The organism is Syntrophales bacterium (assembly GCA_030655775.1).
Classification (GTDB): Bacteria; Desulfobacterota; Syntrophia; order Syntrophales; family JADFWA01; genus JAUSPI01.
In genome coordinates this window covers 1-56,404 of the sequence record JAUSPI010000213.1, presented here as the reverse complement: position 1 = coordinate 56,404, position 56,404 = coordinate 1, and the positions used below count along the sequence as shown (strand labels likewise).

Sequence of the window (56,404 nt, the reverse complement as noted above, 5' to 3'; positions counted from 1 at the left end):
CACTGACCGCTAGGGGGCTGAATGTTTACCCAATTTTTATCACTTCTCCTTCGCTCAGGATGTGAATATCTTTGTTCTCTATCAAATCTATCTCTTTTCTAATGGTTTCTTCATACTGTGGTTTCATATGGTAAAGATAAATATCTGGTGTTATAGCGCCCAATTTCTTTAATTCACGACCGAGACTGACAGGTGTAAGATGACCGGTAACATCCGCAATATCCTCCATGCTATTGGGAAGTGATACTTCAACAAATACGGCTTTCAAATTTTTGAGCTTCCGTGCAACTTCCCAAACATCCTCAGTCGGACCGGTATCTCCTATAAAGACAAATGAACCACTTTTTTCAGATTCTATCACATACCCGATTGTCTCAACAGGATGATTGACTCTGACAGAAGTAATCGTAAGATTATTAAGCTGGAATCTTACACCCAATTGGACTGTCTCAAATTTAAGAAGAGGTTTCTCCGGAGTTGGAATCGATGAAAAATCAGGCCATATAATGTTATTAAAAAGGTTTGCTCTCAGTGCATCAATAACTCCCTGTGTACTTAAGACTCTAATTGCCGGATATTCTTTTTTGCTATAATAAAGATTATCCGCCAGAAACATTATATCACAGACATGATCAAGATGAGCGTGAGTTACAAGAACATGTTCTATCTTAATTTGTTCTTCCAATGACAACACAGAAGTTATTGTGCCGGCATCGAGTAAAATTTCTTCATCCAACAAAAAACACGTAGTATTGTAGCCGGGGAGCTTGGATCCGTGACAACCTAATACCCTTATATCCATATAATGATTCCTTTTAACGCTTTTTAGGATAAAAAATTGAAGTTTCCATAAGCTCACTGCGGGGGCTCTTCGAAGCATTAAAGAGTAATTTTATTAAATTCGCTCGCTATACATTTTTTACAAAAATAACAACGTCAAAAGAAAAATCAAGCCACCGACTCACAGTTTCAGGCAGCTACAAACACAAATAGCTCCCCAACCTCCCTACCTTGAGAGCTTTGCAAAACGCCCCCTTTCTGTCATTCCCACGAAAGTGGGAATCCATAACAAGTTTAAAATACTGGATTCCCGTTTGCACGGGAATGACCATTCAGGCTATTTATGGCAAAATTCAAAGGTCTCACCTTATCAAATAACCAGACTTTTAACAGGAGAGATGTTGGCCAAAATTCACTTTCCCTTAACTATATTTTAAAATATGACCCTCAATCCGAAAATTTCCGATTTAAGAAATTAATCTTGGATTTTTAGATGGATCAGGAAAAGTTAATATAAGGATCACTGTGGGTTGTTCTAAATATCAATTCCTTAGCCAACTCTAAGTTGACCGCCTTTGGACTTTCGCCATGAACTCATCATCAAATTATTCTTCTGATACAACCTTAAACATCTCATCGCCAGGACGAACTCGCTCAGTTACCTTAATTCCGATATAATCACCGGTTACTGCCTTTTCAGCTTTTTCGTTTTCTATTTCCATTGAGTCAACTTTACTTTCAAAATCAGTGGTATGACCTGTAAACTTAACCGTATCACCTACTTTTAACTCTCCATCAGTAATCTTGACCGCTGCAACGCTTGGCTTAGCAAAAAACTTAACAACCTCTCCAATTTTTTCCTCTGCCATGACTGATCCTCCCTTACTCATCACATACATTAGGGTTCAAAAGATATAAGACAATCTTCTCTAAAATGCATCGAGATGTCGCAATATATCAATACATTATGTGAAAGCATTGAAAAAATGGTTTTTCAATACTCAGAACATTTTTTCACCCTCAAAACCATATTTTTCAGTTTTTCAAAGGTCTATATGTATTGACGATTTCTTATTATATTTCTTTTAAGAAAAATTTCAAGGGAAAACGTAAAAGATACTGATGGATCAAATAAAAAGGCAAGGGTGAGATTCCTTGCCTTTTTATTTTTACACTTTTTTATTTCCTTATTTTCCCGCGGTTGAAACGTACTGTACCAACTCTACTTTGAGGGTCTCTTGTCTCCTTCTGAAATTAATTCAATAACAGACATAGGGGCATTGTCACCTGCTCTGTAACCTACCTTTACTATTCTCGAATAACCCCCAGCCCTTTCACTGTAACGGGGTGACAGCTTTTCAAAAAGCTTTTTGACAACTGCCCGATCTCTTATAAAAGACAGAACCTGCCTTCTTGCGTGGAGGCTGTCATTTTTCCCTAAGGTAATTATCTTTTCGGCAATTTTCCTCAACTCTTTTGCCTTGGCATCGGTTGTAACGATCTTTTCATGCTTCATGAAGGAAGTTACAATATTTCTCAGCATCGCTTTTCTATGACTCGTGGTTCTACCCAGCTTCCTCCCAGCCTTTCTGTGACGCATTTAACATCTTCCTTTCTAATTAATGAATCTACTATACTTCTTTAGCTTCTTCTTCATCATATTTTACCGGCAGTTTAAAATCTACCTTGATACCGAGTCCAAGTCCCATCTCAGCAAGTATTTCCTTAATTTCACTCAGGGACTTCCTTCCAAAGTTCTTGGTTTTAAGCATTTCAGTCTCAGTCTTCTGAACAAGTTCTCCAATAAGAGTAATGCCGGCATTTTTTAAACAGTTTGCAGATCTTACAGAAAGCTCCAACTCATCAACACTCCTGTGCAAGTTCTGATTGATTTTCCCCTTTTCCTCGATCTCTTTATGTTCTTCCTGCTCTTCCTCTTCCTCTTCAAAATTTATAAAAATACTGAGCTGTTCCTTTAATATTTTTGCAGAATAAGCTACGGCATCCTCTGGTAAAATACTCCCATCGGTCCATACCTCCAATATCAGCCTATCATAATCAGTAACCTGCCCCACCCTGGCATGGGTTATCGTATAGTTTACCCTTTTAATTGGTGAAAATAACGCATCAATATTTATAGTGCCTTCCGGTTGGTCAGGGTCCCTCTCCCTTTTAGCGGGAACATAACTTCGACCCATCTTCACGACCATTTCTGCCTTAAACACAGCATCAGCCGAGAGGGTTGTAATATAATGATCCGGATTCATTATCTCAACAGTTCCATCTGTAATGATATCCCCCGCAGTTATAACTCCCTCCCCTGAAGCATCAATATGTATAACTCTGGGTCCATCTTCATGAAGTTTTAAACGGATGCCTTTAAGGTTTAAAATAAGATCGGTCGCATCATCTTTCACCCCAGGAATCGTAGAGTACTCGTGAAGAACTCCGTCAACCTTCACAGAAACAATAGCTGCTCCCTGTATGGAAGACAGCAACACTCTTCTAAGAGAGTTACCTAAAGTAATGCCAAAACCCCTTTCCAAAGGCTGACAGGTAAATTCCCCATAAAGTCGAGTGTGGGTTTTTTCATCTACTTCGATTCGCTTCGGCTGTATTAAACTACGCCAGTTTTTTTGCATTTCTTATACTTCCTATATAGAGTCACTTTAACCGTCACGTGGTTATCACGCTATTTAGAATAAAGCTCAACTACCAATCGTTCCTGAATCGGCATGGTTAATTCTTCCCGAACAGGAAACATCTTTACAACACCTTTAAAGTTATCTTTATCCAATTCCAGCCACTGAGGGATACCCCGTCTCGCAACTGTCCCCATCGAATCTAATATTCGCGACATCTTCCTGCTCTTCTCTCTAACCTGAACCTCATCACTAACGCTTATCAGGTATGATGGGATGTTAACTTTTCTGTCATTTACCAAAAAATGATTATGTTTTATAAGCTGTCTTGCTTCACCTCTGGAGCTCGCAAAACCCATCCTGTATACAATATTGTCAAGTCTTCTTTCCAACAGAATCAACAGGATTGTTCCCGTTACTCCGGTTTGCCTATCTGCCTTCTTGTAATACCCTCTTAGCTGCTTCTCCAAAAGTCCAAACGTCCTTTTAAGTTTCTGTTTTTCCCTTAACTGGACACCATAGTCGGAATGTTTTCGCCTATCCCTCGTCTGCCCATGCTCCCCAGGGGCATACCCTCTTCTTTCAAAGGCACATTTATCACCGTAACATCTGTCCCCCTTGAGAAAGAGCTTCAAGTTCTCTCTTCGACATAATCTACATAAAGATCCTCTATATCTTGCCAAAACATTCCTCCATTTTATATCGTAATAAAGCTCAACTTCAGCCTCTGTTATACTCTTCTTCTTTTCGGTGGGCGGCAACCGTTATGAGGGATAGGTGTTACATCCCTTATAAGACTTATATCAAGACCTGCCGTCTGCAAAGACCTCAGGGCGGCTTCTCGACCTGAACCAGGTCCTTTCACATATACTTTAACACTTCTCACCCCATGTTCCTTTGCTTTTCTTACGGCATCCTCTGCAGCTAATTGAGCGGCAAATGGTGTGCTCTTCCTCGAACCCTTGAAACCCCTGACTCCAGAGGAAGACCAGGTAATAACGTTACCACTCAGATCTGTAATCGTAATCATCGTATTGTTGAACGTCGATTGAATATGGGCAATGCCTTCCGGTATATTTTTTCGTTCTTTCCTTTTTCCAGCTTTCCTCTTCGGTTTTGCCATTGTTCCTCCAGATGGGGTTAAAACTTGACCCCTTCAAATTACTTCTTCTTTCTCTTGCCGACAACAGCCCTTCTCGGTCCCTTTCGTGTCCTGGCATTTGTGCTTGTTCTCTGACCCCTAACAGGAAGACCCTTTCTGTGCCTCAGCCCTCGGTAGGAACCTATATCCATCAGGCGTTTTATCGACATGGAAATTTCTCTTCTTAAATCTCCCTCAATCTTATGGTCCCTATCTATAATGTTCCTTATTGAGGTTACCTCTGAATCAGCAATATTATCTGTTTTTGTATCAAACTCTACACCTGCTTTTTCAAGTATCTTCCTTGATTTAGATCTACCTATACCATATATATAGGTCAAGGCAATTTCCATTCTCTTATTCTTAGGTAAATCTACACCTGCAATTCTTGCCACACCCGATATCCTCCTGTAGGAAATAATTTATAAAAAAGATATTTCAGGAATCATGAGAAAGAATTCAGGATAACAGGATATTTTTCTTCATTCCGGCTCCTGACTTCTGACTCCTTTTTTATATCACCCTTTACCCCTGGCGCTGTTTATGCCTGGGATTTTCACAAATAACTCTGAGCACCCCACGCCTTTTAACAATCTTGCATTTATCACATATCTTTTTAACGGAACTCCTCACTTTCATGATACTTCACCCCATAACTGCATTCATTTTGCCCTGTACACAATTCTCCCACGCGTCAAATCATATGGGGAAAGTTCAACGGTCACTTTATCACCAGGTAATATCTTGATATAATGCATACGCATTTTCCCGGAAATATGGGCAAGAACACGATGCCCATTTTCCAGTTCAACACGAAACATTGCATTCGGCAGCGGCTCAATTACTTTACCTTCAACCTGTATCGCTTCTTCTTTTACCATGAAGCATCTATCCTCACGCAAAATCTAATAAATATGTTCTGCAAAATCCCCTTTAACCCCCCTTTAAAAAGGGGAGAGCCTCTTTTCTTTCTTTATGCCTCTGCCTGCCCTGTTAAATTTCCCAAGGGGAACCGTATTTAACAGGGTGAACCTTTGGTACTTTGTCCCTGGTAACTACTCATACCTGAGTAGTTACAATCAGTCAATCTTACTCAATATTACTGGACCATCCCCTGCAATTGCCACAGAATGCTCAAAGTGGGCTGACAGCTTACCATCGGCTGTCACAACCGTCCATCCATCGTCCAATACCTTTACCTTGTATGTTCCCTCATTCACCATTGGTTCAATCGCAAAAACCATACCTACTTCTAACTTAACACCCCTACCACGCACTCCGAAATTGGGGATCTGTGGCTCTTCATGAAGACTTCTTCCTATCCCGTGACCTACAAAATCTCTCACCACAGAAAACCCGGCAGCCTCAACACACTCCTGCACAGCAGCTGATATATCACCCAATCGATTTCCTGCCCTCATCTCTTTTATCCCACGGTACAGGGCTTCTTCAGTAGTTCCAATCAGTGCCTGCGCTACACTGGAAACCTCACCTACAGGAACAGTTATGGCAGAATCTCCATAGTATCCCTTATGATATATTCCAAAATCGAGGCTTATTATGTCTCCCGCCTTAAGTACTGTATCTGACGGCATTCCATGAACTACTTCACCATTAACAGACGTACACAGAGAAAAAGGATATCCTCTATACCCTTTAAAGGCCGGTTTAGCACCCATTTTCAGGGCAAGTTCCTCAGAATACCTGTCCAGCTCTATGGTTGTTATGCCAGGTTTAATTATACCTCTCAATTCATTCAATATATTCGCTACTATAACATCACTTGCCCTTATCTTTTCAACCTCGTCAGGAGATTTCAAGATTATCATCAATTTTAACCTTTTAACGTCTTCTGCCCATCTGTCCCTTTTTCAAAAATCCTTCATATTGCCTCGTCAATAAATGGGTTTCTATTTGACCTGCCGTATCAAGGGCAACACCCACTACAATAAGAAGCGCTGTACCACCAAAGTAAAACGGCACATTAAACTTACTTATAAGAATACTCGGCAGTACACATACTGCAGAAACATACATGGCACCACCGAAGGTAAGCCTTGTCAGGATACTGTCTATATAATCTGCTGTCTTTTTACCCGGTCTTATACCCGGAATATAGCCTCCGTGCTTTCTCATATTATCGGCCACATCGACAGGATTAAAAGTAACCGCAGTATAAAAATAGCAGAAAAATATTATAAACGCTACATAGAGCAATTCATACACAACTCTTCCAGGCATCAATACATCCGCCACCATCTTCATCCAGGGATGTGGAATAAAATTGGCAATTGTAGCAGGAAACATTATGATTGAGGAAGCAAATATGGGTGGAATTACACCTGCTGTATTAACCTTTAAAGGAAGATGGGTCGTTTGTCCACCATACATCTTCCTCCCAACAACCCTCTTGGCATATTGAACTGGTATCCTCCTCTGCCCACTTTCCACAAAGACAATAATACCAACAACCGCGACCATCGTTACGGCAAGGATGATAACAAAAAATATTCCCATCTCACCTGTGGACAGTAGGCGAAAGGTATTTAAAACAGCAGCTGGCCCTCGACATATTATACCCGCAAAGATGATCAGAGATATCCCATTACCAATACCCTTATCAGTAATTTGCTCTCCTAACCACATGATAAACGAAGTACCGGCGGTAAGGGTAATAACCGTCATCAATCTAAAGTCCCATCCTGGATCAATCACGATAGATACACCCGTAGGACCTGCCATGTTTTCCAATCCTACCGCAATACCGAACCCCTGAATTACACTTAAAAGAACCGTTCCATATCTCGTATATTGCGTTATTTTTCTTCTTCCGACTTCTCCTTCCTTAGAAAGCTTTTCAAGATAAGGAATAGCAACTGTGAGCAACTGCAAAATAATGGATGCGCTGATATAGGGCATAATACCCAGGGCAAAGACTGACAAGTTGCTCAGTGCCCCTCCTGCAAACATATCAAAGAGTCCCAGAAGTGAACCCCTTGCCTGCTCAAAGAACGCCATTAAAGCCGCCGTATCGATCCCCGGAGTTGGCACATGTACACCTATCCGGTAAACAGCCAACAGAAAAAAAGTGAAGAGTATTCTCTTCTGAAGCTCCGGGATTTTCTGGATATTTTTAAGGCCGCTTAACAACTCAGATAACCTCTATCGAACCGCCTGCACTCTCAATTTTCTCTCTTGCACCGCGACTTATTCTGTCAACTTTCAGCAACAAAGGATAATCTATAGACCCTTTACCCAATATCTTGATTCCATCACCTTTATTCTTAATAATCCCACTACTTATAAGAATATTTGAATCAATAACCGAACCCTCTGGAAATTTGTTCAGCTGTTCTATATTTACTGCGACGATATCCTTTTTAAAGATATTACAAAACCCCTTTTTCGGTAATCTCCTCGAAAGGGGCATTTGGCCGCCCTCAAATCCTGGTCTCACTCTTCCACCCGAACGGGATTTCTGCCCTTTCGATCCTCTGCACGATGTTTTTCCATGACCTGATCCAGCCCCGCGACCTACCCGTTTTCTCTTTTTTCTGGAACCTTCAGGTGGTTTTAAACTGCTCAAATCCATATTTAATTTACCTCAATTTCCTCTACGGTAACCAGATGCGTGACTTTTTTTGCCATCCCACGAATCGCAGGAGTATCGTCCAGCAAGACGGTTTTATTCAACTTTACGAGTCCCATCCCGCGCAGTACTTTCCTCTGTTTTTCCGGTCTTCCTATAAAACTCTTTACCAATGTTATCTTCAGTTTCTTTTCCACGACCTGCTCCCATGTTCTGAAAGTTCCGAAAATACGGGTTTTCGATGCCCAAAAGATCTTTTGACAATTTTATGTCTCAATTCACTCTCAAAACATATTTTTCAATTTTTCAAAGGTCTCGTTCTATACGCTAACGAAAACGTCAAATTTCGGAAATATCTTTTCCCCTGAGAGCGGCGATCTTCTCGGGTGTTTTCATCTTACGGAGTCCGTCAATCGTTGCTTTGACAAGATTATGATGGTTATGTGAACCAAGGCATTTTGTTAATATATTATGAACACCAGCAACTTCCAAAACCGCTCTAACAGCCCCACCAGCTATAAGGCCTGTCCCCTCGGAAGCCGGCTTGAGGAGAACTTTCCCGGCCCCAAAGTGTCCTATCACTTCATGAGGTACGGTTCTGTTCACAATTGCAACTTTCATTTGATTCTTTTTAGCCTCATCCATACCCTTTCTTATTGCCTCCGGGACTTCATGGGCTTTCCCCAACCCAACACCGACAGAACCATTACCGTCACCAACAACTACAACTGCACTAAATCTAAATCTTCTGCCACCTTTGACAACCTTGGCTGTCCGCTTAATAGCAATAACCCTATCAAGAAGTTCTAATTCTTCCATATTCCTGCAATACCCCTAAAAACTAAAAACATCGATTAGTGTATACCAATTAAACCAGCAAAAAGATCGATCAATTAAAATTTCAACCCCGCTTCCCTAGCCGCCTCAGCAAGAGCTTTTACACGTCCATGGTAAAGAAACATCCCCCTATCAAAGACAACCTTTTTCACATTATCGGACAATAATTTCTCGGTTACCAATTTGCCTACCTCACGAGCAGCATCTGTCTTCTTCAGTCCTTCAAGCTTTCCCTTCAATTCCTTGCTAAGGGTTGAGGCTTCAGCTATGGTCTTCCCCAAATCATCAGCAATTGCCTGTACGTATATATGCTTCGAACTCCGAAATACAGAAAGACGTGGTTTCTCCTGAGTGCCAAAAATCTTTCCCCTTACTCTCTTCTTACGTTTAATTCTATTTCCTATTATTTTTTTAGATACCAACGTTCTACCTCTATATCGAGTTTCAAGTCCTCATAAGAACAACCTAAAACTTTGGACTTTTGCGCTATACGCCTGCGGACTTTCCAACCTTCCTTCTTAGGCGTTCACCGGAATACTTTATCCCTTTTCCCTTATAGGGTTCCGGTTTCCTAAAACTCCTGATCTCGGCTGCTACTCTCCCGACAAGCTCCTTATCTATCCCGGAAATTACTATTGTCACTTGTTTATCAACCTTAGCAGAAATCCCTTCAGGTATTCTATATTCTACAGGATGAGAATAACCAAGCAACAACCTTAGAATATCGCTATTCACTTCAGCGCGATAACCGACACCTGATATCTCTAACGTTTTTTCAAAACCGACAGTGACTCCTATTACCATATTTGCAACCAACGTCCTTGTCAGCCCATGAGCAGATCTTCCTTTTTTATCATCGGAAAGCCTCTCCACCACTATGGTCCCATTATCAAAAACAATTTCAACACCCTCGGGAACTTTCATCGTCAATGTCCCCTTTGAACCCTTGACCTCAATTATAGAATTGTCCTGCCTAACCTCCACTCCTTCAGGAACTTCTATTGGTCTCTTGCCAATTCTCGACATTTATAAATCTCCAGATTTCAGGATAGCTAACAACTATCGCACTTCCCGGTCCGGGCAAGCCGGAACCAAAACAGATTAAGAATGAAAATTTGAGGTACTACCATACATTGCATATAATCTCGCCACCAACTTTTAACGTTCTTGCCTCTTTATCAGTCATAATACCTTTTGACGTTGACAGTATAGCTATACCATAACCATTTAAAATTTTCGGTATCTTATCACTTTTAACATAAACCCTCTTCCCCGGTTTACTCACCCGCTTTATCCCCGTAATAACTCTTTCCTTCGAATCCGAGTACTTCAAATATACCTTCAAGATCTCTCGCCCGTCATTATCCTTTTCAACAGCAAATCTACTGATATACCCCGCCTTATTCAAGACCTCGGCAATATTCAGGTTCATTTTCGATAATGACACATCGACCTTATCAAATCTTACCATGTTAGCATTTCTGATTCTCGTCAGCATATCTGCTATAGGATCAGTCATCCCCATACTGCATCTCCTTAATGTTTATAAGCATTCAGTTTCTCGACTAAAAATGTGATAAAGGCTAAGTGCTGACTGTTGGAAGCTTATCCATTTTTACCCTCGTTTCGTTGCTACCAGCTTGATTTTATCATCCCGGGAATTTCCCCTGCTAGGGAAAGTTTTCTCAAACATAACCTACACATATCGAATTTCCTGTAATATGCTCTCGCCCGCCCACAAAGAGGACACCGAGTGTATTTTCTGACAGCAAATTTCCCTTGTCTTTTCGCCTTTGCAATTAAGGACTTTCTTGCCACATGCAACTCCTATCTGAGTTTCGATCAGAACAACCTGTAACTCTAAACTTTGAACTATAATTTTTTCTTACCGGTAATGGCCTCTGCAAAACCTCCGGCAAATTCTACCGTACTTCTTAAAACCTTACATGTAATCTACAATCTCAATTTTTATAAGGTATCCCCATAAGTTTCAACAGTCGTCTTCCCTCTTCATCTGTTTTCGCCGAGGTGACAATCACGACATTCATTCCCCTGACCTTATCAATCTTGTCATATTCCACCTCGGGGAAGATGAACGGTTCCTTAATTCCCATGGCGAAATTTCCCCTTCCATCAAAAGATTTAGGCGAAATGCCCCTGAAATCTCTAACTCTTGGAAGGGCAACATTAACAAGCCTGTCAAAAAACTGATACATCATGTCCTTCCTTAAAGTAACCATACACCCTATCGACATACCTTTACGCAGTTTAAATGTAGCAATCGATTTCCTCGCCTTTGTAACAACCGGTCTCTGCCCCACAATCACTGAGAGTTCCTGAACAGCATTATCAATTATTTTAATGTTTTGAATCGCCTCACCCAAACCCATATTTACAATAATTTTCTCGAGCTTAGGAACCTCCATCCTGTTTTTATATTTAAATTCCTTCATCAAAGCAGAGATTACTTCTTTCTTGTAGTACTCTTTTAATCGTGCCATTCATTCTTCCTCAGTTTAATCATCCAATATCTCATTACATCTTTTACAAACACGCACATTTTTTCCATCTTCCAATAATTGGTATCCAACCCTGATACCAGTGTTACATTTATTACACATCAGCATAACATTGGATATATGTATCGACCCTTCCTTCTCAACGATGCCACCTTTCCCCTGTGCATCCGGTCTCTGATGTTTTTTCATGAAATTTAATTTTTCCACAACTACACGGTTTTTCTTTTTGACAACATTAAGTATTTTGCCGGTTTTCCCCTTTTCCTTACCGACAATAACCATAACCATATCGCCCTTTTTCAGACGTTTTCCATGCATATTCAATTCCTCAACATTTATGCTTTCATTTGCATTCGACGATTTCGTAACAGCATTACAATACTTCAGGCGCCAGAGACACAATCTTCATAAATTGTTTCGCTCTCAATTCACGAGCTACTGGTCCAAATATCCTTGTCCCTATAGGCTCCATTTGATTATTTATAAGTACAGCAGAATTATCACTAAATTTAAGGTATGTACCGTCCGGCCTTCCGACCTCTTTTGCTGTTCTTACCACGACAGCCCTCATCACATCCCCTTTTTTAACCTTCGAATTGGGAATTGCTTCTTTTACTGATACTACTATTATATCCCCAATACTGGCATACTTTCTCTTAGACCCTCCAAGTACTTTAATACAACCGACCTTCTTTGCACCCGAATTATCTGCCACATTTAAAATGGTCTGCATCTGAATCATGAAAAAATACCTCACTGTTTATCGAGCATTTAATTAGACGGTTGTAAAACCTACAAATATCTAAAAATTCATCGGAGATGAATTTCATATTACACTAATCTAAGAATAAAATTGCGGCTCGGTATAGCAATCTACCGGGAATCTTACAAACGTTCAACACTAACCCAACAGTAAAACAAAAAAGCGGTCTTTTAAATAATATCCACTTGAGCCGGAGGCTGGAAGCTCATGGTTAATTTACCTTCTTCAGTATTTCACGCATTCTCCATCTTACGTCTTTACTCAGAGGACGTGATTCAACAATTAATACCATGTCACCAATATTACATCTGTTTTCCTCATCACGAACTTTATGTTTAGTTCGTCTTCTTACATACTTCTGGAACCTGGGATGTTTTACTAACCTCTCCACCAAAACGACGATCGTTTTGTCCATTTTATCACTAACTACAACACCCTGTACGGTTCTTCTATTGCCCCGATCACCCATGCTTATATTTGAGCCTCTCTTTCCCTTAAAACAGTCTTTATTCGAGCTATATTTTTTCTGACCTTCTTCATCATGAGAGGGGAGTCCAATTGCCCAGTAGTGTGCTGCATGCGGAGTTTGAAAAGCTCTTCAACAAACTCTCTCTCTTTCTGTTTCAGTTCATCAATATCGATTTCTCTGATTTCCTTAATTTTCATCAAATATCTCCCTGGAAAGAAATTTTGTCGATATTGGAAGTTTATGTGACGCCAGCCTAAAAGCCTCGCGAGCCGTATCTTTTTCGACCCCTTCTATCTCATACAGAATAATACCAGGCTTCACAACAGCAACCCATTCTTCAGGAGATCCCTTCCCTTTCCCCATACGGGTTTCTGCCGGCTTTTTAGTAATCGATTTGTGCGGAAACACCCTTATCCAGATTTTACCTCCGCGCCTGACATGACGAGTTATAGCTATTCGTGCGGACTCAATCTGTCTCGCAGTTAATCTTCCACATTCAGTTGCTTGCAGGCCATATTCCCCAAAAGACACGTTACAACCCCTTACAGGTTTTCCTTTCATTCGACCTTTTTGCAGCTTTCTATATTTCACTCTCTTCGGCATTAACATGTCTTTAAAACCCCCAATTCAGCTCTCAACTGTCAGCCTTCTTATCCGGAAGTACCTCACCATGAAATATCAGAACTTTTACACCAATAAGCCCGTAAGTTGTATGCGCCTCAGCAAAACCATAATCAATATTCGCTCTCAATGTATGAAGTGGAACTTTTCCTTCTCTATACCATTCCCTTCTCGCCATCTCGGCTCCACCAAGTCTCCCAGAACAGGTTATCCTTATTCCTTTGGCACCAAATTTCATGGCAGATGTAACACTTCTTCTCATAGCCCTTCTGAAGGCAACCCTTCTCTCAAGCTGGAGGGAAATATTTTCAGCAACAAGTTGCGCATCTATTTCAGGCTTGCGTACCTCAAGGATATTTATGATCGGATCGCTTTTGGAAATCTTTTCAAGATCTTTCTTAAGTTTTTCGATCTCTGATCCCTTTCTGCCTATGAGAATCCCCGGCCTGGCAGCATGAATATTTACTTTAGCCTTGTCAGCAGCTCTTTCAATCTCAATCCTTGATATACCTGCATGGTAAAATTTGCCTTTAAGGTACTTTTTGATCTGAATATCTTCATGCAGTAATTCACTATAGTTTTTTTCTGCAAACCACTGAGAACTCCATGTCTTGTTAATACCCAGTCTAAAACCGATCGGATTAACTTTTTGCCCCAAGCCTTTACCTCCTTATTCGCTACTCCTCATCCAGTATGACGGTTATATGACTCATTCTCTTTTTTATCATAGCCGCCCTTCCCTGTGCTCTTGCCCTCCATCTTTTCAATGAGGGCCCTTGACCTACAAACATCTCTTTTACATAAAGTATTTTTTCATCGATATTAGGATTCTGTGTTGCATTCGCAATTGCCGACTTTAATACTTTCTCTACAACACCAGCAGCCTTTTTTCTTGTAAAGGCTAATATCCTTTGTGCTTCTTCGACCTTTTTCCCCCTGACAAGATCCACTACCAATCTTGCCTTTTGTGGCGAAATCCGAATATATTTGGCAACGGCCTTCACTTCCATATCTATTTAAACTCCATTACCTGTCTTAATCATAACAACCTATAGTAGTCAGAAATCGTATAAAAGGCTAACAAAATGCCAGCCATATAAACACTGACCCCATTATCTGCGTAATCTTGTTTTTCTATCACCTGCATGACTATAAAATGTTCTTGTTGGGGCAAATTCACCAAGCTTATGCCCAACCATGTTTTCGGTGATGAATACAGGGATAAATCTTCTTCCGTTATGAACAGCAAAGGTATGGCCTACTAATTCAGGGGTAATTGTAGAACGACGTGACCAGGTCTTGATCACGCCCCTGTCTCCCGAAGCATCGGCTTTTCTTGCTTTTTCTAGAAGTTTTTCCTCAATATATGGTCCCTTCTTAACTGAACGAGCCATGCCTTAACCCCTTTTCCTGATAATATACTTGTCTGAATCCCGGTTTCTCCTCGTTTTATACCCTTTAGTAGGAACTCCCCATGGTGTTACAGGATGTCTTCCTCCGGAGGACTTGCCCTCTCCTCCACCATGTGGATGATCAACAGGATTCATTGCAACGCCTCGTACTTTGGGGCGTCTTCCCAGCCATCTCTTCCTGCCTGCCTTACCCAAACTTATATTCTCATGATCAATGTTCCCAACCTGTCCGATTGTGGCCTTACACTCTAATAAAACCTTCCTTACTTCCCCTGAGGGGAGTCGAACCTGCGCATATTTTCCTTCCTTCGCCATAATCTGACCATAGGCGCCTGCGCTTCTAATCATCTGCCCCCCTTTACCAATTTTTAACTCCAAATTATGGAGATGAGAACCGGGGGGTATGTTTTTAAGGGTGGTCACGTTACCCGGTTTTATTTCCACATTTTCACTGCTTACAATAACATCGCCCACTTTAAGATCCACTGGAGCAAGGATATATCTTTTTTCCCCATCAAAATAATTAAGAAGGGCTATTCTTGAAGACCGATTGGGGTCATATTCAATAGAAGCCACCCTGGCCGGCACATCAATTTTATCCCGCTTAAAATCTATTATCCTGTATTTTCTCTTATGTCTTCCACCAATATGCCAGCTGGTTATTCTTCCATTGTTGTTTCTTCCCCCGGTTCGACTCAGGGGTTGTAAAAGTCCCTTTTCCGGTTGAGTCTTTGTAATCTCCTCAAACGATGAACAGGTCTGAAACCTTCTGCCTGGCGACGTTGGTTTATACTTTTTAATTGCCATCTATCTAAATCCTTTATTCCTTAACTTTAAACCTCAAACTCGAAACCCTAAACCTTAACTAAACCCCTTCATAGATTGCTATTCTATCACCGGAAGCAAGAGTAACTATAGCCTTCTTCCAATCGCTCCTCTTACCGACAGTTTTCCCCATCCTTTTCTTCTTGCCAAGCATATTTATCGTAGAAACATTTAAAACTTTTACTTTAAAAAGCTTTTCAACTGCTTTGGTGATCTCAATTTTATTTGCTCTACGGTCCACCTCAAAGAAATATTTATTTTCTTCATCTCTTGCAATGGTGCTTTTTTCTGTAATAATCGGTTTTTTTATAATAAAATATATATCCATTATGAAAGCATTGCTCCTTCAATCATCTTGACAGCCGGTTCTAACAAAACGAGGCTATCATACTTTAGAAGGTCATATACATTAACTCCTTCTGTTCTCATCATCTTTATTTCTTTGAGGTTTCTTGAAGATTTCTCCAAGACAGGATTTGATTTATCCAGAACAAAGAGAGCACTTTTTAATCCGAATCTATCTATTACTTCTTTGAACTTCTTTGTCTTTATCTCATCCATGGGAAAATCTCTAAGAATCAATATTCTCTCTTCTTTAGCTTTCATGCTCAGGGCAGACATAAGAGCGGCTCTTCTCATCTTCTTTGGTACCCTAAAAGAATAATCCCTCGGTTTGGGGCCAAACGTGACCCCACCACCCCTCCAGATAGGGGATCTTATAGTTCCTGCTCTCGCTCTTCCTGTCCCTTTCTGCCGCCAAGGTTTTCTACCGCCTCCCCTGACATCGCTCCTACCCTTTGTCGAGGATGTACCTAGCCGCCTCGCAGCCATCTGCATTTTCACAACCTCGTAGATAAGGGCATCCTGTATTTCTACACCAAAGATAGAATCACTGAGTTCTATTTCAGAAACCTTGTTCTTCTCAATATCATAAACATTAAAACCCGGCATTTTGCCACTCCAGATCCTGCTTAACCATGCTTTTTAATCGAATTCTTAACCAAAACAATACCGTTCCTGCTTCCTGGAACCGAACCTTTAATCAGTATCAAATTTTCATTCGGTCTAATCCCTACTACCACAAGATTTTGTATCGTTTTTCTCTTATCACCCATATGTCCTGGAAGCTTTTTCCCCTTAAAAACCCTTGAAGGATATGCACTGGCTCCTATAGATCCCGGTGCCCTGTGAAACATAGAACCATGGGTAGCTCTACCCCCTTTAAAACCATATCTCTTTACAACACCCGCAAACCCTCTCCCTTTGCTCACTCCAACTACATCAACATAGTCGCCTACTTCAAAAATATCAACTTTCAGCTCTTGACCTTCTTCATAACCTTCAGGGGACATTATCCTGAACTCCCTCAAAATCCGGGGAAAACCACTGCCTGTTTTTTTTAAGTGTCCTTGTATCGGCTTGGTAACGTTTTTTTGTTTCTTCTGCCCAAAACCCAACTGCAGGGCATCGTATCCATCAATTTCTTTGGTTTTTTTCTGTGTAATTACGCAGGGACCCATTTCGATAACTGTAACCGGAATAACCATTCCATCTCCTGAAAATACCTGCGTCATGCCTAATTTTCTGCCTATAAGTCCCTTTTCCATAACCACTCTTCTTTAACCTAACCTTTGTAACACGAGCATTGTATTGACCGAAAGCTCTGCACAACTATGCAAAAACTCTAAGCTCTTAACACTTTCCGCCGTATTATTATACAAAAAACAGGAGACGAATTTTCAGAAGAATCCATCTCCTTATGCGTTTTCATGCTCCTATAATTTTATTTCAACATCAACACCCGCCGAGAGATCCAGCTTCATAAGAGCATCTACAGTCGCCTGCGTAGGTTCAATAATATCAATCAGCCTTTTATGCGTTCTGATCTCAAATTGTTCCCTTGATTTCTTGTCAACGTGAGGTGATCTGTTGACACAGTACTTATTTATCACTGTAGGCAAAGGTATGGGGCCGGCTACGCGAGCACCTGTTCTTTTTGCCGTACCAACAATATCTTCAACAGATCGATCCAGCAACTTATAATCATAAGCTTTTAGTCGAATTCTTATTTTTTGATTTTCCATTTATACCTCTACCAGCAACCAGCGTTCAACAAAAAGTAACGAACCCCTGTCTTTCTTAATCTTATTTACATCTGATAACTGTTTGCCGAGCTTTTCCTCTATTCTATAATCTCGCTTACAACACCAGCGCCAACAGTTCTCCCACCTTCACGAATAGCAAATCTGAGTTGTTCCTCCATAGCTATAGGAGTAATAAGTTCAATTTCCATGTTTACATTATCACCGGGCATGACCATCTCTACTCCCTCGGGCAGTGTAGCAATGCCCGTCACGTCCGTTGTCCTGAAATAAAACTGAGGTCTATAACCGGAAAAGAAAGGAGTATGTCTCCCTCCCTCTTCCTTGGCAAGAATATAAACCGCTGCTTTAAATTTTGTGTGAGGGGTAATGGAACCAGGCTTTGCTACAACCTGCCCTCTTTCTACCTCATCCCGCTTAGTACCCCTAAGGAGTACACCCACATCATCGCCAGCTCTTCCCTCATCTAATGTCTTACGGAACATCTCGACACCGGTACACACAGTCTTAAAAGTAGGCCTGATACCAACTATTTCCACATCATCTCCAGTCCTGACAATACCCCGGTCAGCTCTTCCGGTAACTACGGTACCTCGACCGGATATACTGAAAACATCCCCAATCGGCATTAGAAACGGTTTGTCCAGATCACGAACAGGTTCTGGAATGTAGGAGTCAACAGCATCCAACAATTCCCAGATAGACTTAGCATCTTCAGAGTCCGGATCCTCACTCTCGAGAGCCTTCAGAGCCGATCCTCTGATAATCGGAATATCATCTCCCGGAAAATCATATTCAGTGAGGAGTTCCCTCAGTTCAAGTTCTACCAGATCAAGCAGTTCCGGATCATCAACCAGATCAACCTTGTTCATATAAATCACGACATATGGAACCTGAACCTGCCTTGCAAGGAGGATATGTTCTCTCGTTTGAGGCATAGGCCCATCCGACGCAGCCACTACCAGAATGGTACCATCCATGTGGGCCGCCCCCGAAATCATATTTTTTATATAGTCGGCATGGCCCGGACAGTCAATGTGGGCATAATGTCTTTTGGCCGTTTCATACTCCACATGGGCAATATTAATTGTAACACCTCTTTCCTTTTCTTCAGGAGCATTATCGATCGCATCGAAAGACATATATTCTGCAAGCCCTTTTTTGGCCAGATGCTTTGTAATTGCAGAGGTAAGTGTTGTCTTCCCATGATCCACATGACCTATTGTTCCTATATTTACATGCGGTTTCGTCCTTGCAAATTTTTTCTTGGCCATCTCCATTACCCCCTTTTAAAGATAAATATTGTTAATTTGATTATCCTACTTTTTAAAAGTTCTGTCAATTTAACTTTTCCTCAATTATATCTTTCGCTAACCCCTCAGACACCGTGTTATAATTAAGTAATTGCATCGTATAGGTAGCCCTTCCCTGAGTTTTAGATCGCAGATCAGTTGCATAGCCAAACATCTCAGCCAGAGGAACCTCTGCATGTATCGCTTCTGAATCCGGTCTCGATTCAATACTGACAATCTTTCCTCTCCTGGAACCAAGATTGCCGATCACATCTCCCATATATTCCTTAGGAACTATTATTTCAACAGACATAATCGGTTCCAGAAGCACCGGATGAGCCCTTTTCACGCCATTTTTAAATCCTATTGAACCGGCCATCTTAAATGCCACTTCCGATGAATCAACTTCATGAAAAGATCCGTCAACCAGGCTTACTACCACATCAACAACGGGAAAACCAGCGAGTATTCCATTTTCCATTGCCTCAACAATTCCTTTTTCTACTGCCGGTATATATTCTCGCGGAATAACACCCCCAACAATTTTATTCCGGAATTCAAAACCCTGCCCAATTTCACCAGGTTCAATCTCCAGCCACACATGACCATATTGCCCTCTGCCTCCGGACTGTTTCACAAACTTCCCTTCAGATCTGACATTTTTTCGGATCGTTTCTTTGTAAGCTACCTGTGGACTGCCGATATTTGCCCCGAGACCAAACTCCCTGGAAAGCCTGTCAACAATAATTTCGAGATGTAATTCCCCCATCCCGGAAATCAGCGTCTGCCCGGTCTCTCTATCCAGTTTCACCTTAAAGGAAGGATCCTCCCGAGTAATCTTCCGCAGAGCATCACCCAGCTTCTCTTCATCTGCCTTCGTTTTAGGCTCTATTGCTATAGCGATAACCGGCTCCGGAAATTCAAGCGTTTCAAGTCTCAACGGATGACCAGTATCGGTTATCGTATCACCCGTAGTGGATGAATCCAACCCAACTGCTGCAGCAATATCACCGGTGCGAACTTCCTTGATCTCTTCTCTTTTATCGGCATGCATTTTGAGCAGTCGTCCAATTCTCTCTTTCCTCATTGTCGAGGCATTATACACATTAGAGCCCGCTCTCAAAACGCCGGAATAAACTCTGAAGTATGTCAATTGACCAACAAATGGATCGGTTACAATCTTGAAGACAAGAGCCGAAAATGGCGAATCATCACTGGCGGTCCTTTCTACATCCCTTCCATCCACATCCTTTCCCACCACCGTAGGTCTGTCCAAGGGGGATGGAAGAAAATCTACCACCGCATCCAGAAGAGGCTGAACACCCTTGTTCTTAAACGCAGAGCCACATAAAACCGGTATTACTTTTAAAGACAGGGTTGCTTCTCTAATAACTTTTGCTATTTCTTCATGTGAAAGAGCTTCTTCATCCAAATATTTCTTCATCAAGCCCTCGTCATAATCGGCAAGGCACTCAATGAGTTTTTCTCTATACTCACCGGCGGTATCTACCATCTCAGGTGGAATTTCTTCCACGCTAAAATTACTTCCCAGTGAATCTTCGTCATAGATAACAGCCCGCATGCGGACAAGGTCAACAATCCCCCTGAATTTACTTTCTCCTCCTATCGGAAGCTGTATCGGAAGTGGATTCGTACCGAGCCTCTCTCTGATGGCTGAAACAACCTTAATAAAATCCGCGCCGACTCTGTCCATCTTATTGACAAATGCGATACGTGGAACACGGTATCTATCGGCTTGCCTCCAGACAGCCTCTGACTGAGGTTCTACACCACCCACAGCACAGAAAAGCGTAACAGCACCATCTAAAATTCTCAAAGATCTTTCAACTTCTGCCGTAAAATCAACATGACCCGGCGTATCTATTATATTTATTTGACTATTTGCCCAGGTACATGTAGTTGCCGCAGAGGTTATCGTAATACCTCTTTCCTGTTCCTGCTCCATCCAGTCCATGACGGCCGTACCATCATGAACTTCTCCCATTTTATAGGATTCCTGGGTATAATATAATATCCGCTCTGTCGTAGTGGTTTTCCCGGCATCTATATGAGCCATAATGCCGATATTACGAATATGATTTAAGGGAACTACACGTGCCAATTCAATTCACCGCCACTTAAAACCTGTAATGAGCAAAGGCTTTATTTGCCTCAGCCATTTTGTGGACATCCTCTTTCTTTTTGACAGTGGCTCCTCTGCCATTGGCGGCATCTATCAGTTCGGCAGCTAACTTCTCTTTCATGCTTTTACCGGCACGTTTTCTTGCATTATCTATCAACCACTTAATCCCCAGAGAAACTCTTCTGACCTGTCGTACTTCCGTCGGCACCTGATAAGTGGATCCTCCTACCCGCCTCGATTTTACTTCTATAACAGGTTTTACATTATTTACAGCCTTCTCAAAAACTTCGATAGGCAAGTCTTTTGTCTTCTCTTCAATAATATCAAAAGCTCCATAGAGGATAGATTCGGCAATACTCTTTTTCCCTTTCGATAACAGATTGTTAACGAATTTTGCCACGAGTTCACTATTATACTTGGAATCCGGCAGAATTTCTCTCTTTGCTATCTCTCTTCTTCTCGGCATTTATTACTACTCCCAAAGATTAACCTGGTTTTTTGACTCCGTATTTCGATCTACTTGTTTTCCTGTCCTGGACACCCATGGTATCGAGTGTGCCCCTTATTACCTGATACCTAACCCCGGGAAGATCCTTGACCCTGCCTCCCCTTACAAGGACAACAGAGTGCTCCTGGAGATTATGTCCCATTCCCGGTATATATGAGGTCACCTCGTAGCCACTGGTAAGACGCACCCTTGCCACTTTTCTCAATGCAGAATTAGGTTTCTTAGGTGTTGAAGTATAAACCCTGATGCAGACTCCTCTTCTCTGTGGACAACCGGCAAGCGCAGGTGTTGTGACTTTCTTTTTTATCTTCGTCCGACCTTTACGAACCAGCTGATTTATTGTAGGCATCATCCCCCCATCGGTTAACAACTTATATAAAGGTAAAGCTTGGTTTTCTATCAATTAGCAACTTGCATGTCAAGTGTTTTCTTATCTACTTTTTCGGTTATTTGTTCTAACTCATCCTCAACTTCAGTTGCGATCCCTAATTTCCTATACACGCCAACACCTGTTCCCGCCGGGATTAACCTCCCCATTATAACATTTTCCTTGAGCCCCCTGAGATAATCCACTCTCCCGGACAGGCTGGCCTCTGTAAGAACGCGTGTCGTCTCCTGAAAAGACGCTGCCGAAATAAAGCTCCCTGTACTCAGAGATGCCTTGGTAATCCCCAAAAGAACCGGCTCACCTATAGCCGGGTTACCTTCCTGGGCTATAACTTTTTCATTTTCTTCCTCGAATAGATGTTTTTCCACCTGCTCATCCGTAAGGAAAGATGTATCGCCCGGTTTTGTTACTTTAATTCTGCGAAGCATCTGGCGCACAATAATTTCTATGTGTTTGTCATTAATTTTGACGCCCTGTAGCCTATAAACTTCTTGCACTTCATCAACTAAGTACCTGGCTAATTCTTTTTCTCCTTTAATAGCAAGAAGATCATGGGGGTTTTGCGCACCACCCATCAGAGGTTCACCGGCCACAACCCTGTCACCTTCCTGTACACTTATATGTTTTCCCTTGGAAATCAGGTATTCTCTTTTATCACCAACATCAGGGGCTATAACAACCTTTCTTTTTCCCTTTACATCTTTACCGAACGAAACCACCCCGTCAATTTCCGTTATTACAGCATATTCCTTCGGTTTTCTCGCTTCAAAAAGCTCCGCCACCCTGGGAAGACCACCGGTAATATCCTTTGTCTTTGTGGTCTCTCTGGGAACCTTTGTAATAATGTCACCTGCCTTTACCTGCTGACCTTCCGACACAACAATGTTTACGCCAACCGAAAGTTGGTACCTTGCAATTGCATTCGTTCCCGGCAGCTTAACCGTTTTTCCGTCTTTATCTTTTAACGAAATCCTCGGACGTAAATTTGAATCCTTAGATTCAACAACAACTTTTCTGGAAAGACCGGTCACCGTATCAACCTGTTCCTTCATGGTCACCCCTTCAACAATATCTCCGAACTTAATTGTTCCATCAACCTCTGAAAGAATTGGTATTGAAAAGGGATCCCATTGTGCAATCAGTTCTCCTTCTTTTATCTCATAACCATCATCCACCTTTACGTGTGCCCCATATGGAACAGGATATCTACCACGGCTTCTCTGTTTCTCATCCAGGACATGGATTTCTCCGCTTCTGTTCATCACCACAAGCTGTTTTTCTTTGCCCTTAACCGTATTGAGATCGACGAATTTTATGGTACCCGAATGCCTCGCCTCCAGGGTAGAGTGTTCCTCAAACTTTGCGGTACCGCCAATATGAAAAGTTCGCATAGTCAGCTGGGTTCCAGGTTCACCAATAGATTGGGCTGCAATAATACCGACCGTTTCACCAATATTCACCAAGTGTCCATGGGAAAGATCCCGACCGTAACACCGGGCACATACTCCCTGTTTTGACTTGCACGTCAGAACGGATCGTATTTTGATCCTCTCTATACCTGCCCGGTCAATTTTATCGACGAGCGCTTCTTCAATTTCCTGATTCGCCTTCACTATGATTTCTGCTGTAAAAGGATCCTTGATATCATCCAAGGCAACCCTCCCCAGAACACGCTCACCGGCAGCTTCTATTATCTCCCCGCCTTCCGATAGAGCAGAAACATAGATGCCATCGATCGTTCCACAATCTTCTTCAGTAATAATACAGTCCTGAGCCACATCGACAAGTCTCCTGGTAAGATACCCGGAATTTGCCGTCTTAAGTGCAGTATCAGCAAGACCTTTCCTGGCACCGTGTGTAGAAATAAAATATTGGAGAACAGATAGACCTTCCCTGAAATTTGCAGTAATCGGCGTCTCAATAATCTCACCGGATGGTTTCGCCATTAACCCTCTCATACCTGCAAGCTGTCTTATCTGCGCAGCACTTCCCCTCGCACCCGAATCAGCCATCATATAAATAGGATTAAAGCTTTTTATTTTTATCTTTTCATTATCCGGCCCTATCACCTCTTTCGTTCCGATACATCCGAGCATCTCAGCAGCAACCTTCTCAGTAGCCTGAGCCCAGATGTCTATGACTTTGTTATAACGTTCTCCATCTGTAATAAGACCGTCCATGTACTGTTTCTGAATTTCCAAAACATCATGGTCAGCTTTTGCAACAATCTCCTTTTTACTGGAAGGTATCATCATATTATCAACCGCAAAAGACGCACCAGACATCGTAGCGACCTTGAACCCAAGATCCTTCAATCTATCCGCCAGCAAAACCGTTACCTTATCCCCACAAGACCTGTAACAATAATCAATAAGGTCTGCCAACATTCTCTTGCTCATAACTTTATTAATGATATCAAAGGGAATTTCTTCAGGAACAATTTCATAAAGTAAAACTCTACCTGTCGTTGTATCCGTTAGCGTTCCCCCAATTCTAACTTTAATCTTCGCATGAAGATCAATCACACCGGAATCAAAGGCATTTCTCACCTCGTCGGTACCTGAAAAGATCATTCCCTCTCCCATAACACGGTCTTGGGACCTGGTCAGATAATAAATCCCGAGGACAATATCCTGACCGGGAACAATAATCGGTTTACCATTAGCCGGTGAGAGAATGTTATTTGTCGACATCATAAGAACCCTGGCTTCTGTTTGTGCTTCGATAGATAAAGGTACATGCACTGCCATCTGGTCACCATCGAAATCAGCATTGAATGCGGGGCAGACCAGAGGATGAAGCTGTATCGCCTTTCCTTCTATAAGCACAGGTTCAAAAGCCTGCATGCCAAGCCTGTGTAAAGTCGGGGCTCTATTAAGTATAACGGGATATTCACGGACAACTTCATCTAATGCATCCCATACCTCCGGGGTCTCCCTTTCAACCATCCTTTTAGCGCTCTTCACGGTGGTAACATAACCCCTCTCCTGGAGCCTGTTGTAAATGAATGGCTTGAAGAGCTCCAACGCCATCTTTTTAGGAAGTCCACATTGATGCAATCTAAGGTCGGGTCCTACAGTAATAACGGATCTTCCTGAGTAATCAACCCTCTTGCCGAGGAGATTCTGTCTAAACCTTCCCTGCTTCCCCTTCAGCATATCCGACAGTGATCTAAGAGGTCTCTTGTTGGAACCGGTAATGGCCCTTCCTCTCCTGCCATTGTCAAAGAGGACGTCTACAGATTCCTGAAGCATCCTTTTCTCGTTTCTTATGATAATTTCCGGTGCAGAGAGTTCCTGCAAACGTTTCAGGCGGTTGTTCCTGTTAATAACCCTTCTGTAAAGATCGTTGAGATCAGACGTGGCAAAACGGCCGCCATCCAGGGGAACCAGAGGCCGGAGCTCTGGAGGAATTACCGGTAAAGCTGTCAGAATCATCCATTCTGGTTTATTTCCCGATTTCCTAAGTGCTTCAACAACTTTTAGCCTCTTTAATAACTTCTTCTTTTTGGTTTCAGATGTTGCTGCTTTTAATTCTAATCTGAGTTCTTCATCCAATCCATCTATGTCAACTTCTTCCAGAAGTTTTCTAACAGCTTCAGCGCCTATCCCTGCCTCAAAGGCGTCCGGGCCATACTCCTCCTTCAATTCCGCATAACTCTCCTCAGAAAGTATTTCCTTCTTTTTCAAAGGCGTGTCTTTAGGATCCAACACGATCCAGCATTCAAAATAGAGCACTCTCTCCAGTTCCTTAAGCGTCAAATCGAGTACATTACCTATTCGGCTGGGAAGACTCTTCAGAAACCAGATATGGGCTACAGGTGCTGATAAGGTTATATGTCCCATTCTTTCTCTGCGAACCTTTGATTGGATAACCTCAACACCGCACTTTTCACAGACAACCCCTCTGTGTTTCATCCTTTTATATCTGCCACAGAGGCATTCGTAATCCTTAACCGGACCGAATATCTTCGCGCAAAAAAGTCCATCCTTTTCCGGCTTGAATGTCCTGTAGTTTATTGTCTCAGGTTTCTTGACTTCACCCTGAGACCACGAAAGAATCCTCTCCGGCGAGGCAATGGACATTTTTATTGCATTAAACCTCACAGGATCCTTCGGCTTTTCAAAAAAACTGAATATATCTTCCACTGAACATGTCTCCTAATTAGATTCAATCCTGAATCTGTTCATTTTACTTTTTAACTATGACCGGCAGGCCACATTTAATGGTCTTAATGGAATCTAATTCTTCTCTTCCTCAATTAACTCCACATCGAGACAAAGACCCTGCAATTCCTTGACGAGAACATTAAAGGATTCAGGAATCCCCGCTTCAAATTTATGTTCCCCTTTAACAATGGATTCATATACTCTTGTTCTGCCAGCTACATCATCCGATTTAACGGTAAGAAACTCCTGCAACGCATACGCAGCACCATAGGCCTCCATCGCCCAGACCTCCATCTCACCCAACCTCTGGCCGCCAAACTGCGCTTTACCCCCGAGAGGCTGCTGAGTAACAAGAGAATAAGGCCCAATTGACCTGGCATGAATCTTACTGTCAACGAGATGGTGAAGCTTCAGCATATAAATCATTCCTACTGTAACCTCCTGGTCAAAAGGCTCTCCAGTCCTGCCATCAAAGAGCATCGTCTGGCCACTTTCCGGAAGATCAGCCAATTTAAGCATATTCTTTATATCATCCTCACAGGCACCATCAAAAACAGGTGTCGCCATAGGAATGCCATTCTTAAGTCTGTCGACAAATCTCTTGATTTCCTCATCAGTCGCCCCATCTATAAAAGCGTCAAATTGAGGAGAGGCGTATATCTCTTTAACTTCTTTCTTCAGGTTATCCATGCTGTATTTTATATTTAGCAAAGAATTTATCTTGTCTCCCAATTCTTTTGCAGCCCATCCGAGATGAGTCTCGAGGATCTGCCCCACATTCATACGTGAGGGCACTCCCAAGGGATTCAAGACTATATCAACAGGAGTACCGTCCTCAAAAAAAGGCATGTCTTCCTCTGGAAGTATCCTGGATAGCACTCCCTTATTACCATGTCTTCCCGCCATCTTATCACCAACAGAAAGCTTCCTTTTTATGGCCACATAAACCTTAACCATCTTGATTACTCCCGGGGAAAGTTCATCTCCAGTTTTGAATTTATCTATCTTTCCCTCAAAAAAAGCCTCCACCAACTCTATTTTTTTAGAAAAATTCACAAAGATACTTTCTATCTTCTCATTCAACACATCTTCTTCTAACAGCGATATTTCCTTCCAGAGACTAAATGGTATAATCTCCAGGACTTCTCCGGTAATCTCTTCTCCCTTTTTTAAAAATCTCTTTTTCTTTTTAGGATCAACCAGCTTCGTTGCAGAAGTCTTTCCGATGAGTAAGCTTGAAATCTCCCGCTTAACATTATCGGCAATAATCCTGATTTCATCATCTCTGTCCTTGAGTAAACGTCCTATCTCTTCGTCTTCTATAATTTGCGATCTGCGATCTTTCTCCGTCCCCTTACGGGTAAATGTCTTTGCATCTATAACTATACCCTCAACTCCAGGGGGAACACGCAGAGATGTGTCCCTGACATCGCCGGCCTTCTCGCCGAATATGGCCCGAAGCAGTTTTTCCTCCGGAGACAGTTGTGTTTCCCCTTTTGGGGTAATCTTACCGACCAGAACATCTCCTGGTTTCACCGATACTCCTATACGAACCATCCCGCTTTCATCCAGATTCCGCAGGGTTTCCTCCCCTACATTGGGAATATCTCTGGTGATTTCCTCCTTGCCCAATTTAGTGTCCCTGGCGACCGTGTCAAATTCTTCAATATGTATAGACGTATAAATGTCCTCTTTCACCACTCTTTCACTGATCAAGATAGAGTCTTCATAATTATATCCTCCCCAGGACATAAAGGCGACCATGACGTTTCTCCCCAGTGCCAGTTCTCCATTATTGGTTGCAGGCCCATCGGCTATCACCGCTCCTCTGTCTGCTCTATCTCCTACGTTTACAATAGCCTTATGATTGAAACATGTATCCTGATTTGAACGCTGAAACTTGGTCAGGTTATATATATCAACTCCTGTATCAAACTGGGTTTCCCCCTCATTATCACATTCAATTACAATCCTTGACGCATCAACGCTCTTCACAACGCCAGACCTTTTAGCTATAATAACAGCACCAGAATCCCGCGCAATAACTGACTCCATCCCCGTACCCACAAGAGGATATTCAGGTTTTACAAGCGGAACCGCCTGTCGCTGCATATTGGAACCCATCAGGGCACGGTTGGCATCATCATGTTCCAAGAAGGGGATAAGTCCTGCGGCAACACTTACAAGTTGATTGGGAGATACATCCATAAGCTCAACTTCATCAGGCATGGCCATGACAAAGTCCTCCCCCCTCCTCGAAGAGATAAGCTTATCCTTAAAGCTTCCCCTTGAATCGAGAGGGGTATCCGCCTCGGCGATAATAAATTTTTCTTCCTCCATTGCTGTCAAGTATTCAATATCATTCGAGACTTTCCCGTTTCTTACCACCCTGTACGGAGTTTCTATAAAACCGAATTCGTTCACCCTTGCGTAGGTACTAAGAGAAACAATAAGGCCTATATTTGGCCCCTCGGGGGTCTCAATAGGACATATCCGGCCATAGTGAGATGAATGCACATCTCTCACTTCAAAGCCCGCCCGCTCCCTGGTAAGTCCCCCTGGGCCAAGGGCGGATAACCTCCTTTTGTGCGTAACTTCTGAAAGCGGATTCGTCTGATCCATAAACTGTGACAACTGACTACTCCCAAAAAACTCATTAACAACGGCCAAAACAGGTTTAGCATTTATTAAATCATGGGGCATCATGGTTTCCACATCCTGAAGACTCATCTTCTCTTTAATGGCCCGCTCCATTCTGACCAAGCCTATCCTGTACTGATTTTCGATAAGTTCTCCAACAGATCTGGCCCTTCTGTTACCTAAATGATCAATGTCATCAATACTGCAATCTCCCACTCCATTCTTGAGATCAATAAGATATTTAACTGCCTTCAGAATATCCTCATTCCGTAACACCGTTACATCCGTAGGGACATCCAGGCCAAGTTTATAATTCATCTTGGCTCTGCCCACATTAGAAAGATTATAGCTATCAGGATTGAAAAAGAGACTATTGAAAAACCTGCGTGCCGTTTCCAGAGTGGGTGGATTGCTTGGTCGGAGTCTCCTGTATATTTCAATTATCGCGTCTTCTTCCGTCTCAACCTTATCAATCAGGAAAGTATCCCTCATGGCAGAACTTATTCCATCTTCGTCAAGACTAATAACCCGTAGTTCCCTGACCCCTTTTTCTCGAACTAATTCCAACCCTTCCACAGTCAATTCGCTATTGCAGTGCAATAAAACCTCTTCTGTTTCAGGATCCAATACGTCCGATGAGAGCATCTTTCCAACAAGGACTTCATCACTTATCGACATTCGACCTATATTTAATCCCGCGAGTTTTTTCAAAGCCGCTTTCGATATTTTCCTGCCCTTTTTTACGACAACTTCACCGGTCTTTTTATCCTTAATATCTTCCGGGGCTCTCTCATCAACGAGAAACTCATCCACCGCCATAAAAGCCTGGCCATCCTCCAGAAATACTTTTTCAATATTATGAAAATAGCCAAGCAGATCCTGGGTAGAGTTTCCCATAGCCTTCAAAAGGATAGTCACGGGCATTTTTCTTCTTCTGTCTATCCTAACATAAAGAAAATCCTTGGAATCAAATTCAAGATCGAGCCAGGAACCCCTGATTGGAATAATCCTTGCTGAATATATTAGTTTTCCGCTTGTATGTGTCTTGCCCTTGTCATGATCAAAAAAGATACCGGGGGATCTGTGAAGCTGGCTGACTATAACCCGCTCCGTACCATTGACAATAAAAGTGCCATTATCTGTCATCAATGGTATCTCACCAAAGTAAATCTCCTGTTCCTTGATATCCCTGATTGTCTTTCGCTCACTATCCCGGTCAACATCAAAAACAACAAGCCTAACCACAATCTTCAGAGGAGCCGCATAGGTCATGCCCTTCTGAAGGCACTCTTTCACATCGTATCTGACATCCCCTATTTTGTAACTTACAAATTCCAAAGAACACTGACCGCTGAAATCCGAAATGGGGAAAACACTCTTAAAGGTACCCTGCAGACCCGAATTATCCCTCTCGTCGGGAATTATATCCCTCTGGAGGAACTTCTCATATGACTTTGTCTGGATATCAATAAGATTTGGGATATCAACTATTTTTTTAATACGACCAAAATTTTTTCTAAACCCGTCCATAATTCCCCTTCATCTGTAAGCATTTAGCTATCAGTCTTCAGCTTTTAGCAATAACAGGGATTATACGAAACATTCCCCCTCAAACTCCTCTTGAACTGAATAATCGCTTTTCATCATAGCTGACAGCTGCTTGCTGAACGCTAAATGCTTTAACTTACTTAATCTCCACGCTGGCTCCTACCTCTTCCAGTTTCTTCTTAACATTATCAGCCTCATCCTTCGAAACAGCCTCTTTAACCGGCTTCGGCACACCATCTACCAAATTTTTAGCTTCTTTCAATCCCAAACCTGTCAAGGCCCTGACAACCTTTATAACCTGGATCTTCTGGTCACCAAAACCGGAGAGTATAACATCAAATTCACTCTTCTCTTCTTCCTGGACTACCTGTTCTGACCCTGGAGCCACAGCAGCGACAGACACTGGCGCAGCCGCGGACACACCAAACTTTTCTTCCAATTCCTTTACGAGTTGTGACAACTCAAGAACTGTCATATCTTCAATAAATTTTATAACATCTTCTTTTGTTGTTTTCTCTTTTGTTGTTTTCTCTTTTGTTACCTTCTCTTTTTCTACCTTTTCATCTGCCATTTTTCTAATCCCTTCCTGTATGTTTTATTTCTTTACCCGATAAGCATCAAGAACTTGAACAAAGCTTCTCGGAACACCATTTAGCACATTAACCAGCAAAGCTTGTGTTGCTACCAGTATGGAGAGAAGCTTTCCAACAAGAACATCCCTGCTTGGAAGCGCAGCCAGAACACCTATCTCTTCCTTACTTAAAAACTTGCCCTCCAACATCCCGGCCTTAATTTCCAGCGTATTTTTCCCTTTGGCAAAATTAACCAGTGCTTTTGTCGGCGCAATTTCATCTCCATAACTCATGGCAATGGCGAGCGGCCCCTTGAAATACTCTTCAAGAATACTAAAATCGGTACCCTTAGAAGCGATTCCAAGAAGGGTATTCTTTGACACCCTTAACTCGGTCGCGGATTTACGCAGCTCATTTCTTAATGAGGTAATCTGCTCAACATTTAAACCACTATAATCCACCAGAACCGCCAGTTTAACATCTTTAATTTTATCATGAAGATCAGCAACAACCAGCTCTTTAGTTTTTCGATCCAACTATTTCTAGCCTCCTTTCTTATTCTGAATTCCAAAAAACCTCACTATAAAGTAAGGATTTAGTTTGAAAATCAGAGATGCATACAGGAAGAAACATTGAACTAACCAATCGTCTCGGCAGGCCGATTCAAATCGTTTAAACATCCTGTACCCGCTGTCTCTGACTTATTTATCAGATATCAATACCCAACTGAAAGCTCTTGGCAGAAACAAAGTTTCTCCACTTCGCTGACAGCCGAGTATTAATAATCATATGAAAAGATTTCTGACATTCAGGGGATCCACCTTTATCCCTGGACCCATAGTGGTAGAAAGTGATATGTTTTTCAGATAAGTTCCCTTACTCGATGCCGGTTTCAGTTTCACGATAGTTTCTGCTAATGTTAAAATGTTTTCCAATAATTTATCTACCCCAAAAGAAACCTTTCCTACTGGACTATGCACAATTCCTGCTTTTTCTACTCTGAACTCAATCTTGCCCGCCTTGAGTTCTTTTACAACTGTTCCTACATCAAAGGTTACTGTACCAACTTTCGGATTCGGCATCAACCCACGCGGGCCTAGGAGTTTCCCAAGTTTTCCCACACTACCCATCATATCAGGTGTAGCAACAACTCTGTCAAACTCAAACCAACCCCCTTTTATTTTTTCAATTATGTCATCAGAGCCAACAATATCAGCTCCTGCATCAAGAGCTTCCTTTTCTTTGTCACCCTTTGCAAAAACCAACACTCTTACAGACTTCCCCAAGCCGTTAGGAAGAACCACGCTTCCTCTAACCATCTGATCGGCATGCCTTGGATTCACACCTAACCTGATAGCTACATCGACAGTTTCATCAAACTTTACCCTCGAGGTGCTCACAAGCAGTTCCAAAGCTTCCTTCAGAACATATTTCTTTCCAGATTCAACCCTCTCTTTAGCTTTTAAAAAACTTTTACCTTCCTTAGGCATTGTCGTTCAACCTCTTCTATTCTGCAATTTCAATTCCCATTGATCTTGCCGTTCCCTTCACAATTTTTTCAGCTCCCGACATATCCAGGGCATTCAGGTCATTATATTTTAACTCGGCAATCTCCTTCACCTGTTTGGCTGTTACTGTCCCTACCTTTTCTCTTTTTGGATCTCCGGACCCCTTCGCTATTTTGGCTGCCTGCTTGAGAAGAACAGAAGTCGGCGGCGTTTTGGTAACGAATGTAAAGGATCTATCAGCATATACAGTTATTAGTGCGGGTATAACCATTCCTTCCTGGTTCTGCGTCATGGCATTATATGCCTTGCAGAACTCCATAATATTTACTCCATGTTGACCCAGGGCCGGCCCTATAGGTGGTGACGGAGAAGCTTTCCCCGCCTGAATTTGAAGTTTTATGCTTGCTATAACCTTTTTTGCCATTATGATCACCCTAATTTCAAGTTTGAAGTGCAAAGTGCCTAAAGTGAACTAAAGTTATGGACAACATTTTTTAACTTTAGGCACTTTAGCTCACTTTAGGCATTTTAGGCACTTTAATTCTGGGCAACCTGTATGAAATCTAATTCCACAGGCGTTGACCTACCAAAAATACTAACAATAACTCTTAATTTCCCCTTCTCTGGTTTAACCTCGTCAACCATCCCGTCAAAGTTCGTAAATGGACCGTCTATAATTCTGACCTGATCTCCAACTTCAAACTCATATTTGGGTTTCGGTTTCAAGGTTCCTTCATCTATCCTGGTCTTCAGTAATTCAACATCTTCATCCGGTATCGGAGTCGGCTTATCTTTACTTCCGACAAATCCTGTAACTTTAGGAGTATTATTCACTATATGCCAGGCTTCATCGTTCATCTCCATTCTCACAAGTATATAACAGGGGAAAAATTTCCTTTTGGAGGTTTTTTTGTTCCCGCTAACCAGTTCGACGACGTCCTCTTCAGGCACAAGAATATCAGAGAAATACTTCTGCATACCAGCAGTTTCTATTCTCTCCTGCATGGAAAGCTTCACCTTGTTTTCAAACCCCGAATATGTGTGAATGACATACCATTTAAAGGCCATATATTTAACCCATGAATAATTTCAATATTTTAGTAAGCCCAAAATCCACGATGCCGAGAAAGATAGACACAATGAAAGTGAGGATAACGACGATAGACGTGGAGGCGAAAGCCTGCTTTGGTGTCGGCCATACAACCTTTTTAAGCTCAACCTTTGCCTCTTTCAAAAACTGTCTTATTTTTTGTATTCTATTCATTGATACTTATTCTGAATTCATTTCAGTAACAATAAAAATGGCAGGCCAGGAGGGACTCGAACCCCCAGCATCCGGATTTGGAGTCCGGCGCTCTATCCAATTAGAGCTACTGGCCCGTACCCGTATATGGGGTTTACCTTAAAACAGGATGTTGTCCAAGCCTTAGAATCATTAAAAAACATTTCAGGTAAAGCGAAAAAAGATTTACACAACGGTTTCTCTGCTAAGATGCAACCCATGTTAACTACTTCGTTTCCCTGTGAACAGTGTGGACCCGGCAAAATTTACAATATTTTTTTAACTCAAGACGATCCTGCATCGTTCTCTTGTTCTTCGTTGTTGTATAATTTCTTTGCTTGCATTCCGTACAAGCCAACGTAATTATATTTCTCATTACAAGCCAACTCTCTCTAAAATGGAGCCCACGACCAGGATTGAACTGGTGACCTCATCCTTACCAAGGATGTGCTCTACCGACTGAGCTACGTGGGCAAAATTAATAAATTTAAAAAGCAATTTACAATAGCTCTAAGTACAGATCAGCATCGGCTATCAGACAAATTCTCCAACCTTCAGAATACCTGCTCATCCCTCACAAATTGAGAGCTTTGCATAATACCAATATTGTCATTGCGAGCGAAGCGAAGCAATCTCATAACATATTGATAATTCATAAGATTGCCGCGTCGCTAAAGCTCCTCGCAATGACCAGAATTGCAGTTTTGCAAAGCTCTCAAATTGTTACCCTACAAACCAGACAATCATTTTTATAAATAAAATGGAGCGGGAAACGGGATTCGAACCCGCGACCCTCAGCTTGGAAGGCTGATGCTCTAGCCACTGAGCTACTCCCGCTTTATGGTGGAGGGGGGAGGATTCGAACCTCCGTAGGCTCCGCCGGCAGATTTACAGTCTGCTCCCTTTGGCCGCTCGGGAACCCCTCCCTGGAGCTGGCGATGGGACTCGAACCCGCGACCTGCTGATTACAAATCAGCTGCTCTACCTGTTGAGCTACGCCAGCGATCTCCCAAACGACAGACCAACAAACATGAAATTTGTAAGATAATATTATAAAATACAATTTGTCAAGACTTTTTTGTCTCTCGAATTAATTTAAAAGAAATGTTATCATAAGTAAGATTTAAAAAGGATTGCTGACTCATAATATATATCACTGTAGAAAAGTGACAATGAACCCACGATCAAAAAGAAAATATACTGCAGGGATTTCTTTACGCTATAAAAACGGTTTCCCCCTTAAATATTACTTAAGTGTTCAAACACCATGCCTGTTTCTGTTCGTTCTTGTGGAAATACAGTACAATTTTGCATAATCTCCCCACAAGCAGTTATTTGTCAAGCATAATTTTGGGCTTCTTGCCGATTTTATCGTCACCTTCTTCGATATTTCCTTCCTGACATTCATATAATTTCGTAATATATTCCGAATTAGTTGAACTAAAAAAAATGGGAAGTGCGCGTCGTTGGGATTTAGCTACATGCTGACCATTACAGTTGCACTTCGCAATTAACCGGCTGCCTGTAAATGCCGTTTTTCGGAAATATCCTGTGAACTGTCATGAAAGATGGTGTCAGTCTTTATTGTCCGTGCCATCTTTGCTAAATCGCTGCCCATGCCAAGAACCTCTACGAGTATTTCAGATGGTTTAACTCCCCCGTCTTTTCCGAACAGCAGCGACATTTTGATCCTGCTGTCTTCCCTGTCGAAAAAAAGTGTGTTGACTATGGGACGTATGTTTCTTCTCGTCTGCTTTCTTTTCTTTTCCCGTAATATAATAAACTCATCCGACTTAAAGAAGGTTTCTATCTTTTCATCTAACAATCTCCCCTTTTCCAAAGGGATTTTCTCGGGAAGAACAACCTCATATTTGAACCCCTTTATAACCTTGGACAATGAATCGGTATCCGGCGGTATTTCTCTGACATTAAGAATTCTTAACCCGGAAGGGAGGAAGGAATTTATATTTTGAACGACATTTTTAATATTTTCTCCCGGACTTTCAACCTGAATATCAACATACTCGCCCAGACTTTCCATTCCTACCGATGTAGCAAACGTAAAGGACATCTTTGGATGAGGATGAAAACCTTTCGAATATATGAAGGAAAGGCCGCCTCTCTTTATTCCTCTGCTAAGCGCAGAGGAAACCTCAAGATGGGACAGAAGGCGGGAGACTCCCTCCTTGGCAAATTTAATCCTCAATCTCTCTGGCTGCCTGGGGGATTTCTCTTTTGCCGGCCCTACTTCTTGCTTTCCGACGGTGCCGGCATCGTCCTTCGCTATAATGTTTCTTATTGTATGATGGTCACAGATACCGCACTGATGGCATGCCCCGAAACGGCAGTCTGCCGTCAATTCTTCTCCCAGTGATTTCTGGAGTTCTTTCGTCAAAAAATCCCTGCTTATACCGCAGTCTATTCGATCCCAGGGAAGTCTCTCTGTAATGTGCCGTTCCCGCAGGTAATCCTCGACTCTGATGCCTGTCTCCCTCATGGCCTCTTCCCACAGATCAAACTTAAACTGGTCGCTCCAGCCGTCGAAGCGGCATCCAAGGCGGAAGGCATTTTCCAACAAGGTCCCCAGCTTTTCGTCTCCCCTCGAAAAGACTCCCTCAAGGAGGCTCATCCGTCCGTCATGCCATTTTATCTTTATATTTCTGTTCCGAATAGCCTTTTTAAGGAACTCCTGCCTTTCCAGTATCTCTTCCAGACTTATCTGCCTGCACCACTGAAACGGTGTGTGTGGTTTTGGTACAAAAGTGGAAAGGCTCACTGTAACCTGTCGTCTGTTTTCCCCCTCTCGAAGTACCTGGTATGCGAGGTCAGCTATACCCTTTAAGTCTTCCTTCCTTTCACCGGGAAGCCCCAGCATAAAATACAACTTCATTGATCTCCAGCCCGCACCAAAGACATTTCTCGTGGTGGTAAGAAGGTTCTCTGCAGTATTGCCCTTGTTTATCACGTTTCGCAGTCTCTGCGTCCCTGCCTCCGGCGCTAAGGTAAAGCTCGTTTTTCTGACCCGCTTTATCTCATCGATCAATTCCCGGGTAAGGGTCTCCACCCTCATCGACGGGAGAGCCAAAGCCACTCTTTTATCATAATAACGGTTCATCAATTCGGGAAGGAGATATTCGATCATAGAATAATCGCCGGAGCTCAGCGACAGGAGTGATAATTCGTTGTGCCCTGTTGAACAGAGCATCTCATCTGCCATCTTTCCCAGAACTTCCGGTGTCCTCTCCCTGACAGGTCGCCAGACCATCCCCGCCTGACAGAATCGACAGCCACGGGTACAACCCCTCGCTATCTCCAGGGTAACACGGTCGTGAATCGTATTCATTAAAGGAACCACCGGTCTCAAGGGCACTAGCCATTGGTTAATATCGGGTACAATCCTCTTTTTTACTCTTTCCCCATTAGTATGTATGGCGGGGATGTAAACCCCTTTAATTTGGGCTATCGACTCGAGAAGCTGTTCCCTGCTGTACCTTCTTTTCTTACCTTTAATCACAGCGCGGGAGATTTCGATGACCACCTCTTCTCCCTCCCCGATGACAAAGGCATCAAAAAAGTCGGTGACCGGCGCGGGATTAAAGGTACATGGTCCTCCCGCAATGACCAGAGGGGTTTCCTTTTTCCTGTCCCTGGCATATATCGGGATACCCCCAAGCTCCAGCATGTTCAGAACGTTTGTGTAGGACAGTTCATACTGAAGGGAAAATCCGACGATATCGAAATTCTTCAAGGGAGCACGTGATTCAAGAGAGGAGAGCATGATATTGTTTTTCCTCATCTGGAATTCCATGTCCGGCCAGGGGGCGTAAACTCTCTCTGCAGAAATCTCCGGGACGCTGTTCAGTATAGAATAGAGTATCTGCAAACCGAGGTGAGACATTCCCACCTCATAGGTATCCGGAAATGCAAGCGCAAAACTCAGTCTGCACTCCGATTTATTTTTCTTCGCAGAATTTACCTCTCCCCCGATATACCTGCTCGGTTTTTCAACCAGGGTAAAGATGTCTTCATCCAGTTTAGAGCTCATAGAACATTCAAACTTTCAAATGTTTTCTTTACAACATCCGCTGACAGGCTGAGGGCGGCCAATTCATCGTCAGGAAGGTCTATTTCATGTATTTCCTCTACACCCGCTGCACCCAACGTTATCGGGGCACCAATATAAATACCATCTATACCGTACTCACCTTCGAGATAGACCGCTGCGGGAAGCATTCTCTTGCTGTCCATAAGTATCGCTTCCACCATCACTATGACGGAAGAAGAGGGGGCATGCCAGGCACTGCCAGTTTTCAGGAGCTTGATGATCTCGGCCCCGCCGTTTTTTGTTCTTTCAATAATGGCCTGCAGCCTTTCGGGTTTTATAAGCCCGCTGATTGGAATGCCGTTTAGTGTTGTATATTTTTCAACCGGCACCATTGCATCCCCATGACCTCCCAGCACAAGGGCCTGAATATCTCTTATTGACACATTCAGCTCCTCGGCCAGAAATAACTTATATCTCGCCGTGTCGAGAATTCCCCCCATGCCAACGACCCTCCGTGCAGGAAATCCTGAAACCTTCCAGGCAAGCTGGGTCATGACATCAAGCGGATTTGTAACCACAATAATAATGCATTCGGGAGCATGTTCTTTTATCTGCTCCGTTACCGATTTTATGATATTTCCGTTTTTTCCGGCCAGTTCCTCGCGGGTCATTCCGGGTGTTCGGGCAAGCCCTGCTGTAACCACAATAATCCGAGAATTTTTTATCTCAGAAAAGTCATTTGTGCCTGTTATTTTAACATCAATCCCTTCAAGCGATGCTGATTGTGAGATATCAAGGGCCTTACCCTGAGGAAGCCCTTCTATAATATCAACAATGACAACATCTGCCAGATTCTTCTCTGCTATTCTCTGAGCAACCATGGTACCGACAAAACCAGATCCGATAACAGAAACCTTTCTTCTCATCTACTTGTTCTCCTCTCCTGATTTTCTTTTAATTCTGTTACAAAGTATTTCCCTATACCATAAAAAAAGTTTGGAAAAAAGACCCGTTTTAAAAACTGGTAAAGTAAAATCACAAGCTCCATCACCTGGCAATACTTGTACCGGCATGTGCCTATCAAAACCATTGACAGGGTTGGGAAAAGAAGGTAATTTATCCTCAATAGCCGGCTTAAGAGCTTTGAACTGAATAGCGAGCACATCATTCCCCGCTGCTTGCGGCGGGGTTAGCGAGCAAATAAAATAAACATTTTTCCTTAACAGCTCACTATGCCACTTTGCGGCATTATAATTGGAAGTAACTTATGTTTTTAACAAATGCGTTATTTCTGGCAGATATTGAGAAATGTTAACTACTTGCAACACATTTGCGAATTTAAGTTACTTGGAAGTCGGAGATTCCCCTCAGCTTGTTGCGGGGAGCTTCAAAATATGGTTTTTTGAGACTCAGAATATTTTTTGTTTTCAAAAGTCTTGGCTTAAAGACAGATGAAGTTTAAACACAAAAAAGAGGTGTCTTCTGGAGAAAAGAATTATAAAAATTGTCGCAACAGGTTTTGGCAGCGGTTTTGCCCCTTTTGCCCCGGGAACTGCTGGAACAGTTATAGGGGTGCCGGTATATCTTGTCTTCTCACATTTTTCCTGGCCCCTTTACCTGATATCTATATTGGCGCTTTCCTCGCTGGCAGTGTATGTGTCTCAAGAAGCAGAAAAGATATTCAATAAAAAGGACGCTCCATGTATCGTGATTGATGAAATTGCCGGCTTTCAATTCGCCATGTTTCTGGTCACACCAACCATCTCACACATATTCATCGGGTTTCTCCTCTTCAGGTTTTTTGATATTATAAAACCCTTCCCCGTCAGGCTTTGCGAAAGGAAGTTTTCAGGAGGGTATGGGGTTGTCGGGGACGATGTTATGGCAGGCATTTATGCAAACATATCCTTACTGTTATTAATTAAATATCTGGGAGTGTAAACACCTCGAATGAGAATCGGAATATTGGCAATAGGAAATGAATTGACCGGCGGTTCGACACAGGATACAAATTCCTCTTTCATATCGCGTGAGCTGAATGCCGAAGGCTGGAGCGTATCTACAATAATAGTTTCCGGTGATGATCAGGATATAATCGGAAAAGGACTTGACTACCTCATGGCTCTCTCCGATGCCGTTATCGTCACGGGCGGACTCGGCCCGACCTCCGACGATATCACCACCGCATCAATCGCAAAGGCATTCGGTCTTAATCTATATACCGATGAAGCGGTTCTGAATCAAATGAAGGAAAGGTTTAAAAAATACCGTACCAAATGGATCCCTAACAATATCAAACAGGCCATGTTTCCCGAAGGAGCCGAGATAATGCCAAATCCGGCCGGAACGGCCTGTGGATTCTCCCTGAAAAAGAATGGGAAAATTGTAGCCGTTATCCCCGGTGTTCCATCAGAAGCTAAAAAGATGTTATCCGCAGGAGTCATACCACTCCTCAAAAGAAATTCCGGAAAGGCCAAACAATATATGGCAAGCAGAACCATTAAGCTGCTTGGCGTCACAGAAGCGGGAATTGATCAAATGCTATCCGATGTTGATCTGAAAATCACTGGAGTAAGCATAGGATTTTATCCCAACTTTCCAGAAAACCATATTGTAATCACATCAAAAAATCTCGCGGAATCCGCTGCAGAAGAAAATCTTAAGATGGCAGAAGGGCGGATTCAGGGAAAATTACAGAAATACATCTTCGGGTATGATAATGACACACTGGAGGGAATTGTTGCATCTCTTTTAACAAACAGGGCTTTGACTCTCTCGGTAGCCGAGTCATGTACCGGGGGACTGATTACAGATCGCCTGACAAATATACCGGGAAGTTCAGTATTTTTTGACAGAGGAGTAGTTGTTTACAGTAATGACTCCAAGACAGATCTCCTCGGTGTTCCAGCCGAAATTTTAAACAATTTTGGAGCCGTAAGTGAAGAGGCGGCTGTTCTCATGGCTGAAGGCGTTAGAAATCTTGGCAGAACCGATCTCGGTTTGGCTACAACCGGTATAGCAGGCCCGACAGGAGGGACAACACAAAAACCTGTTGGCACTGTTTTTATCGCTCTGACCGACGGGGAAAATACGATATGCCGCAATTTTCTGTTCGGTGGAAACCGAAAAAGGGTAAAAAAAATGTCGTCGCAGTGGGCTTTGGAGATACTCCGGAGATTCCTGATCGGGAATAGTTTGAATGACTGACAAAAAACTGATAAGAACCTTTCTGGCAATAGATATTCCTGAAGAGATAAAAGTCCAGATAGAAAATGTCCAAAACCGGCTGAAGGCCGCTGTAAAGGGAATCAGGTGGACAAGACCGGAAGGGATACATCTGACACTGAAGTTCTTTGGCAACATCTCCGAAAATCAGATTTCCAATATCTCCAGTGTTGTTGAGAAGAATACAGTGAACGTCAGACCATTGACGCTAAATGTTTCAACACTCGGAACATTTCCGAATCTTAAACGCCCAAGAGTCTTGTGGCTTGGAATTGGCGGGTCGGTAGAGAGATTATCAGATCTCCAGAGGGAGATTGAAAGAGACCTTGAATCGATAGGTTTTCAAAGGGAAAACAGGGCATTCAAAGCCCATCTAACTCTGGGAAGAGTAAAATCGCCAAAAAACGTAAAAGGACTTTCAGAAATCATTAAAAATGAGGAAATTTACGATGCGGGAAGTTTTGATGCCGGCGGCCTTACTCTTTTAAAAAGCGACCTGACATCTCAAGGTGCCATATATACAAAGCTTGCCTATTTTCCTTTTGACGGGTAATGATATAAACAGAAATGTTATTTAATGACGGTATCGTAAAAAGTGAAGCTCCCCGCCCACAGGGCGGGGCTTCCCGGTAAGAAATAATTTAATTATATTGCGCCCCTTGACCCCGCCTACAAGGCGGGGCTTGCGGGGTGCGCTCCCGGTCATAAATGGAGGTAACCATGAAATTAGATACAGACAGAGAAAAAGCGGTTGAACTGGCTATAACCCAGATAGAACGGCAGTTCGGAAAGGGTTCAATCATGAGACTGGGGGGGGATGAAGTCATTTCAGATATTCCAAGCATTCCCACAGGCGCACTAAGCCTCGATATCGCCCTAGGTGTGGGTGGTGTTCCACGGGGAAGAGTCATCGAGATATATGGTCCCGAAGCCGGTGGTAAAACAACCCTTGCCCTTCACATAGTGGCCGAGGCACAAAAGCAAAATGGTCTGGCTGCCTTCATAGACGCGGAACATGCTCTTGACGTACTATACGCCAGAAAGATTGGTGTCAATACCGACGACCTTCTCATCTCACAACCCGATACAGGTGAACAGGCACTGGAGATTGCCGAAACACTGGTGAGAAGCGGAGCATTGGATGTCATGGTCATAGATTCCGTGGCAGCCCTTGTACCCAGGGCGGAACTTGAAGGAGAGATGGGTGATGCGCAGATGGGACTCCAGGCAAGACTCATGTCACAGGCCCTTCGAAAACTCACTGGAAGTATCGGCAAATCTAAGACAACCGTCATCTTTATCAACCAGATACGGATGAAGATAGGGGTCTTCTTCGGCAACCCGGAAACCACTTCGGGCGGTAATGCCCTCAAATTTTACTCGACGATGCGTCTGGACATAAGAAAAATAGGCGCCATTAAACAGGGAGAGAAGGTTACAGGAAACAGGACGCGGGTTAAAGTGGTAAAAAACAAGGTTGCTCCTCCCTTCAGGCAAACCGAGTTCGACATCATCTTCGGGGAAGGCATTTCAAAAGAAGGGGACATTCTTGACCTTGCCGCAGATAATGGAATCATCGAAAAGAGTGGTGCCTGGTATTCCTATAAGGGTGAAAGACTGGCCCAGGGAAGGGAGAACGCCAAGGTGTTCCTCAAGGAAAATCCTGACATCACGAAACAGGTAGAAGAAGAGGTTCGTGAAAAGGCCGGCTTGAAAAGAAAAGATACAGAAGAAAGCCAAAAGGAACAGCAAGAAGCATAAAGGGTAATAAATCTGTTCCCTTTCTTTTTTGTCAGTAAACTTTGGGGAATGCGAGCGCCATGCATTTTCATAATCATCGAGGTGAACAATGAAAAAGACACTTTTCTGCTTTGTTCTCATTTTTGCTTTTGTTGTAACCTGGGGATGTGTTTCAGTAAAAACGGGATCAGTAGAAACAGCAAAGGAGCGGTTTGTACAGGGAATCAAATGTGAAGAACAGGAAAATTACAGAGAGGCAATTAAAGCGTACACGAGTGCCATTGAACTCGACCCAAAATATGTCGATGCTTACATCAAAAGGGGGAAAGCTCGTTTCGCTCTCAAACCAATCGACTGCATAGAAACCCGCGACGATTTTACCACTGCCATAGAAATCGACCCTAAAAACGCCGATGCTTACTATGAACGCGCTCTTGTCAATTTCTACATGCTCTATAATGAACAGGGAAGAAACGATATGGAAATGGCCGCCCGTCTCGGGCACAAAGGCGCCCTGGAATGGCTGGGCCTGCTGAAAAAAGAAGAAAAAGAAAAGGGAATCAAAGATATCAATCTGGCTGATTATCTCTCTTCAAAAAAAGCACCCATTGTTTACTTTGACTTCAATCTTGCTGATATTAAGCCTTCTTACTATGCCCTCCTCGATGAAATCGGTACGGTATTGAAAAGAAATCTCCCAAAAGTGTCAATCATCGTGGCAGGTCATGCCGACATCATGGGTTCAGAAGAATACAATGACGATCTTTCACTGAAAAGGGCAAAAGCGACAATGAACTATCTTATAGAAGTGCATGAAATAGCCCCTCAACGGTTCATTCTGAAGGCCTACGGCAGAAGTAACCCTGTCGCCCCGAACGATACTGAGGAAGGCCGTGCCCTTAATCGCCGCGTCCTGCTGACAGCGGTGGAAGGTTTATAGAGTCTTTCTCTATCTGTAAAACTGAATCGAGCAGAAAATGTGGTTTATCCCGCTCATGTTGAAAACAAACTAATACGGCTGCAATATGTCGGAGAAAGGAAGTATATGAGTACAATAAAAATCATGCCTTGCCTTGACATGAAAGATGGACGCGTAGTCAAGGGCATACATTTTGTAGACTTGAAAGATGCAGGTGATCCTGTGGAAAATGCCGCCTTTTATGAAAAGGAAGGGGCTGATGAGCTGGCCATTTTAGATATAGCTGCAACGTTAGAAAACCGAAAGAGCAGGCTGGAATGGGTTAAAAGTGTTTCATCGGTTATAACCATTCCGTTGACGATGGGCGGCGGCATTTCCTCTCTGGAAGACATTGAAATGGTTTTTAACGCCGGTGCTGATAAAGTTTCCATGAATAGCGCTGCTGTCAAGGATCCGGAGCTTGTCAGGCAAGCCGCAAAAACTTTCGGTTCAGAAAATATACTTGTAGCTGTCGATGCCAGAAGGAATAGGGAGATGCCATCCGGATTTGAGCTGGTTGTCTCAGGAGGCACCAAACCAGTAGGCAAAGATGCTGTGGCCTGGGCCACACAGTGTCAGGAACTTGGCGCCGGCGCCATTCTGCCAACCAGCATGGATGGTGATGGGACCCAAGCCGGATATGATCTGGAATTCACGAAAGCTATTTCAGATGCTGTAGACCTGCCGGTGATCGCCTCGGGCGGTGCAGGAAAACTGGAGCATTTTTATGAGGGTGTTGTTAAGGGTGGCGCACAGATTTTATTAGCAGCATCTGTCTTTCACTATCGTATTTTCAGCATCAGGGAGGTCAAGGAATATCTACAGAAAAAGGGGCTGCAAGTCATTTTATAAAATAAATGTGATTGGGCAGTTTGAATGTTTTTTCTGAATATCCTCCGCCTAAATCACTCAATTGATCTCCAATGTTTACGATAATTTGATATCCCGACTCGGATATTTGTCTCCGTATTTGTGATTTATATTCTGCGGCTTCGGCAGGAGACTGTCTGTTTTTCATGTATAATTTTTCGAATTTTCCACACCCGGCCTTTTCCGCGCCAGCCGGAGCGACTTATTTGACATTCCGATCCATTTGAGTAATTTGTCAGACAAATTAATCCACGACATCCCCTGTAATCCACAACGTAGCTTTTCCCAGCTCTTGAAAGGGAAATACCTTGACTTCCGCATTTATAAAGTGACCGCCGACTGCTGCAGCAAAATTTCCAACCACTGAATCCGTTACAAATGCAACACGGGACACTTTTTTGTGATGGTCTTTCACAAATGTGAGATGAGTAAATAATGCGGCGAACGAATCCCAGCCTGGAAAGGAGGCTGTGTGAATTATGACCCCATTTAACCGACCCTCTTTCTCTATAAAAGGATCGATAATTGCGGCGGCCGACTGAAAATCGGTTTTTGATAACGCTCCATCCGGTTCGAGTATAGCTATACCACTTGCTTCGTCAATTTTTACAGACAACATTTTCTCTCTCCCATTGATGCATTTTTTGTTTAACGTTTGGATTCACCGACTTTTTAAAGCCTCGCTGTTTGCGATCTGAAGTGGACCCCTTTGAACAATTAGAGTGAAAAAGCGCTTTTTCCAATGCGTTCAGGCAGAAATTGTTACAGGTTTTGCCACCTGCCGGCTCTGAATTTTGCGCACGTCGTGTACCGCAAGTCGGGTTGAGTGACGGGTTAGCTGTTTATTCTTTTTTCAACCTTTCATCCAACATTTCAGATGAGTACTTGAAAACCTTATTTGCGATGTCTTTGAGCTCCGGGGAACATAGGGCTGGCTCATATATTCTTCCCTCAGCGATTTTCTGCCAGATCGGAGGAAGATTCTTGAAAAGATGAACCATGCCACCGTAAGGATCTGGAGCCAAATAATATACCTTTCGCACTCCAGCGGTAATAATTCGGGCCAGACACATAGGGCAGGGCTCAAGCGAAGTGTATAAAACCAGTCCCTCTACTTTTGGAGTTTGTGCGTTGACTGACTCTCTGTTCATAGCCGGTAAGTGTATCCATTTCCGCGTGTAGATCGCTTCGGAAATACGGGCTGAATATGCGGTTGTGCCCTCGCTGAATAACTTCTCCGGTTTTTTCATTGACGAGGCATGCGCCAATTCCGTAGTTCCCTTCTTTAGCGGCGGCCACGGCTTCCCGCAAAGTGACCAATGCAGCTTTGTGTCGTCCCTATACGTCGGATCAGGTTTGAATGATGCGATTCTTTTTTCTAATTTGTCCAGGGAAGTTGATGGGTTTGTTGCATCTGCATGCAACGTCATTGGGCCAAAGATCAATAACGGCACGAAAAAGCCAAAGATAAGAAATACTGAAAAAGATTTGCGAATCATGTTCAGACTCCGTTATAGACAGTTAACGACACGGATAACCTGCTGAAAAAGAAAGTAAAAAGATGTTTAAAAGTGAAGAAGTAATTATAAACGATGAAATGAGTAGAAATCTAAAAATGGCATGGCTTTTTCAGTCAGAGTTGATCCGCTTGTTCTCCAGTAAGTCACTATACAGCGATAGGAGTGAGAGTGAAAATGCGACCAAGTCGCGCCGCACTCTTAACGTCACCCAGCCGCAATGCATTGCGAATATCATCCAGCTTGTATGCATCATCAAGAGATAAATAAGGGGACCATCCTTTATTCATATCGATCAATTCTACATCAACCTCGGCAACATATTGTCCTTCGTGCACGAGCTTTGTACGTCGTCTTTTTTTCATTATATCCTCCTCAGAAAATCTACTGTCCACCGATCGGCATCAGGCCTGTAAGCAGTAACCAAAACGGCTGGTGAAGAAGCGCCCTTGGGAATTCCCCAAACCACGTGTATCGGGTTATCAAAACGATCTTTCAGTAATACCAATATACATGGACATTTCGGATAGTCCGGATAATCTTCTATAACTAATGCGTCCGGAACTCCTGCCATGATATCCCTGACGAAAATGTTGTCTTCCGCAAGCTCATCATAACCATGGTCGGATATCACAACTTCCTTACGTTCAATCAGTCTCAGAACTCTCTCGAATGTCTCATTCATATTTCATATAATACAATAATCAGGGACTGTTTGGCAATAATATTCTCTTTCCCACAGTAGTCTTATGACAGCTAATGATAAAGTAACCTACCGGGTGGAGTGGCAGACATGGGGACGTCCCCCCTTGCCTCAACGAACGCTGGCCGTATCCTTTCTTGCTTTTATTCAAAGTGGTTGCCTGGTTCGATGCTGAGAGACTAAATCTTATGGAGTTATCAATTTAACAGTTGGAAAATACGATTGATATCTAGAAACATCTCTCGTAATTAAATCCAAATTCTGGACGGCGGCTTGTGCTCCAATATAAAAATCCGGGAGCGGAGTCCTTTTTGTGCCCTTTCTTTTTTTGTATTTAAGGTAAATTTTCCCGGCTAAAAACAATGCCTCTTTGGGGATTTCCAACATCTGGAGACCAGCTTTGACTATTGCAAATTCCAGATCTTCTATCCGCTCAAAACCAATGGAGATTTCAGAATAGACGATCGAGTTGATATACAAGATCCCCAATTGATCATACTCGTCCAGTTTTGATTCAGACCAATCAGCCCATTTCGGATCATTCAGAAAAACATCCAAAACAATATTCGAATCAACGAGAACCCCTTTCATTCGTCTCCCCTTGTCAGAGCCATTATTTCATCAGTTGTCATTTTAACGTTGGCTATTCCCCTCAATTTCCTGAATTTATATGTTTTTTTGGGTTCGCCTTTCCTTTTCACCAAATAAATTCGGTCGTTCTCTTCTACAAAATCAACTTCAACAGCAGGAGTTATTCCTAATTTTTCCCGAATTTCTTGTGGAATTGTGACTTGTCCTTTTGTGGTAACTCTCATGATTGCACCTCCAGTAATATGTAATACTGGTAATAATAATACTGCTGCTTATTTTTGTCAATCATGAATAGTCTTATGCGTCCAACCGGGATAGGGAGGAGCCTCGCGACTCTCCTCCTCCTATAATTGAGTATTATAATTGGGGACGGGTTCACATTTTAGCGATTTCTATCAAGCACTTGCAATATCGACTTTTATAGGTTCGCCATACACCAAATAAAACCATCAAATATGAATATAGGCGAATATTGTAAAAAACATCAAAAGAATGTGAACCCGTCCCCAATTACTCACCTATTGACAAAGGTGCGGCTCATATGTGTTATGCATTGTTGAATAGGAAGCCATATCCGCTAAAGGAAGATTTCCTTTTTTCTATAAATTTATAATGTGTGTAAGATGACACCACCTGTTTCCAAAACACTCGGGCTGAATTATTTTTTAATGTGACGGCAACTTCCCAATTACCGGGGAACTGTGCAAATACATGTTCAGCCAACCTACGACCATAACCTTTTCTCTCATGATCTTTTTGAATATAAAACTCTGCAACTGCGAAGCCATCATTATTGAACCGTAAGTGTTTATTGACGAAGGCAAAGCCGATTATAGATTCTGATTCCTTTATAATGTAAATGTGCCGATCATTTTTAATCGGATATAGCTGTAAATGCTTCAGTGCGCCTTCACACCACGAATCATAATCAGCAATTGCGAAAAACTGACTCACATAAGCCAAATACTCTTTAAAAATCGGTTTAATTTCGTCAATAGTCTCTATTCGGGCTATCATCTTTTAATTTATTTTATGCATAATGAAAATAAGGGGACATCCATGATAAGTTTTGTCAAGGGGAAAACGGAGATTTCCCCTGACCTTCCGGATTGATGGACTCCCGGCGGTTTTTATTCCCCTGCCTAACAAGGGCAGCTTGTTTTTTACGCTCTAGCCTGTCATACATTTCAAGCATATTGTGATAGTCACTATGAAGTGTTGTATCTACCAGGAACTCTTCACCTTTTACTATACGCAAGGCTTTTTCGACTCTTTCTCGTCCAAAGATGTTAAACAGAGCCTCTTCGTACTCTTCCCAAACCAACTTTTCTTCGTCCATTCGGATCAATTCCGCGACAATATGTCCCAGCTTATTAGTCCCAAATTCCAAGGATGCCAGAGCCTCATCTGTGTTACCAAGAATGAGATGCATTTGCGCTTTAAATTCAAGCATGGTGAAACTGTTCTCGAAAATAACACCGATATAGTTTTCGATATTGATTGAATCATCCAGAGAATCAATAGTGTCTATAATCTCCTGAGGATCATACTCCTCAAAATGTAAAACCATATTTCGGATCAATTTGCCGGTGTTTCTATTATTGTAGATCAAGTCCTCAATAGGGTAGACTTCAGAAACACCAGGAACGATCATCTGGCAAGAATAGAATCCAAGATAGCTGTATTCTCGCAGAAACATCTCTTTGCCCATGTTGTCAAGAATATCAGTCAGGTAGTTGTATTCTGCTTCGCGTCCCTCGCCCTGATAGCTCCACGATGCATATTCAAAACTTTTTGCAGAACTTAAAAATCCAAATCCTGACTTTCCATTAGAGTCAAGAAAATGCGACTCAAGATTAGAACTGTCCGAGACAATGCTCATGTCAAAGGTCGGGACTTCAAAGGCATCCAGATTTTCCAATTCGCGACCTTGCATCAATTCTGCCATCGTCCGCTCAAGCGAGACTTCTAAAATTGGATGCGCACCAAAGGAGACAATAAGAGAAGAGTTCTCCGGACTGATCAAAGAGATAGCGGTGACGGGGTATTTTCCCCCTAATGACGCATCAAGAACCTCTACGATGTATCCTGACTCCCGCAGCGCCAAAACATCACTATGCAGTCGATCAAAGGATTGAACAATTTCATCGGGGTATTTAGGAAGGGCATAACCGTTTTTGATGATCTCTATTTTGGCATAACGCTCGAAAATCTCACTTAGCGCTTGCACCTGTGCTTCCTGTGGCGTATTTCCCGTTGCCAGACCGTTACTGACGTAGAGATTGCTCAAAATATTAACCGGAATATATACAGTATCCCCACTCGATCGTTTCGTAAAAGGCAGTGCAACGATCTTATCCTCATAATCACTACTGTAATCAACAAGGTCTTCATCCGTGAGCTCTCCATCAGGATCATACACTAAGCGTAGTTCATCGTTTAGATATGCTCCGCCAAACTCAAAGGCGACTTCGTCAGGATAATACTTTCGATTTGGCAGGTGAAAATCGATAAAAAAGGTATTGGTCTGGAGCCGTTCAATATACTCACCCAATGCACTCGCCATCGATGCGTCCGATACAATCCCTTTTCCGTTGGAATAGATATGACCTGGTGCTTCAACCGAAACGAGATTCACAGAGTAACAATGCTCCAGCGGATGCTTTTCATCCGAAAGAGTAGTTTCGCATCCAACGTCTGCTAAAACTGCTTTCATTTTTGCTATTGACTCTTCTAGCGGGGCACTTTTGGATAAAAGGTTCATTTCTTTTCGCCTTCTTTTTGTTTAATAGAAAAGTATAGCAAAACCATACTCTTTTGTAGAGAAACCTTCTGTTCTCTTACACAGCGTTATGTCCTTGTATGATTTCTTTTTAAAATCCGGGGACACCATACCCGTTGTCTAAAATATTGCCGCGTTCGAAGATTAAACTATTGTGGTGTCCCCGGATTATTGAGTCGGCGCCTTGGAAAAGCCAGCATTGCGGGTAAAGGACTGAACTGTATTCATTCTATCGCACCGTCTCAAACACATCAGTTATTATGTAATCATCACTTATGCCGTATCCTGCCGCGTTAGGCTGCTGTTTACCTGACTTAGGCAATCCATACATAGCCTCTAAAGTTCGCAAAATATTAATATGCGTAATTCCTTTGCCTTCCGGGTAATCACCTGGCTTTATATGCGCACCCGCGAAAATAGTGACTATTTTATTTTCCAGATCCTCACAGTATTCAGGATCAATTTTTGAGCTATCACAAAAAATTTTCTCCGATTTAATCATTGGATTTGTTAACCCCAGATAACCTCTCTTATCATCATTTTCGTCAAAGGTAAGAATAAGCAAACTATTATTCTTCTTTGACCATTGATAGTAAGGGCCAATATTCTCTTTCAGCCAGTCATCCCCCTTTTTTATACAGCACTTCATCATTTCTTCTTGTGACCCTGGACTACAGTTAGGCGGATAACAGTTATGCATATCGTTATCAAGGTTGGGAATGACAAATGAAACTGTTGGAAGTTTGTCGTATTCAGAAGGCGAGGGGAAATCTTTCCATCTCAGATTAGATGATGTCTCGATTGTTGGGCCATTAGGAACATTCGCAAAACTTATCCAGGGAACATGCTTCCGCGCGTAAACCCCATGTTTTGCAACTGTGCTGCCGATAGCGGGCAAGCTTTCCGAGTAACCTTTGAACGAAAATCCTTTTTTTATTAATTGATAACCAAGATTACTGGTGGTAAACGGATACGATGAATTAATAGTTTTATTAGGCACCTGGTCGGTAAAACCTACGTTTTGATTGTCACCGGAAAATAACCAGTAATAATTCCCCTGGCTAAAGTGTTCTTCTCCGAATATTTTTATGAAATTAGCTCCCTCCTTTTTCAGAACATCATTTATGTAAGGCGCGTATTCTTGACCTATTACCTCCTCATAATCTTTGTTTTCTTCAACGACAATGACAATATGATCATAGACTGGGAGATTGTCGGGCCAAGCGAGAATGTTATTTTTATCTGTTGCCATGCTAGTACAGGGCGTTAACAATAAAATACTAATAAGTAAAATCAACTTCTTCATAATATTTCCTTTCTTAACCGGCGTGGGGGCTCCCGCCCCACTTTTTCAGAATTGGTTATAACCTATCATCTCTTGTTATTGGAGAGGCGCGGTGGATTGCTCAGTCGGCTGTCGGGAAAGGTCGGTAACCCCTTTTTCCATTAACTGGGACTCGCTGAAGTCCAATACAACGGATTCCGCACCAAAACTCTTTGCCAGCATCTCCATGGTTTGCCTTGCAGATTTTTCAATCTCTGAGCTTAACTGCTTGATCAGTTGATTTGCCATAGAAGAGGCCTGCGTCTTTGCCTCGTCTTTTAACCTGTTCTTATCCTCTTCAGTAAAATCTTTTGAGAAAACTCTGCTAATAAGAGGTGGCAATAGCCAGTCCAACAGCTTGGCACTCTGTTCATCATAAAAGCTGATATCTTTTATATTAATGTCATACAAGCACTTTGGCATTGTTATCATGAACCTGCCCTGGCCCGCATCCATCACTCTAAAATCATGGCTTTTCAGGTCATACCAGAAATTTATTTCGAACTGAAAAATCATGGCCATCTTCATATTGGACATCAGCCAGGTAAGATACTTCTTTCCCACTTTGCCAAGCCAGTGATCAGCCGTTGTGACGATCTCTTTTGTAAATGCCTTAAACACCACCAGCTCACCCACAGATTTCATATTTTCCACAAAGGCATAGATCTGGTGTTGTTTTGTGCCCTCGCCAGAATCTTTCTTGCCGAAGGCCTTCTTTACTATAATTGATCCTGCAACCCCCAAAACAATGCCTATCCCAATCGTGATGAGTGCTGTGTCCATTTTTCATCTCCTATTATTTCATATGTCAAAATCGGGGGACGCCATACCAGTTTTCTAAAATATTACCGCGTTCGAAGATTAAACTAATATGGTGTCCCCAGATTACCCTTTAAAAAAGACATCTTCACGATTGTTCCCGCGCTGAGTAATATGATGAGGATAGCCGGGTGATGTAACGCGTGCTATTCTTGGCATGCGCTATGTATATGCCTATTGATGGCCATCGTCAATAAATAGGGAAGTGCCCCTATTTATTTATTCAGTTTTCTAAAATATTGCCGCGTTCGAAGATTAAACTAATATGGTGTCCCCAGATTACCCAATTGCCTGCTTCGGCACCTTGCTCAGCGGGATACTCAGGGCCTTGGCCACCCCTTCGCCGTAGGCCGGGTCGGCCTTCAGGCAGTTGCCGATGTGGCGGATTTTGATCATCTCCGGCGCATCGTCCATGGCCCGGGCGGTGTTGCCGAACAGGGCCTCCTGTTGCTCTTTACTCATCAGGTGAAAGAGCTTGCCCGGCTGGGTATAGTAATCGCTGTCATCCTCGCGGGCGTTCCAGTGGGCCGCGGCCCCGCTCAGTGCCAGAGGCGGCTCGGAGAAATCGGGCTGTTCCTGCCACTCACCATAGCTGTTGGGCTCATAGCCAAGGGTTGAGCCATAGTTACCGTCCACCCGCATCTGGCCGTCGCGGTGATAACTGTGGAAGGGGCAGCGGGCCTTGTTCACCGGGATCAGGTGATGGTTGACCCCCAACCGGTAACGCTGGGTGTCGCCGTAGGAGAAGAGCCTGCCCTGGAGCATCTTGTCGGGTGAGAAGCTGATGCCCGGCACCACATTGGCCGGATTGAAGGCCGCCTGCTCCACCTCGGCAAAGTAGTTTTCCGGGTTCTTGTTAAGTTCCATGACTCCCACCTCGATAAGGGGGTAATCCTTTTTGTACCAAACCTTGGTCAGGTCAAAAGGATTGTAGGGGAGCTTGGCGGCCTGCTCTTCGGTCATGATCTGGACGTACAGGGTCCAGCGCGGGAAATCGCCTTTCTCTATGGAGTAGTAGAGGTCGCGTTGATTGCTCTCACGGCATTTGCCGATCACAGCCTCAGCCTCCGCATCGGTGAGGTTTTTGATGCCCTGTTGGGTGCGGAAGTGGAACTTGCACCAGTAGCGCTCGTTTTTGGCGTTGATGAAGCTGAAGGTGTGGCTGCCGAACCCGTGCATGTTGCGGAAGCTTCCCGGGATGCCGCGGTCACTCATGACCACGGTCACCTGATGCAATGCCTCGGGCAGGGATGTCCAGAAATCCCAGTTGTTTTTGGCGCTGCGCAGGTTGGTGCGAGGGTCGCGATGGACGACATGGTTGAGATCCGGAAATTTGAGCGGGTCGCGGAGAAAGAAGACAGGCGTGTTATTGCCCACCAAATCCCAGTTGCCCTCCTCGGTGTAGAATTTAAGCGCAAAACCACGGATGTCGCGTTCGGCGTCGGCAGCACCGCGTTCTCCGGCCACGGTGGAAAAGCGCGCGAACATCTCGGTTTTCTTGCCGATCTTGGAAAAGATCTTGGCGCGGGTGTACTTGGTGATGTCGTGGGTTACGGTAAAGGTGCCGTAGGCCCCGGAGCCCTTGGCGTGCATTCGCCGTTCCGGAATAACCTCACGGTCGAAATGGGCCATTTTTTCCAGATACCAGACATCCTGCAGCAGCTGTGGTCCGCGAGGGCCGGCGGTCATGACGTTCTGGTTGTCCGGTACCGGAGCCCCGGCGTTCGTGGTGAGTTTTTTCTTGTCGTCTTTCATTTTTGTTCTCCTTTTGTTTATTGTTTTCGTTCAGCTAACGCCCAGCTTGAGAGGTGCGAATGAAGCGCAGCGGAATGAGCATCCTACTCATAGAATTCCAGCAATTCCTGGCAATTCCAGGTAGAGTAGAGAACTGGCAATGACCGCTTTAGGCTGGCTTATCTGTTTCTGCCCCTTTCGTCTGGCAGTGCCTAAATAGCCGCACCATAGTTGCCTTGCCAATCCTCCCTCATCAAACCGTGCATGCGATTTTCCCGCACACGGCTTTCCGATGTTCTTCATCGCAAGGCATGCATAGCACTCGCTGTACCCCAGCATTAAGTGGGTTGAGGAGACCCGCCGAGTACCAGCGTTCTCTACTTGGCCTGACAATAGAGCTTCCTCCATCGTGTCCTGGTGATATTACAAAGTGAATAGCCATTCGGCAATCTTCATCACCCTCCACTCTTCGGTTGCATGAACAAAGTAGGGTCCCTTCCCTCGGGCAGGGTTATGTTGTCCCATGCCCTCAAACGGTACTATGAACCCCTCCGACTCCCGATACAGCCCGCCGCGATTTCGTCGCCTTATACGCGCCAGTTGATATTCCTCAATCATCACCATATCGGGTCTCCAGCACTGGACTGTTTATCTTCCGCAACATGCCACCCCTGCTACCCCGAAAGATCGCTCAGGCCACATCCGTTATCTCTGCCTTCGCACATCGGCCTTCCCCTTGTGTCCACAGGGTCGGCATCTCCAACTTAGTTTGACGAGGCTACGTGTAGGTTCACTTTCGTTACGGCCTGCTGCTTTGCCAATTGGAAACTTACGACCCCTTGTTGCCAAGACGCCGCTCCCTTGAACTACCGGGGCGAATCGGACAATTCCCCGGACGGGACTTTAACCCGCAAGATAAAACAGTTGTTACTGCGTACGGACACCTTACTTAATTATGCAACGAGCTGAAAAAATAACTGAGAATTAAGTAAGGTGTCCCCCTATCTCCCCTATCTCCTAGACTGAAAGCGTTTCTTCAGAACATTATAATCCAGATGCAAGGCGCTGGATATTTTGCAAAGGGAGTGATCGGCGCAAAGACGTACCGCGTCTTCCCATAAAGCAGCCGGGATGGGTGTGCCACGCTTCCTCCCCTCACGCCATCGCTCAAATCGCTGCTGAACTTCTTCAAGGCTTCGTCCTGTGTAGGCTGCAAACTGCTGCTCCATCGGTTATCCTCCTCCTTAAGTTGATAACCGATCATACCTACCCACCACAAATTTTTCACGCAGCCTTACCGGAAAGACACCTCCGTCTCTCTTGCTCGCCTCCGGCTCCTTATTCTTGCCGGCCTGCAGAATATCCGACTCTGTCTCACCGACTTGTCAGCAATAAAACCGAAACCCGAATTGCCAAAGCCCATCTGCCCGGCCTGCGGCGGTTTCCTGCTCTATCTTTTCAGTCTCATCCCGAACAGGCCATGCAGAGGGCCAACTTGACCAAGCTTCTTCCTCCATTGCTTCTTCCCGCAGAATACCCTGAAAGGGGCAATGGAGTAGTGCGCCCAAACCGAAAATATAAGCCCTAAAACCAATCCAATAAAGGCAATTTTACATGAGAGGTGATGCTGATTTCATGGACGGATTTGAAAATCCCCTCCCGACTCCCCAATAGCTTCCTGATTTTCTCCACCTCCCGAACATCCCCTGCGAAGCATTACCCTATATATGGTTAGCCCGCGGCTTCTTGAACAAAGGATTGAATGCGACCTTCCAGGTCTCATCAATCCTTATTGGTTATACGTCGCTAATTTAATTCTTTAGAAATTGTTTTCTTTGTTAATGCTTTCCGAGATCCTCAATCGTCAAACGATAATTACCAGAATTTCCCCGGTAGTTTTGGAATTGAAATGGGAAGTTTAAATGGTTTTCCCTCTTCTTTCTCCACCGCCTTTTCTCCTTCTTTCGTTTCCGGCATAACTGGCACACCAAGAGAGAATTTCTGATACCCTGCTGGAATCTCAAAAAGGGTATCTGGCTGTTTGCCGATTTTTAGATTTTTGTATTCAATTGTCCAGCTTCTGTCCGCAGCCTCTGTCTTTATCGGTAAACCTGAGTCAACAGTAATCCATTGGAAGATGGTCTCTTTTTTATCGGCCGCTGTATAAACTATCCTGTATTTATTAGTCGTTTTCCCGTCTATCGTTTCTTTGCCAACAAGTTTTCGCTCAATTTCACCCGGCATTTTGTCTGTTGCAGCAGCCATGTCTTCAGGCCTTATGGGTTGTTCCATATACATATTCTGCGCCGGCATGAGTATCCAGACTACATTTTTGTCTATTCTTGT

At 43.2% G+C, this 56,404-nt stretch carries 68 protein-coding genes, 5 tRNA genes and 1 pseudogene; 6 read left to right on the top strand and 68 right to left on the bottom strand.

Annotated elements, in window-relative coordinates; genetic code table 11:
- Positions 1 to 25 precede the first annotated feature (25 nt).
- The 52 genes from Q7J27_11605 to mdh form a co-directional block, all read right to left on the bottom strand.
- Positions 26 to 802, bottom strand: coding sequence for a 3',5'-cyclic-nucleotide phosphodiesterase (locus tag Q7J27_11605; protein MDO9529784.1), 777 nt, complete (start codon positions 800 to 802; stop codon positions 26 to 28).
- A gap of 583 nt (positions 803 to 1,385) precedes the next feature.
- The gene (locus tag Q7J27_11600; protein MDO9529783.1) at positions 1,386 to 1,649 is read right to left on the bottom strand and encodes an EF-Tu/IF-2/RF-3 family GTPase; all 264 of its coding nucleotides are present in this window, start codon (positions 1,647 to 1,649) and stop codon (positions 1,386 to 1,388) included.
- Between the two features lie 353 nt (positions 1,650 to 2,002).
- Positions 2,003 to 2,380, bottom strand: a complete 378-nt coding sequence (rplQ, locus tag Q7J27_11595; GenBank protein ID MDO9529782.1) for a 50S ribosomal protein L17 — start codon at positions 2,378 to 2,380, stop codon at positions 2,003 to 2,005.
- A gap of 31 nt (positions 2,381 to 2,411) precedes the next feature.
- A complete protein-coding gene (locus tag Q7J27_11590; GenBank protein MDO9529781.1) occupies positions 2,412 to 3,422 on the bottom strand; it encodes a DNA-directed RNA polymerase subunit alpha in 1,011 nt (336 codons plus the stop codon).
- A gap of 50 nt (positions 3,423 to 3,472) precedes the next feature.
- The gene (gene rpsD / locus Q7J27_11585) at positions 3,473 to 4,105 is read right to left on the bottom strand and encodes a 30S ribosomal protein S4 (protein MDO9529780.1); all 633 of its coding nucleotides are present in this window, start codon (positions 4,103 to 4,105) and stop codon (positions 3,473 to 3,475) included.
- Positions 4,106 to 4,152: 47 nt separating this feature from the next.
- The gene (gene rpsK, locus Q7J27_11580; GenBank protein ID MDO9529779.1) at positions 4,153 to 4,545 is read right to left on the bottom strand and encodes a 30S ribosomal protein S11; all 393 of its coding nucleotides are present in this window, start codon (positions 4,543 to 4,545) and stop codon (positions 4,153 to 4,155) included.
- A 38-nt stretch (positions 4,546 to 4,583) separates the two neighbouring features.
- A complete protein-coding gene (rpsM, locus tag Q7J27_11575; protein ID MDO9529778.1) occupies positions 4,584 to 4,958 on the bottom strand; it encodes a 30S ribosomal protein S13 in 375 nt (124 codons plus the stop codon).
- A gap of 130 nt (positions 4,959 to 5,088) precedes the next feature.
- Positions 5,089 to 5,202 (bottom strand): 50S ribosomal protein L36, encoded by a 114-nt coding sequence (gene rpmJ, locus Q7J27_11570; protein ID MDO9529777.1) that lies wholly within the window; start codon positions 5,200 to 5,202, stop codon positions 5,089 to 5,091.
- Between the two features lie 23 nt (positions 5,203 to 5,225).
- A complete protein-coding gene (gene infA, locus Q7J27_11565) occupies positions 5,226 to 5,444 on the bottom strand; it encodes a translation initiation factor IF-1 (protein MDO9529776.1) in 219 nt (72 codons plus the stop codon).
- A 198-nt stretch (positions 5,445 to 5,642) separates the two neighbouring features.
- Positions 5,643 to 6,392 (bottom strand): type I methionyl aminopeptidase, encoded by a 750-nt coding sequence (map, locus tag Q7J27_11560; protein ID MDO9529775.1) that lies wholly within the window; start codon positions 6,390 to 6,392, stop codon positions 5,643 to 5,645.
- Between the two features lie 13 nt (positions 6,393 to 6,405).
- Positions 6,406 to 7,713 (bottom strand): preprotein translocase subunit SecY, encoded by a 1,308-nt coding sequence (gene secY, locus Q7J27_11555; protein ID MDO9529774.1) that lies wholly within the window; start codon positions 7,711 to 7,713, stop codon positions 6,406 to 6,408.
- Between the two features lies 1 nt (position 7,714).
- Positions 7,715 to 8,155 (bottom strand): 50S ribosomal protein L15, encoded by a 441-nt coding sequence (rplO, locus tag Q7J27_11550; protein MDO9529773.1) that lies wholly within the window; start codon positions 8,153 to 8,155, stop codon positions 7,715 to 7,717.
- Positions 8,156 to 8,157: 2 nt separating this feature from the next.
- Positions 8,158 to 8,349 (bottom strand): 50S ribosomal protein L30, encoded by a 192-nt coding sequence (gene rpmD, locus Q7J27_11545; protein ID MDO9529772.1) that lies wholly within the window; start codon positions 8,347 to 8,349, stop codon positions 8,158 to 8,160.
- A 142-nt stretch (positions 8,350 to 8,491) separates the two neighbouring features.
- Positions 8,492 to 8,971 carry a 30S ribosomal protein S5 gene (gene rpsE / locus Q7J27_11540; protein MDO9529771.1) on the bottom strand — a complete coding sequence of 160 codons (480 nt, stop codon included), beginning with the start codon at positions 8,969 to 8,971 and terminating at the stop codon, positions 8,492 to 8,494.
- 74 nt (positions 8,972 to 9,045) lie between these two features.
- A complete protein-coding gene (rplR, locus tag Q7J27_11535; protein ID MDO9529770.1) occupies positions 9,046 to 9,411 on the bottom strand; it encodes a 50S ribosomal protein L18 in 366 nt (121 codons plus the stop codon).
- A gap of 64 nt (positions 9,412 to 9,475) precedes the next feature.
- Positions 9,476 to 10,015: a 50S ribosomal protein L6 gene (gene rplF, locus Q7J27_11530; GenBank protein MDO9529769.1), complete on the bottom strand. Its 540-nt coding sequence runs from the start codon at positions 10,013 to 10,015 to the stop codon at positions 9,476 to 9,478.
- A 97-nt stretch (positions 10,016 to 10,112) separates the two neighbouring features.
- Complete coding sequence (gene rpsH / locus Q7J27_11525) at positions 10,113 to 10,514, bottom strand: 30S ribosomal protein S8 (GenBank protein MDO9529768.1); 402 nt, start codon at positions 10,512 to 10,514, stop codon at positions 10,113 to 10,115.
- Positions 10,515 to 10,621: 107 nt separating this feature from the next.
- Positions 10,622 to 10,807, bottom strand: coding sequence for a type Z 30S ribosomal protein S14 (locus Q7J27_11520; protein MDO9529767.1), 186 nt, complete (start codon positions 10,805 to 10,807; stop codon positions 10,622 to 10,624).
- A 143-nt stretch (positions 10,808 to 10,950) separates the two neighbouring features.
- Positions 10,951 to 11,490 carry a 50S ribosomal protein L5 gene (gene rplE, locus Q7J27_11515; protein MDO9529766.1) on the bottom strand — a complete coding sequence of 180 codons (540 nt, stop codon included), beginning with the start codon at positions 11,488 to 11,490 and terminating at the stop codon, positions 10,951 to 10,953.
- 15 nt (positions 11,491 to 11,505) lie between these two features.
- Complete coding sequence (rplX, locus tag Q7J27_11510; GenBank protein ID MDO9529765.1) at positions 11,506 to 11,826, bottom strand: 50S ribosomal protein L24; 321 nt, start codon at positions 11,824 to 11,826, stop codon at positions 11,506 to 11,508.
- A 55-nt stretch (positions 11,827 to 11,881) separates the two neighbouring features.
- Complete coding sequence (rplN, locus tag Q7J27_11505; protein ID MDO9529764.1) at positions 11,882 to 12,250, bottom strand: 50S ribosomal protein L14; 369 nt, start codon at positions 12,248 to 12,250, stop codon at positions 11,882 to 11,884.
- Between the two features lie 232 nt (positions 12,251 to 12,482).
- Positions 12,483 to 12,740: a 30S ribosomal protein S17 gene (rpsQ, locus tag Q7J27_11500; GenBank protein MDO9529763.1), complete on the bottom strand. Its 258-nt coding sequence runs from the start codon at positions 12,738 to 12,740 to the stop codon at positions 12,483 to 12,485.
- 2 nt (positions 12,741 to 12,742) lie between these two features.
- Complete coding sequence (gene rpmC / locus Q7J27_11495) at positions 12,743 to 12,937, bottom strand: 50S ribosomal protein L29 (GenBank protein MDO9529762.1); 195 nt, start codon at positions 12,935 to 12,937, stop codon at positions 12,743 to 12,745.
- Positions 12,927 to 13,349: a 50S ribosomal protein L16 gene (rplP, locus tag Q7J27_11490; protein ID MDO9529761.1), complete on the bottom strand. Its 423-nt coding sequence runs from the start codon at positions 13,347 to 13,349 to the stop codon at positions 12,927 to 12,929. Before rplP ends, rpmC begins: the two co-directional genes overlap by 11 nt.
- 25 nt (positions 13,350 to 13,374) lie before the next feature.
- Positions 13,375 to 14,019 (bottom strand): 30S ribosomal protein S3, encoded by a 645-nt coding sequence (gene rpsC, locus Q7J27_11485; GenBank protein ID MDO9529760.1) that lies wholly within the window; start codon positions 14,017 to 14,019, stop codon positions 13,375 to 13,377.
- A gap of 19 nt (positions 14,020 to 14,038) precedes the next feature.
- Complete coding sequence (gene rplV, locus Q7J27_11480; protein MDO9529759.1) at positions 14,039 to 14,371, bottom strand: 50S ribosomal protein L22; 333 nt, start codon at positions 14,369 to 14,371, stop codon at positions 14,039 to 14,041.
- A gap of 102 nt (positions 14,372 to 14,473) precedes the next feature.
- Complete coding sequence (gene rpsS / locus Q7J27_11475) at positions 14,474 to 14,755, bottom strand: 30S ribosomal protein S19 (protein MDO9529758.1); 282 nt, start codon at positions 14,753 to 14,755, stop codon at positions 14,474 to 14,476.
- A 3-nt stretch (positions 14,756 to 14,758) separates the two neighbouring features.
- Positions 14,759 to 15,580 (bottom strand): 50S ribosomal protein L2, encoded by an 822-nt coding sequence (rplB, locus tag Q7J27_11470; GenBank protein MDO9529757.1) that lies wholly within the window; start codon positions 15,578 to 15,580, stop codon positions 14,759 to 14,761.
- A 58-nt stretch (positions 15,581 to 15,638) separates the two neighbouring features.
- Positions 15,639 to 15,926, bottom strand: coding sequence for a 50S ribosomal protein L23 (locus Q7J27_11465; GenBank protein ID MDO9529756.1), 288 nt, complete (start codon positions 15,924 to 15,926; stop codon positions 15,639 to 15,641).
- Entirely contained in the window at positions 15,926 to 16,549 is a 624-nt protein-coding gene (gene rplD / locus Q7J27_11460) for a 50S ribosomal protein L4 (GenBank protein MDO9529755.1), read from the bottom strand. Before rplD ends, Q7J27_11465 begins: the two co-directional genes overlap by 1 nt.
- Positions 16,550 to 16,569: 20 nt before the next feature.
- Positions 16,570 to 17,205, bottom strand: a complete 636-nt coding sequence (gene rplC / locus Q7J27_11455) for a 50S ribosomal protein L3 (protein ID MDO9529754.1) — start codon at positions 17,203 to 17,205, stop codon at positions 16,570 to 16,572.
- Positions 17,206 to 17,373: 168 nt separating this feature from the next.
- Positions 17,374 to 17,682 carry a 30S ribosomal protein S10 gene (gene rpsJ / locus Q7J27_11450; GenBank protein ID MDO9529753.1) on the bottom strand — a complete coding sequence of 103 codons (309 nt, stop codon included), beginning with the start codon at positions 17,680 to 17,682 and terminating at the stop codon, positions 17,374 to 17,376.
- A gap of 98 nt (positions 17,683 to 17,780) precedes the next feature.
- The gene (tuf, locus tag Q7J27_11445) at positions 17,781 to 18,974 is read right to left on the bottom strand and encodes an elongation factor Tu (protein ID MDO9529752.1); all 1,194 of its coding nucleotides are present in this window, start codon (positions 18,972 to 18,974) and stop codon (positions 17,781 to 17,783) included.
- A gap of 64 nt (positions 18,975 to 19,038) precedes the next feature.
- Positions 19,039 to 21,114 carry an elongation factor G gene (gene fusA, locus Q7J27_11440; protein MDO9529751.1) on the bottom strand — a complete coding sequence of 692 codons (2,076 nt, stop codon included), beginning with the start codon at positions 21,112 to 21,114 and terminating at the stop codon, positions 19,039 to 19,041.
- A 16-nt stretch (positions 21,115 to 21,130) separates the two neighbouring features.
- Positions 21,131 to 21,601: a 30S ribosomal protein S7 gene (gene rpsG / locus Q7J27_11435; protein ID MDO9529750.1), complete on the bottom strand. Its 471-nt coding sequence runs from the start codon at positions 21,599 to 21,601 to the stop codon at positions 21,131 to 21,133.
- 19 nt (positions 21,602 to 21,620) lie between these two features.
- On the bottom strand, positions 21,621 to 21,992 hold the full coding sequence (gene rpsL, locus Q7J27_11430) for a 30S ribosomal protein S12 (protein MDO9529749.1): 372 nt from the start codon (positions 21,990 to 21,992) through the stop codon (positions 21,621 to 21,623).
- 50 nt (positions 21,993 to 22,042) lie between these two features.
- Positions 22,043 to 26,179, bottom strand: coding sequence for a DNA-directed RNA polymerase subunit beta' (gene rpoC, locus Q7J27_11425; protein MDO9529748.1), 4,137 nt, complete (start codon positions 26,177 to 26,179; stop codon positions 22,043 to 22,045).
- Between the two features lie 93 nt (positions 26,180 to 26,272).
- Entirely contained in the window at positions 26,273 to 30,370 is a 4,098-nt protein-coding gene (rpoB, locus tag Q7J27_11420; GenBank protein ID MDO9529747.1) for a DNA-directed RNA polymerase subunit beta, read from the bottom strand.
- A 154-nt stretch (positions 30,371 to 30,524) separates the two neighbouring features.
- On the bottom strand, positions 30,525 to 30,959 hold the full coding sequence (gene rplL, locus Q7J27_11415) for a 50S ribosomal protein L7/L12 (protein MDO9529746.1): 435 nt from the start codon (positions 30,957 to 30,959) through the stop codon (positions 30,525 to 30,527).
- Between the two features lie 24 nt (positions 30,960 to 30,983).
- Positions 30,984 to 31,496, bottom strand: coding sequence for a 50S ribosomal protein L10 (gene rplJ, locus Q7J27_11410; GenBank protein MDO9529745.1), 513 nt, complete (start codon positions 31,494 to 31,496; stop codon positions 30,984 to 30,986).
- 249 nt (positions 31,497 to 31,745) lie between these two features.
- Positions 31,746 to 32,450 (bottom strand): 50S ribosomal protein L1, encoded by a 705-nt coding sequence (gene rplA, locus Q7J27_11405; GenBank protein MDO9529744.1) that lies wholly within the window; start codon positions 32,448 to 32,450, stop codon positions 31,746 to 31,748.
- 16 nt (positions 32,451 to 32,466) lie between these two features.
- Entirely contained in the window at positions 32,467 to 32,892 is a 426-nt protein-coding gene (rplK, locus tag Q7J27_11400; GenBank protein ID MDO9529743.1) for a 50S ribosomal protein L11, read from the bottom strand.
- Positions 32,893 to 33,005: 113 nt separating this feature from the next.
- Entirely contained in the window at positions 33,006 to 33,536 is a 531-nt protein-coding gene (nusG, locus tag Q7J27_11395; GenBank protein ID MDO9529742.1) for a transcription termination/antitermination protein NusG, read from the bottom strand.
- 4 nt (positions 33,537 to 33,540) lie between these two features.
- Positions 33,541 to 33,732 carry a preprotein translocase subunit SecE gene (secE, locus tag Q7J27_11390; GenBank protein MDO9529741.1) on the bottom strand — a complete coding sequence of 64 codons (192 nt, stop codon included), beginning with the start codon at positions 33,730 to 33,732 and terminating at the stop codon, positions 33,541 to 33,543.
- Between the two features lie 38 nt (positions 33,733 to 33,770).
- A tRNA-Trp gene (locus Q7J27_11385) sits at positions 33,771 to 33,848 on the bottom strand.
- A 128-nt stretch (positions 33,849 to 33,976) separates the two neighbouring features.
- Entirely contained in the window at positions 33,977 to 34,126 is a 150-nt protein-coding gene (gene rpmG, locus Q7J27_11380) for a 50S ribosomal protein L33 (protein ID MDO9529740.1), read from the bottom strand.
- 22 nt (positions 34,127 to 34,148) lie between these two features.
- Positions 34,149 to 34,224 (bottom strand) — tRNA-Thr (locus tag Q7J27_11375).
- Between the two features lie 287 nt (positions 34,225 to 34,511).
- Positions 34,512 to 34,587, bottom strand: a tRNA-Gly gene (locus Q7J27_11370).
- A 4-nt stretch (positions 34,588 to 34,591) separates the two neighbouring features.
- Positions 34,592 to 34,676 (bottom strand) — tRNA-Tyr (locus Q7J27_11365).
- 1 nt (position 34,677) lies between these two features.
- Positions 34,678 to 34,753 (bottom strand) — tRNA-Thr (locus Q7J27_11360).
- A gap of 507 nt (positions 34,754 to 35,260) precedes the next feature.
- Entirely contained in the window at positions 35,261 to 37,795 is a 2,535-nt protein-coding gene (locus Q7J27_11355) for a TIGR03960 family B12-binding radical SAM protein (protein MDO9529739.1), read from the bottom strand.
- Complete coding sequence (mdh, locus tag Q7J27_11350) at positions 37,792 to 38,721, bottom strand: malate dehydrogenase (protein ID MDO9529738.1); 930 nt, start codon at positions 38,719 to 38,721, stop codon at positions 37,792 to 37,794. The genes Q7J27_11355 and mdh overlap by 4 nt, the downstream gene beginning before the upstream one ends.
- Before the next feature lie 577 nt (positions 38,722 to 39,298).
- On the opposite strand from mdh, the gene Q7J27_11345 reads away from it, so the two are divergent.
- The 6 genes from Q7J27_11345 (at position 39,299) to hisF (ending at position 44,570) form a co-directional block, all read left to right on the top strand.
- Positions 39,299 to 39,736, top strand: a complete 438-nt coding sequence (locus tag Q7J27_11345; protein ID MDO9529737.1) for a phosphatidylglycerophosphatase A — start codon at positions 39,299 to 39,301, stop codon at positions 39,734 to 39,736.
- Positions 39,737 to 39,745: 9 nt separating this feature from the next.
- A complete protein-coding gene (locus tag Q7J27_11340; protein ID MDO9529736.1) occupies positions 39,746 to 41,002 on the top strand; it encodes a competence/damage-inducible protein A in 1,257 nt (418 codons plus the stop codon).
- Positions 40,995 to 41,573 carry an RNA 2',3'-cyclic phosphodiesterase gene (gene thpR / locus Q7J27_11335; protein MDO9529735.1) on the top strand — a complete coding sequence of 193 codons (579 nt, stop codon included), beginning with the start codon at positions 40,995 to 40,997 and terminating at the stop codon, positions 41,571 to 41,573. The genes Q7J27_11340 and thpR overlap by 8 nt, the downstream gene beginning before the upstream one ends.
- A 167-nt stretch (positions 41,574 to 41,740) precedes the next feature.
- Positions 41,741 to 42,781 (top strand): recombinase RecA, encoded by a 1,041-nt coding sequence (gene recA / locus Q7J27_11330; protein ID MDO9529734.1) that lies wholly within the window; start codon positions 41,741 to 41,743, stop codon positions 42,779 to 42,781.
- 88 nt (positions 42,782 to 42,869) lie between these two features.
- Positions 42,870 to 43,700 carry an OmpA family protein gene (locus Q7J27_11325; GenBank protein MDO9529733.1) on the top strand — a complete coding sequence of 277 codons (831 nt, stop codon included), beginning with the start codon at positions 42,870 to 42,872 and terminating at the stop codon, positions 43,698 to 43,700.
- Positions 43,701 to 43,805: 105 nt separating this feature from the next.
- Complete coding sequence (gene hisF / locus Q7J27_11320; protein ID MDO9529732.1) at positions 43,806 to 44,570, top strand: imidazole glycerol phosphate synthase subunit HisF; 765 nt, start codon at positions 43,806 to 43,808, stop codon at positions 44,568 to 44,570.
- On the opposite strand, the pseudogene Q7J27_11315 reads toward hisF, so the two are convergent.
- The 16 genes and pseudogenes from Q7J27_11315 to Q7J27_11240 form a co-directional block, all read right to left on the bottom strand.
- Positions 44,560 to 44,757 (bottom strand): annotated as a pseudogene (locus Q7J27_11315) (HAD family acid phosphatase). The gene hisF and the pseudogene Q7J27_11315 sit on opposite strands and share 11 nt — an antisense overlap.
- Before the next feature lie 75 nt (positions 44,758 to 44,832).
- Positions 44,833 to 45,207, bottom strand: coding sequence for an STAS/SEC14 domain-containing protein (locus Q7J27_11310; protein ID MDO9529731.1), 375 nt, complete (start codon positions 45,205 to 45,207; stop codon positions 44,833 to 44,835).
- A gap of 223 nt (positions 45,208 to 45,430) precedes the next feature.
- On the bottom strand, positions 45,431 to 46,087 hold the full coding sequence (locus tag Q7J27_11305) for a deaminase (GenBank protein ID MDO9529730.1): 657 nt from the start codon (positions 46,085 to 46,087) through the stop codon (positions 45,431 to 45,433).
- Between the two features lie 167 nt (positions 46,088 to 46,254).
- Positions 46,255 to 46,470 (bottom strand): hypothetical protein, encoded by a 216-nt coding sequence (locus Q7J27_11300; protein MDO9529729.1) that lies wholly within the window; start codon positions 46,468 to 46,470, stop codon positions 46,255 to 46,257.
- A complete protein-coding gene (locus Q7J27_11295; protein MDO9529728.1) occupies positions 46,470 to 46,790 on the bottom strand; it encodes a DUF4258 domain-containing protein in 321 nt (106 codons plus the stop codon). Before Q7J27_11295 ends, Q7J27_11300 begins: the two co-directional genes overlap by 1 nt.
- Positions 46,791 to 46,994: 204 nt before the next feature.
- A complete protein-coding gene (locus Q7J27_11290; GenBank protein MDO9529727.1) occupies positions 46,995 to 47,399 on the bottom strand; it encodes a type II toxin-antitoxin system VapC family toxin in 405 nt (134 codons plus the stop codon).
- Positions 47,396 to 47,623, bottom strand: coding sequence for an AbrB/MazE/SpoVT family DNA-binding domain-containing protein (locus Q7J27_11285; protein MDO9529726.1), 228 nt, complete (start codon positions 47,621 to 47,623; stop codon positions 47,396 to 47,398). Before Q7J27_11285 ends, Q7J27_11290 begins: the two co-directional genes overlap by 4 nt.
- Positions 47,624 to 47,945: 322 nt before the next feature.
- Positions 47,946 to 48,416: a GNAT family N-acetyltransferase gene (locus Q7J27_11280; GenBank protein MDO9529725.1), complete on the bottom strand. Its 471-nt coding sequence runs from the start codon at positions 48,414 to 48,416 to the stop codon at positions 47,946 to 47,948.
- Positions 48,417 to 48,471: 55 nt separating this feature from the next.
- On the bottom strand, positions 48,472 to 50,163 hold the full coding sequence (locus Q7J27_11275) for a YcaO-like family protein (protein MDO9529724.1): 1,692 nt from the start codon (positions 50,161 to 50,163) through the stop codon (positions 48,472 to 48,474).
- Between the two features lie 247 nt (positions 50,164 to 50,410).
- Complete coding sequence (locus Q7J27_11270; protein MDO9529723.1) at positions 50,411 to 51,487, bottom strand: alkaline phosphatase family protein; 1,077 nt, start codon at positions 51,485 to 51,487, stop codon at positions 50,411 to 50,413.
- Between the two features lie 75 nt (positions 51,488 to 51,562).
- Entirely contained in the window at positions 51,563 to 52,288 is a 726-nt protein-coding gene (locus tag Q7J27_11265) for a DUF4230 domain-containing protein (protein ID MDO9529722.1), read from the bottom strand.
- 315 nt (positions 52,289 to 52,603) lie between these two features.
- Positions 52,604 to 54,079, bottom strand: a complete 1,476-nt coding sequence (locus Q7J27_11260; GenBank protein ID MDO9529721.1) for a catalase — start codon at positions 54,077 to 54,079, stop codon at positions 52,604 to 52,606.
- Between the two features lie 87 nt (positions 54,080 to 54,166).
- Complete coding sequence (locus tag Q7J27_11255; protein MDO9529720.1) at positions 54,167 to 54,361, bottom strand: hypothetical protein; 195 nt, start codon at positions 54,359 to 54,361, stop codon at positions 54,167 to 54,169.
- Between the two features lie 120 nt (positions 54,362 to 54,481).
- Complete coding sequence (locus Q7J27_11250; GenBank protein ID MDO9529719.1) at positions 54,482 to 54,682, bottom strand: hypothetical protein; 201 nt, start codon at positions 54,680 to 54,682, stop codon at positions 54,482 to 54,484.
- 412 nt (positions 54,683 to 55,094) lie between these two features.
- Entirely contained in the window at positions 55,095 to 55,346 is a 252-nt protein-coding gene (locus tag Q7J27_11245) for a hypothetical protein (protein MDO9529718.1), read from the bottom strand.
- 587 nt (positions 55,347 to 55,933) lie between these two features.
- Positions 55,934 to 56,404, bottom strand: a 471-nt coding sequence (locus tag Q7J27_11240; protein MDO9529717.1) for a hypothetical protein, incomplete at its 5' end; no start/stop codon positions are given.

Bases quoted from the DNA above. Each gene is read 5' to 3' on its own strand.
- Q7J27_11325 (MDO9529733.1), top strand. From the start codon at position 42,870: ATGAAAAAGACACTTTTCTGCTTTGTTCTCATTTTTGCTTTTGTTGTA.
- tuf (MDO9529752.1), bottom strand. From the start codon at position 18,974: ATGGCCAAGAAAAAATTTGCAAGGACGAAACCGCATGTAAATATAGGA.
- rpsJ (MDO9529753.1), bottom strand. From the start codon at position 17,682: ATGGAAAATCAAAAAATAAGAATTCGACTAAAAGCTTATGATTATAAG.
- rpsS (MDO9529758.1), bottom strand. From the start codon at position 14,755: ATGGCTCGTTCAGTTAAGAAGGGACCATATATTGAGGAAAAACTTCTA.
- Q7J27_11265 (MDO9529722.1), bottom strand. From the start codon at position 52,288: ATGGACACAGCACTCATCACGATTGGGATAGGCATTGTTTTGGGGGTT.
- Q7J27_11305 (MDO9529730.1), bottom strand. From the start codon at position 46,087: ATGATTCGCAAATCTTTTTCAGTATTTCTTATCTTTGGCTTTTTCGTG.
- Q7J27_11275 (MDO9529724.1), bottom strand. From the start codon at position 50,163: ATGAACCTTTTATCCAAAAGTGCCCCGCTAGAAGAGTCAATAGCAAAA.
- nusG (MDO9529742.1), bottom strand. From the start codon at position 33,536: ATGGCCTTTAAATGGTATGTCATTCACACATATTCGGGGTTTGAAAAC.
- secE (MDO9529741.1), bottom strand. From the start codon at position 33,732: ATGAATAGAATACAAAAAATAAGACAGTTTTTGAAAGAGGCAAAGGTT.
- rpsQ (MDO9529763.1), bottom strand. From the start codon at position 12,740: ATGGGTGATCGGGGCAATAGAAGAACCGTACAGGGTGTTGTAGTTAGT.
- Q7J27_11255 (MDO9529720.1), bottom strand. From the start codon at position 54,361: ATGAAGAACATCGGAAAGCCGTGTGCGGGAAAATCGCATGCACGGTTT.
- rplD (MDO9529755.1), bottom strand. From the start codon at position 16,549: ATGCCGGGTTTTAATGTTTATGATATTGAGAAGAACAAGGTTTCTGAA.
- Q7J27_11285 (MDO9529726.1), bottom strand. From the start codon at position 47,623: ATGAGAGTTACCACAAAAGGACAAGTCACAATTCCACAAGAAATTCGG.
- Q7J27_11340 (MDO9529736.1), top strand. From the start codon at position 39,746: ATGAGAATCGGAATATTGGCAATAGGAAATGAATTGACCGGCGGTTCG.
- Q7J27_11300 (MDO9529729.1), bottom strand. From the start codon at position 46,470: ATGAAAAAAAGACGACGTACAAAGCTCGTGCACGAAGGACAATATGTT.
- rpsK (MDO9529779.1), bottom strand. From the start codon at position 4,545: ATGGCAAAACCGAAGAGGAAAGCTGGAAAAAGGAAAGAACGAAAAAAT.
- rplQ (MDO9529782.1), bottom strand. From the start codon at position 2,380: ATGCGTCACAGAAAGGCTGGGAGGAAGCTGGGTAGAACCACGAGTCAT.
- rpsH (MDO9529768.1), bottom strand. From the start codon at position 10,514: ATGGGGATGACTGATCCTATAGCAGATATGCTGACGAGAATCAGAAAT.
- Q7J27_11260 (MDO9529721.1), bottom strand. From the start codon at position 54,079: ATGAAAGACGACAAGAAAAAACTCACCACGAACGCCGGGGCTCCGGTA.
- rplC (MDO9529754.1), bottom strand. From the start codon at position 17,205: ATGGAAAAGGGACTTATAGGCAGAAAATTAGGCATGACGCAGGTATTT.
- rpmJ (MDO9529777.1), bottom strand. From the start codon at position 5,202: ATGAAAGTGAGGAGTTCCGTTAAAAAGATATGTGATAAATGCAAGATT.
- rpoB (MDO9529747.1), bottom strand. From the start codon at position 30,370: ATGGACGGGTTTAGAAAAAATTTTGGTCGTATTAAAAAAATAGTTGAT.
- thpR (MDO9529735.1), top strand. From the start codon at position 40,995: ATGACTGACAAAAAACTGATAAGAACCTTTCTGGCAATAGATATTCCT.
- hisF (MDO9529732.1), top strand. From the start codon at position 43,806: ATGAGTACAATAAAAATCATGCCTTGCCTTGACATGAAAGATGGACGC.
- Q7J27_11605 (MDO9529784.1), bottom strand. From the start codon at position 802: ATGGATATAAGGGTATTAGGTTGTCACGGATCCAAGCTCCCCGGCTAC.
- recA (MDO9529734.1), top strand. From the start codon at position 41,741: ATGAAATTAGATACAGACAGAGAAAAAGCGGTTGAACTGGCTATAACC.
- Q7J27_11295 (MDO9529728.1), bottom strand. From the start codon at position 46,790: ATGAATGAGACATTCGAGAGAGTTCTGAGACTGATTGAACGTAAGGAA.
- rplX (MDO9529765.1), bottom strand. From the start codon at position 11,826: ATGCATGGAAAACGTCTGAAAAAGGGCGATATGGTTATGGTTATTGTC.
- rplK (MDO9529743.1), bottom strand. From the start codon at position 32,892: ATGGCAAAAAAGGTTATAGCAAGCATAAAACTTCAAATTCAGGCGGGG.
- Q7J27_11590 (MDO9529781.1), bottom strand. From the start codon at position 3,422: ATGCAAAAAAACTGGCGTAGTTTAATACAGCCGAAGCGAATCGAAGTA.
- rpsL (MDO9529749.1), bottom strand. From the start codon at position 21,992: ATGCCTACAATAAATCAGCTGGTTCGTAAAGGTCGGACGAAGATAAAA.
- Q7J27_11600 (MDO9529783.1), bottom strand. From the start codon at position 1,649: ATGGCAGAGGAAAAAATTGGAGAGGTTGTTAAGTTTTTTGCTAAGCCA.
- Q7J27_11270 (MDO9529723.1), bottom strand. From the start codon at position 51,487: ATGAAGAAGTTGATTTTACTTATTAGTATTTTATTGTTAACGCCCTGT.
- rplN (MDO9529764.1), bottom strand. From the start codon at position 12,250: ATGATTCAGATGCAGACCATTTTAAATGTGGCAGATAATTCGGGTGCA.
- rplA (MDO9529744.1), bottom strand. From the start codon at position 32,450: ATGCCTAAGGAAGGTAAAAGTTTTTTAAAAGCTAAAGAGAGGGTTGAA.
- rplE (MDO9529766.1), bottom strand. From the start codon at position 11,490: ATGGCACGATTAAAAGAGTACTACAAGAAAGAAGTAATCTCTGCTTTG.
- rpsE (MDO9529771.1), bottom strand. From the start codon at position 8,971: ATGGAAGAATTAGAACTTCTTGATAGGGTTATTGCTATTAAGCGGACA.
- rpmG (MDO9529740.1), bottom strand. From the start codon at position 34,126: ATGAGAAATATAATTACGTTGGCTTGTACGGAATGCAAGCAAAGAAAT.
- Q7J27_11310 (MDO9529731.1), bottom strand. From the start codon at position 45,207: ATGTTGTCTGTAAAAATTGACGAAGCAAGTGGTATAGCTATACTCGAA.
- mdh (MDO9529738.1), bottom strand. From the start codon at position 38,721: ATGAGAAGAAAGGTTTCTGTTATCGGATCTGGTTTTGTCGGTACCATG.
- Q7J27_11290 (MDO9529727.1), bottom strand. From the start codon at position 47,399: ATGAAAGGGGTTCTCGTTGATTCGAATATTGTTTTGGATGTTTTTCTG.
- rplV (MDO9529759.1), bottom strand. From the start codon at position 14,371: ATGGAAGTGAAGGCCGTTGCCAAATATATTCGGATTTCGCCACAAAAG.
- rplB (MDO9529757.1), bottom strand. From the start codon at position 15,580: ATGGCAATTAAAAAGTATAAACCAACGTCGCCAGGCAGAAGGTTTCAG.
- rplF (MDO9529769.1), bottom strand. From the start codon at position 10,015: ATGTCGAGAATTGGCAAGAGACCAATAGAAGTTCCTGAAGGAGTGGAG.
- rplP (MDO9529761.1), bottom strand. From the start codon at position 13,349: ATGTTAATGCCGAAGAGAGTGAAATATAGAAAGCTGCAAAAAGGTCGA.
- Q7J27_11250 (MDO9529719.1), bottom strand. From the start codon at position 54,682: ATGGTGATGATTGAGGAATATCAACTGGCGCGTATAAGGCGACGAAAT.
- rpsG (MDO9529750.1), bottom strand. From the start codon at position 21,601: ATGCCGAGAAGAAGAGAGATAGCAAAGAGAGAAATTCTGCCGGATTCC.
- Q7J27_11465 (MDO9529756.1), bottom strand. From the start codon at position 15,926: ATGGATATATATTTTATTATAAAAAAACCGATTATTACAGAAAAAAGC.
- Q7J27_11355 (MDO9529739.1), bottom strand. From the start codon at position 37,795: ATGAGCTCTAAACTGGATGAAGACATCTTTACCCTGGTTGAAAAACCG.
- Q7J27_11280 (MDO9529725.1), bottom strand. From the start codon at position 48,416: ATGATAGCCCGAATAGAGACTATTGACGAAATTAAACCGATTTTTAAA.
- map (MDO9529775.1), bottom strand. From the start codon at position 6,392: ATGATAATCTTGAAATCTCCTGACGAGGTTGAAAAGATAAGGGCAAGT.
- rplO (MDO9529773.1), bottom strand. From the start codon at position 8,155: ATGGATTTGAGCAGTTTAAAACCACCTGAAGGTTCCAGAAAAAAGAGA.
- infA (MDO9529776.1), bottom strand. From the start codon at position 5,444: ATGGTAAAAGAAGAAGCGATACAGGTTGAAGGTAAAGTAATTGAGCCG.
- rpmC (MDO9529762.1), bottom strand. From the start codon at position 12,937: ATGAAAATTAAGGAAATCAGAGAAATCGATATTGATGAACTGAAACAG.
- rplL (MDO9529746.1), bottom strand. From the start codon at position 30,959: ATGGCAGATGAAAAGGTAGAAAAAGAGAAGGTAACAAAAGAGAAAACA.